Genomic DNA, 57,671 nt, shown 5'->3' on the forward strand with positions numbered 1-57,671 from the left:
CACTTGAGTCGGTACGCTACCGATTTGGCAACCAATAACGACACACGAATCTAACGTCAACCAGGACCCTTGTTATCGTTGTATCCTGCTATACGTATATTACAACCGCATTGCAGAGTCAAAACGTTACCGGAGGAAAACGTCTCTGCAGCTAGGCTACTCCGGGCGGACAGGCGATTCAACATCGGCTCCTGGTAGAGTGCACTAGTGCATTCGAGGGTAAGGCAGATTGGTAGCTGTCGATTAGTAAATCGACATCGCACCGAAGCCCTTCCACCCCGGTTCGCTCCTTGCTCCGGGCTTGATCGAGAATGCCTCAATCAACGTCCGAGGCCTATCAAACCAGAGCCTCAGAGGGTGGTCAACCCATTTTTTTGCGTTTTTTTGACGTTCGTCAGTCGAATTTTCATTGGTTGTCCAAAAACCAGAAAATGGCCTGGAAGCCGCATGGAATCTGGATTGCACTCAATCGACAAAAATCGCCATCGACAGTTGAGCAACGACTCCTGAGGTTTTGACGGCTGACAAACCATTAAAACGTGCCGCATACAATGGCATTTCGGACAAATTCAGGCCTGCATTTCAAGCGCCTGAACGCTTAATTTTTCAATGCAAGTACGTCTTCCATGTCGTATAAACCGGCCGGCTGATCGACGAGCCAGGCAGCCGCTCTTAATGCGCCGCGGGCAAAGGTTTGCCGGCTGCTGGCCTTGTGGCCAATCTCTAGGCGCTCGCCTTCACTGGCAAACAAGACAGTGTGCTCACCAACAATGTCACCGGCTCGGACAGTAGCGAAACCGATGGTGTCATCACGACGAGGACCTTCCTGCCCTTCCCGACCATAAACAGCACAGTGTTTCAAATCGCGCCCCAAAGTCTCGGCCACTGCCTCCCCCATCCGCAATGCTGTGCCGCTCGGCGCATCCACTTTATGACGATGATGGGCTTCAATAATTTCAATATCACTGTCGTCACCCATGACCCGGGCAGCGGTCCGCAGCAGCTGCAACGCCAGGGTGACACCAACACTGTAATTTGCGGCAAAGACAATACAACGCTGTTTAGCGTGCTGCGCCATTTGCTGCAGTTGCTCATCGGTAAAGCCGGTCGTACCGATAACTACGGCCACATCGGTGCCTGCTAATTGATCCAGATGATTCAACGTCGCCTGCGGTGTCGTAAAATCGATAACCACATCAGCGGAGCGAAGGGCCTTAATGGCTGTTTCAGTAGCAACGCCCAATCGACCAATACCCGCCAACTCACCAGCATCGACACCGGCAAGGCTCGACGTCGGCGATACGGTTGCTGCTACCAACTGGGTTGCATCGTTACTGGATACAGCTTGAATCAGCGCGCGGCCCATACGGCCAGCGGCGCCGGCAATGGCAATATTCAACATCGGAAGGTCCCCAAACTCTGTGCATGACTGACAAACGAAGGGGGATTATAAGGAAGGGTAAAGCTTCCGGATACGGCCCAGAATGAGCCGATCCGGACAGGTCAGCACAAGCCGACCTTAAAGGATTACATTTCTTCGAAGAACTTTTTCACACCATCGAACCAACCTTTGGTCCGAGGTGAATGCTTCTTACCGTCATTAAGACTGGCGCTGAGTTCTTCCAACAGCTCTTTCTGGTGCGCAGTCAGATTCACTGGTGTTTCCACAGCAACCCGGCATAACAGATCACCGGTAGCGCCACCACGCACCGACTTAACGCCTTTGCCGCGCAGACGGAACAACCGGCCGGTTTGTGTTTCAGCAGGAATCTTCAGTTTCACACGACCATCGAGTGTTGGCACTTCCAACTCACCACCGAGGGCGGCTTCTGCAAAACCAATCGGCACTTCGCATAAGAGGTTGGTGCCTTCACGGTCAAAAATCTCATGCTTCTTAACATGTGCTTCCACATAGAGGTCACCGGCAGGCCCCCCGTTACGTCCCGCTTCGCCTTCGCCAGACAGACGAATGCGGTCACCGGTGTCGACCCCGGCCGGAATTTTTACGTTCAGGGTTTTGGTTTCTTCTTTGACACCACGACCATAGCAGCTGGTGCAAGGATCCTGGATGATCTGACCGGTACCGGAACAGGAAGGACAGGTTTGTTGCACCGCAAAGAAACCTTGCTGCATACGCACCTGACCCATGCCGTTACAGGTTGAACAGGTAACTGGCTTAGTACCCTTTTTGGCACCGCTGCCTTCACAGACATCGCAGTTAACCAGGGTTGGGATATTGAGTGTCTTCTCGGTGCCACGGACGGCTTCTTCCAGGGTCAGCTCCAGGTTGTACTTAAGGTCTGAGCCGCGCTGCACACTAGAACGACGGCCGCCACCGCCGCCAAAGATGTCACCAAAGACATCGCCAAAAATATCGCTGAAGCTGCCGGCGCCAGCACCGCCGCCACCGCCAAAGCCACCCTGACCATCAACCCCAGCATGCCCAAACTGATCATAAGCCGCCTTTTTCTGCGGGTCGGCCAAAACCTCATAGGCTTCCGACAGTTCTTTAAACTTGGCCTCACTTTCGGCATCGCCCGGATTGCGGTCCGGGTGATACTTCATCGCCATACGGCGATACGCCTTCTTAATCTCTTTTTCGTCCGCACCGCGTTCGACACCGAGGACTTCGTAGTAATCTCGCTTGGACATTGCCGCTTGAGCCTTTGTTCAGCTGATATTCCAAAAACAGGACGGCTCCGGAGCGCAGAACACCCCGGAGCCGATGCGGCTGCAACCGCAGTTGCAGCCAGTCGCCAGAGGCCGACTTACTTGTTGTTTTTTACTTCTTCAAACTCAGCATCAACGGCATCGTCGGAAGAAGCCGAAGAAGCGTCCGCACCAGCAGCTGCGGCATCCGCACCCTGCTCGGCATACAGCTTCTGAGCCAGAGCAGCAGAGGCTTCACTGAGCGCTTCGGTCTTGGCATTGATGGCTTCAATGTCATCACCTTTGAGCGCTTCTTCCAGCTCTTCAGCCGCTTTTTCGATGGCCGCTTTTTCCTCGTCAGTTGCTTTGTCGCCAGCATCTTTCAAGGTTTTACGCGTAGCGTGGACCAAGCCATCACCGGTGTTACGGGCCTGCGCCAACTCTTCGAACTTACGGTCATCCTCAGCGTGTGCCTCAGCATCTTTCACCATACGATCGATTTCGTCGTCGTTCAGACCTGAGCTGGCTTTAATAACAATCGACTGCTCTTTGCCAGTTCCCTTGTCTTTGGCAGAGACGTTCAGGATACCGTTAGCGTCAATATCAAAGCTGACTTCGATCTGCGGTACACCGCGCGGTGCTGGCGGGATATCGGCCAGATCGAAACGGCCCAGCGATTTATTCTGGCTGGCCATCTTGCGCTCGCCCTGGACCACATGAATGGTCACAGCGCCCTGATTGTCATCGGCAGTCGAGAACACCTGGCTCTTCTTGGTCGGAATGGTGGTGTTCTTCTCGATCAGAGACGTCATCACGCCGCCCATGGTTTCGATACCCAAGGTCAGCGGAGTAACGTCGAGCAGCAGCACGTCTTTGACGTCACCTGACAGCACAGCACCCTGAATAGCAGCACCAATGGCAACGGCTTCATCCGGGTTCACATCACGACGCGGCTCTTTACCGAAGAAGTCAGCAACACGCTTCTGCACCAATGGCATACGGGTCTGACCACCGACCATAATGATTTCATTAATGTCGGAGATTTCGTGATCGGCATCCTGTAAGGCAGCTCGGACCGGTTCCAGTGAACGCTCAACAAGATCTTCAACCAGCGATTCCAGCTTGGCTCGAGTCACCTTCACATTCAGGTGTTTCGGGCCAGACTGGTCGGCCGTGATGTACGGCAGGTTAACGTCGGTCTGCTGGCTGGAAGACAGCTCAATTTTGGCTTTCTCAGCGGCTTCTTTCAGACGCTGCATCGCCAGCGGATCGCCTTTGAGGTCGATGCCGGAATCTTTCTTAAAGCTTTCTGCCAGATATTCGATCAGGCGCAGGTCGAAATCTTCACCACCGAGGAAGGTGTCACCATTAGTGGCCAGCACTTCAAACTGGTGCTCGCCATCGACTTCAGCGATTTCAATGATGGAGATATCGAAAGTACCACCACCGAGGTCATAGACCGCCACGACACTGTCGCCACGTTTTTTGTCCATGCCATAGGCCAGCGCAGCTGCGGTTGGCTCGTTGATGATACGTTTGACTTCCAGACCCGCAATGCGACCGGCGTCTTTCGTCGCCTGACGCTGAGAGTCGTTGAAGTACGCCGGTACGGTAATAACCGCTTCGGTCACTTCTTCGCCCAGATATTCTTCAGCCGTCTTTTTCATCTTTTTCAAGACTTCGGCGGAAATCTGCGGCGGTGCTTTCTTGTCGCCTTTTACCTTAACCCAGGCGTCACCGTTGTCGGCTTTGACGATCTCGTACGGGACCATCTTGATGTCCTTCTGGACAACATCGTCCTCAAAGCGACGACCGATCAAACGCTTAACAGCGTAGAGGGTGTTGGTTGGGTTAGTGACGGCCTGACGCTTAGCCGGTTGTCCGACCAGCGTTTCATCATCATCGGTGAAGGCCACAATGGACGGGGTGGTACGATCGCCCTCGGCGTTTTCGATCACCTTCGCCTTGTCGCCTTCCTGAATGGCCACACACGAGTTGGTGGTTCCCAAGTCGATGCCTATGATCTTGCCCATTTTAACTGACACTCCGTAGTTCGTTTAACTGCTTGCTTGGCTATATGTGAGCGGCTGTTTCGAATTCAAGACCCTGCACAGCGCAGGGTTATTAAGCGGTCTCATTAATACTCTGGCCACCACCGCCGGAACCTTTGCTGACCATCACCATGGCCGGGCGTACCAGACGCTCGTGCAAGGTGTAGCCTTTTTGCATCACGGCGATAACGGTATTCGGCTCAACATCCGGGTTTTCAACCATGGACATGGCCTGATGCAGCTGAGGATCAAAAGGATGACCCTGAGGATCAATCGCTTCGACATTCAGCTTATCGAAGGTATCGAGCAGCCCTTTCAGGGTCATCTCTACACCTTCTTTTAACGGTGCGATCTCATCGGTCTCGGTTTCGATAGCGGCCAGCGTACGTTCAAGATTGTCCGCTACCGTCAGCATTTCCTTGACCAGTTTTTCCTGCCCAAACTTGTGAGCATTTTCAACGTCTTTTTCTACCCGGCGACGCAGGTTGGCCATTTCAGCTTCAGCACGCAGGTATTGTTCATGATTTTCCTTAGCCTGCTGTTGAGCAGCAGCCAACTGCTCTGCCAGCTCGGACGTTGCGGCCTCCTCAGCGGCGGCTTCCGGGGCAGCCTCTGCAGGTGCAACGTCTTCCTGGGTCTCTACTGATTTATCTTCGCTTGCCATCATCGGATCCCAAATTTAAATATTCCGAACTTATCCGGCCGTGACCGGGCGATAAAACCACCCTCCACACTGCATCAGTGCGAAGTGATTGGTGAGTTAGCTGGCCGAATTAATTGGGACTGGACCTGCTATTTCAAGGGAATAGCACCGCTGTTAATAGCGCTGCTTGAAATCACGCCAAGAACACTGTACATATAGCCAGTATTCGACCTATCTGGGGAGCACCCATGCTGCAGAGTCTGGTTATCCGTAATATCGCCATCGCCGACAATATCGAAATCGAATGGCAACGAGGCATGACCTCCATTTCCGGCGAAACCGGTGCCGGCAAATCCATCTTGCTCAACGGCTTATCACTGGCGCTGGGTGAACGTGCCGATTCGGGCATCGTTCGCCACGGTGAAAAACGCGCTGAAGTCACCGCCAGCTTCCATGTCGCCCGTATTCCGACGGCCAAAACCTGGTTGTCGGAGCGCGACCTCGACCAGGGCGACGACTGTATCCTTCGCCGTACCGTTTCCGCCGAAGGCCGTTCACGCGCCTACATCAACGGCCAGCCTGTTCCGTTAAGCGAACTGAAGGCCCTGGGCGAATGCCTGATCGACATCCACAGCCAGCACGCCCATCAGTCCCTGTTACGCATCGATACCCATCTGCGCCTGCTGGACGAATACGCCGGCCAGGAAGAGTTGCGCCAGTCAGTCCGCGAAGCCTGGATCAGCTGGCAAGGACACGCCCGCAAATATCGCCAGCTTAAAGACAACTCCGATGAAAACGCCGCTCGCCGGCAATTGCTGGAATATCAGGTCGATGAGCTGCAACAGCTGGCCTTACAGAGCGGTGAAGTGGAGGATCTGGAACAGGAGTTCAAGCGTTACAACCAGACCGAGAATCTGGTTAACGAAAGCTATGCCGCTCGACAGTTGCTGGAAAATGAAGACGGCAATGATGCGCTCTCCGCGTTAAAAAACGCCCTGCAACGACTGACCAGCCTGGAAGATCCCCACCCGCGCTTAACTAACGCCATCGGCCTGCTGGAAAGCGCCTTAATTCAAGCGCAGGAAGCCAGCGGCGATCTGGACAGCTATCTGGAAAGTTTCGAAGTGGACGCAGCGCGAGTACAGGAAGTCGAAGACCGTCTGGACCGTATTCATAGCCTGGCCCGCAAACACCAGATTCGCTCAGAAGCATTACCTGAGCACAGCCAGGTATTGGCCGAGGAGTTGCACAGCCTGACCACCGATGCCGAAGATCTGGAAGGCATGGCCGAGGAAGTTAAACGACTGGAAGCTGAATACCGCGATCAGGCAACGGAACTGAGCACACAACGACGCCAGGCAGCCGAACGCTTTGCGGCCGAAGTCATGGACAAGCTGGATCAGCTCTCTATGCCCGGCGCCCGCTTTGCGGTGCTCTGCGAATCACTGGAAAAAGCCACGCCGGACGGTCTGGATAGAGTTGAGTTCCAGGTCAGTATGAACCAGGGGCAACCGCTACGGCCGCTGGCCAAGGTCGCGTCTGGTGGTGAACTGTCACGTATCTCCCTGGCCATTCAGGTGATCTGCGCGGAACACTCCACCATTCCAACACTGGTATTCGATGAAGTGGATGTCGGCATCAGTGGCGCCACCGCAGAAATCGTCGGCCTGATGTTGCGCGCTGTGGGTGAGCGCGGCCAGGTCATCTGTGTGACGCACCTGCCACAAGTCGCAGCCCTGGGTCACCATCATTGCGTCGTCACCAAACAGCAGGAAAGCGATCGCACCCGCACGGATATCCACCCCATTCAGGACAGTCGGCGCATAGATGAAATCGCCCGCATGTTGGGCGGCATCGACATCACCGCTCAGACTCGCGCGCACGCCGAAGAAATGCTGATGCGCCATCAGCGGCAACATTGATTGTTAGCAGCAATAGATAGGTTCAACAGACAAATAAGAAGAGAGTATTCACCCTGGCTTAACCAGGAAAAGCAGCCAGGGTGAATTTAAAGCAGCTTACTTCTTGGAACGAACGTACAGCACCAGGCTGTGATCGACCAATTCAAAACCATGTTCTTTGGCAATGGCATGCTGACGCTCTTCGATAACGGAATCGACAAACTCCACCACTTCACCATTCTCAATATTTACCATATGGTCGTGATGCTCTTCGCTGGCCAGTTCATAGACTGAATGGGTGCCATCAAAATTGTGCTTCATCACCAGACCAGCAGACTCAAACTGAGTCAGCACCCGATAAACGGTTGCCAGCCCAACATCCTCGCCACCGTCCTGCAGCGCTTTATAGACTTCTTCGGCGCTCAGATGACCATCCGGATTGCTTTCGAACATCTGAAGAATTTTCAGCCGGGGTAAAGTCACCTTCAGACCCGCCTTTTTGAGCTCCTGATTTTGTGTTGTCACTTATCGTCTCCTTGGGTCGGTGTTACACTGCGCTGCGCCCGAACAGGGCACTTTATATATTGAGGATGATAACGATTTGAACCTGAAAAGCACAAAGTTAATTGCAATGGCGATCATAGTCATCACGCTGAGCGCCTGCAGTTTCTTTCAGCCCTACCAGCCCGAGTTAAAGCAAGGTAACTATATCCGCCCGGAACAGCTGCAACAGCTGGAAACCGGCATGACTCCGGATCAGGTGCAATTTCTGCTGGGCACACCCATGCTGACCGGCGAACGCCCTCAGCAGCGTTGGGTTTATCCGCTGCAGCAAGACGATGGCCAGTTTGAACATCTTGAAGTTGAATTTGAAGGTGGCCAGGTCAGTCGGATTAACCGCAGCTAGTCATCCCTATTAATCTGATTTTTCCTGACGGGCCTTGGCTGCTCGATTGAGCCGGGCCTGTTTGGGGTCGATCAGCAGCGGCCGATAAATTTCCACACGATCCCCTGCACTAAGCTCTGTCCCCTCCGGATCCGACAGTTTACGGCCGAAAATGCCCAATGGGGCGACCGCGATATCCTCATCGGGAAACTCCCGGGCAATACCACTGAGGCGAACAGCCTCGGCAGCGTTGGTACCGGCCGGCACATCCAGGGAAACGATCAACTGCTTTTCGGGTGTCGCGAACGCCACTTCAACCGCAATACTGTCCATAACCTCAGCCATAGAGTTCATCGGCGCGCTGCACGAACGCATCCACCATGCGATCGCCCAACTGGCGCAATATTGGCCCAAACGCCATCGCCATCAAACGTCCATCGGTTTCGAACGACATATCCAATGCCACCCGGCAGCCTTCGTCGCCCAGCGGCGTTATGGTCCAAAGGCCGGTTAAACTTTTCAGTGGCCCTTCCACCAATTGCAACTCGATGCGATGCGGTCGCTCCAGTTGATTGCGCGTTACCAAGGTCCGTTCAATTCCGGCTTTGCGAACCACCAGGCGTCCGACCATGTGCGTCTCGGACGATTCAATTTCCTGCGCATCGACAATGCCATCCAGAAACTGAGGATAGGCCTCAACATCGTTGATCAGGTTATAGAGTGTTTCGGCGGAATGAGGCACCAGGGCGGTGCGATGAATCTCTGTCATGACAACCTGTCTGGCCAGAAGCCCGCAGCGGGGCCTTAAAAGCGAGGATAGATGGATTGATGGCGCAGCCAGTCAAACAATCGCCACAGCACCAACAGCAGGATGGCCACAGCGAGTATTTGAGTGGGGCTGGCACCGCCAAAGCCCAACGTAGCGCGCACGAATACTAACGCAACCGCTACCGGGATCAAAACCTTGACCGCCAATCGCCAGGCCAAATAGCGCCCGCCAGTACGGGGGTTTACCTGCTTAAGAACCTGATTGGGCGATAATCCCCAACCGACCCAAAGCGTCGTCAGCAACGCCATGGCCGGCGCCACCAGCGAAAACGCAAAGCGGCTGAACAGCTCGGTCAACGGCAGGCCATACCAGGTCAGACGCGGTTCAACCCGGGCTGACAACTGCAGCAGCAGCGCCAGTACCAAGGCCGCAGCCAGACCGGCAATCAGCCAACGCCGGCTGCTACGGCCGGTATGCACCAATGAAAAGTGCAGCAACAACGGCAAGCTGCCGAGCGCGCCGACAACCGATCCAACCGCCACGAAAGTCGCCCAGGTCGGCGACAGACCATCACTCTGCGCCAGTTGAGCGACCAAAGCCTGCAACACTACGCCGGCTTCTGAGCCGGTGATATCAGTCTGTGCCAAGCCCGTATGCAAGGTCGCAACAATCACCAGCCCCAAACACAGATCAAACAGCTGAGCTGCCAACACCCAGCGTCCAGTGGGCAGACTCAGCGGCAGACGGCTGCCGATCAGATACCAGACCATAAAGCCGGCCATCGAGGAGGTCAGAGCGTATTGCAGCGCCTGTATGGTTTCGCCGACCCCGATCGGATGCCAGTTCCACTGTTGCAGCAAAGCCACCACTTCGGGCAGTTGCACCAGCATCAAAATCAGACAGAGCGGCAATACCAGGGCATAGACCAGGGCCGCGCCCGTCCAGGCAAAGATCGCCACGGCGCCCAGCAGCATAACCTGCAGAAAAATCAGGGCGATCAGACGCTCGTTCTGCAACCCCAACTCGTACCAATACAGCACCCGATCCAGACGATCGAAACCAGCGACACGACCGGTCAAACCATCCCAACCCACCGCCAAGGTCCAACTGGCGTTGTAGAGGTTAATCGCCAGCACACACAACACCGCTGCCAGCAAACACACCAGCAAGGCTCGCGCCCAGGGGCGACCGCGGCGTTCAGTGGCCAACTCAACAGGCGACACACCCTGATAACGCCCGGCCACCAACTCGGCATGCAGCAGCGGTAAGACAATCACCAGCTTGAACACGGCGTACAGCAACAAAAAGCTAAGCTCGCCGGACCGGGCCGCGTGCACAGGCAACAACAGGAAATCGGATAGACCGATCTGACTGCCGAACAGGATCAGCAAAATAAGCATTTGATTCATGGTCGCCAGTATAAGCGTCCTGCCTTGCGCAATGACAGTCGGCCGTCCACAGTGAAAGCCATTCGTATCATCGCCGGAGACCCCTATGCTGACGCGCCTGCTGATACTGATCAGCCTGATCACCAGTCCACTATTAGTGAACGCCGCCGCCATTCTCGACGGTCGCAGTGCCGGTCAGGCATTTGTGGTTGAGCAGGTTGCCGACAACCTCGGCGTCCCCTGGGGCCTGGCCTTTGTCAACGACAACACCTTGATCGTCACCGAGCGCAGCGGTCGCGCCTGGCGCATCGACAGTGACAGCGGCGAACGCCAGGCACTGAGCGGATTACCCGAAGTCGCGGCCCAGGGTCAGGGCGGTTTACTGGATGTGGCGCTCAGCCCGGATTTCGCCCAAGAGCCCTGGCTCTACTTCACCTACAGCAAGCCACACAACGGCCAGGCAGCAACCACCCTCGCCCGGGCGCAACTTAACGGCACCGAACTGACCGACTGGCAGGACTTACTGATTACCCGCTCGACCACCTCAACCAGCCGCCACTTCGGCAGCCGCATCAGCTTTGACAGCGACGGCCATGTTTTCTTTGGCATTGGTGATCGAGGCGAACGCCCCAACGGCCAGGATCGACAAACCCATGCCGGCAGCATTCTGCGGCTGAATCTCGACGGCTCGGTTCCGAACGACAATCCGTTCGTTGGCAACAACGACGCACTTGATGAAATCTGGAGCTACGGTCACCGCAATCCGCAGGGACTAACGTTCGATGCACGCAGCGGCCGACTTTGGGAAATCGAACACGGGCCGCGCGGGGGCGATGAAATCAACCTGATCGAAAAAGGCGCCAATTACGGCTGGCCGGTGGTGTCTCAGGGCCAGGAATACTGGGGACCGGTCGACGTCGGTGACGACTCGCAACCGGGTATGCGCAACGCTGTGAAAGTCTATATTCCGTCCATCGCACCGAGTAGCCTGATCGTCTATCAGGGCGACGCCTTTCCCGCCTGGCAAGGCAATCTCTTTGCCGGAGCGCTGGTGTTACAGCACCTGAATCGAGTCAGCCTCAATGCCGCCGGCGAACCCGACAATGAAGAACGTCTGCTGGGCGACCTCAATGAACGAATCCGCGCGCTGGCGGTCAGCCCAGCCGAGGGCTGGCTCTATCTGAGTACCGACAGCGGCCGGTTGCTGCGTCTGCGTCCGGCCGACTGATTAGAAGCGCAGCAAACCATTGGCCACCATCGACAAGCCGGTGAGCAGCAACAGCACAAAGATAATACGTCGGAAAGTCGTCACCGACAGTCGGCTGCGCGCCCGGTGACCAAGCCGCAGCCCAATCAGAGCCGGCACCACCACCAGCAGGGACAACAGCGCATCGGTGTGACTGACCAAACCCTGGCCGCCCAAGCCGATGGCCAGAACCAGACCACCCAGTAAAAAACTCAGACTCACCGCAAACACAAAGTCGTCTTTTTCCAGCCCGCATGCCACCAGCGTCTGCAGCGCCGGAAAACCAAAGAACGACGTCACTCCACCAAGAGTGCCGCTGATCGCACCACTCAAACCCAACATCCAGGGTTGCCAGCGCAGCGGAATCTGCAGCGGTTTGGCCAATTGAGAAGCGACCGACACCAGCATCATGCTGCCAACCAAAATCGACAGCACCGACGAACTCAAGGACGCCAGCAGCTGTACCGACACCGCCAGCATCACCAACATACCCAGCACCAGCGGCCAAATACGCCGGAATACCCGGCGATGCGACCAATGCTGAACAATCTGCACCACATTGGTGACAAAGACCGGCACCAGCGCCCAGCCCATGGCCTGGGGAATCGACGCGCCCAACACCAGGGTTGATACCGGAATCGATACCATCGGCATGCCAAACCCAGACAGGCCTTTAATGCCGCCGGAAATAAAGTAAACGCCGATCAATACCCCGATCAGCCAAAGGTTCCATGTCATAGGATCTTGCATCATCACTGTTCACTGCAGACTCAAATACCAAGAGCGCCAGCCTAATCGACCGACTGGCGCATTACCCTGTTTGACGACCGAACGCACCGTTCAGCAGCCATGCAGCGGTAAACACCGATCGCTACCAGAACCGGCAACTTGCAACACAGCGTCCATACGGATTAACCCTCCCAAGCTGCACCGATGCTATAAATGACGGTATTCTGAAGCGGTCACAGACCCCCATAAAAACAAGATTCAGGAGCGACAGACTCATGCGTATTGCTGTAATTCGCTACACCCTAGTAATGATCACCACCCTGCTGGCCGGTACGGCTCTGGCCGAAGATCGCCTGTCCATTGGCACCGGCGGCACCGGAGGCCTGTTCTATGTCATCGGTGCCGGTATGGCCGACACCATCAACCAGCACGTTGATAACACCACGGCCCGGGCCGAAGTCACCGGCGCCTCGGTGGAAAACATTCGCCGCGTCTCCGCCGGCCAGATGAACTTCGGGTTGTCATCATCCTCGACACTCTACGAAGGCAAGAACGGCATCGGCGCCTTTGATGGTCAGCCCATGGATGTGGCCGCCGTGGCCTATCTATACCCGGCCGTGCTGCAGGTCGCCACCATCGACGGCACTGGTATCGACACCCTTGCCGATCTCGCGGGCCACCGTGTTTCCATGGGCCCTCCGGGCAGCAACGCCGCTGTGCTGGCGCAACGACTGTTCGAAGCCTATGGCGTCTTCGGCGACATTGAACCGCGCTTTCTGTCTTATAACGAAGGTGTCAGCGCACTGATGGATGGTCAGGTCGATGCCACCGTCGCTCTGGCCGGCGCGCCCACGGCTGCCCTGATCGACCTGGATTCCCAGGAAGACATGAAACTGCTGGCCGTTGATGCCACCGCCGTTGTCGACATGCTGTCCGAATACCCCTTCTATCAGCTGTATCAGGTTCCGGCTGGCACCTATCCCGATCAGACCAGCGCCGTGACCATGATCAACGATCCGGCCACCTTGTTTACCGCTGCTAGCGCTGCTGATGATCTGGTCTACCGCATCACCGCCGCCCTGTTCGACAATCTGGATCAGCTCGGCAGCGTACATCCTCAGGCGGCCGCCATTGCCAAGGAAACCGCGCCCAACACCCCCATTGCCCTGCATCCGGGTGCGGCTCGCTACTTTAGCGACAACTGAAGCGACCACTGACCATGACTGAAGCTTCTGTATCCCCGACCCTGGCGCTCGACAGCCGGGTCGGGCCGCTGGAAACCCGGATCGTCTCCGGGTTATTTGCGTTAATGGCCGTGGCGGTTTCCGCTCTGGTCATCTACGGCGCCTACTTCGGCGGCATCACTGCCTTATTGCTGCGTTCGATGTTTTTCTCCGGCGTTGCCGCTGCCGGTCTGACCGCCGCTGCCTTGCAGTTGCGTTGGCCCGGTTGGCGGCTGCTCTGTTACCTGCTGGCACTGATCGCGCTGATTCCCGGCCCTTATCTGTGGCACAGCTATATGGACATCATCATGCGTGGTGCCATGTCAGTGCCGCTGGATGAGTGGATCTTTATCGGTCTGGTCGCCGTGGTGTTTGTCTTTGTCCGCCTTACCCTGGGTTGGGCGCTGGTCGTATTGATGGCCCTGGCGTTCGCCTACGCCTGGTTTGGTTACCTGATTCCCGGCAAATACGGACACGGCGGTTACGATCTGGCGCGCCTCACCTCAACGCTGATGCTCTCGACCGAAGGCTACTTCGGCGTGCCCATGGGCGTGGCGGTGGAGTACATCTTCCTGTTCGCCCTCTTTGGTGCGCTGCTCAGCCGCATTGGCACCGGCGAAGTCTTTGTCGATATTGCCCGCGGTCTGACCGGTCGTGTCAAAGGCGGACCCGGGCTCTCAGCCGCCTTGTCCAGCGCACTGATCGGCTCACTCAACGGCAGTGCCGTGGCCAATGTGGTCACCACCGGCACGTTCACCATCCCGCTGATGAAGAAGGTCGGCTATACGCCACGCCTGGCCGGTGCCATCGAAGCTGCCGCATCCTCGGCCGGGCAAATCATGCCGCCGGTCATGGGGGCTGCAGCCTTTTTGATGGCCGAAATCATCGGCATGCCCTACCCGCAGGTAGCCCTGGCCGCCTTGATTCCCGCTTTGCTCTACGTCTTTGCGTTGATGCTCGCGGTGCGCCTGGAGGCCGGCCGGCTGCAACTGGAACGCGACACCGAGGGCGGGCTTACCTTTCTTGGCCAAACGCTGCGTGAACGCGGCTATATGTTGCTGCCGTTGATCGCGCTGATTGTGTTGATGGTCAGCGGTCAGTCCCCCACCCACGCGGCGGTCCTTGCCATCGTCGTTGGCTTGCTGATCAGTCCGTGGCGCCAGGACACCCGCCTTGACGTCAAAGGCCTGATCGCCGTCTGTCAGCAAACCCTGGTAGCGACTGCCCCTATTGTTGCGGCCGTTGCGGCCGCCGGCACCGTTATCGGCATTCTGAACCTGACCGGTATGGGCCTGATGGTATCCAGCCTGATCGTCGAAGCCGGCGGCAGCAGCCTCTGGGGTGTACTGGCGCTGACTGCACTGGCGTCCTTTGTGCTCGGCATGGGCTTGCCGACCTCGGCCGCCTACCTGCTGCTCGCTGTCCTGGTCGCACCCGCCTTAACGCGTCTGGGCATGGAGCCTATCGCCGCTCATATGTTTATCTTCTACTTTGGCCTGGTGTCCGCCATCACGCCGCCCGTGGCGCTGGCAGCCTATGCGGCGGCGTCCATTGCCGGCGCCTCGGCCAACGCCACCGCGCTGGAAGCCATCCGGCTCGGCTTCGTCAAATTGCTGGTGCCCTTCCTCTTTGTCACCATGCCTGGCTTGTTGATGATTGGCTCTGCCAGCGACATCACCGCCGCCATTGTCCTCGCCGTTCTCGCCACCGGCGGCCTGACCATTGGTCTGGCCGGCTGGCTGGGTCAACCACTGCAACCCTTGCAACGCCTGCTCTGGATAATTGCTGCGCTTGGCGTCGCCTGGCCGGCTCCAGTTGCTGACCTGTCACCGCTGGTGCTCGGCGCCCGGATCATCGGCATCGCCTTGCTGATCATGCTGCTGTGGCGCAGTCTGTTGGTCGGCAAGCGCCAGCCAGCGACCAACTGAAACGACTGGCGGCGCTGTCTGAGGCAGCGCCGCCAGCTTATCCTCCGCACTCCTGTTGCCAAGGTTCGAGAACCGCTACTGACTCAGCAAAAAAAGCTGGACATCGGTCAGGTACGGCACTAAGTTTCTTTCCAGAACAGCCGTTCTGAAAAGAGTGATTCATGCCAAGACAACGCCAATTCAACGAAACCGATGTTCTGGAACAGGCTCTGCCCGTGTTCTGGAAATCGGGCTACAGCGCGACATCCATCGGCGATATCGTTCAGGCCACCGGCGTCAATCGCTATGGCCTCTATTCGGCATTTGGCGAAAAACACCATCTCTTCGCGCAGGTGATGGATCACTACTCCAACAAAAACATCAGCTTTATGCTCGGCCCCATGGAGCGCGAAGGTGCGGGCATGGAAGCGATAGAGCGCTATTTCGATATCCTCACCGAAACCATCCCCAGCCACGACAAACGACTGGGCTGCCTGATCGGCAATGCCTCTATCGAACTGGTCAAACCTCATGAACAGATTGCCCGACGCATCGGTGCTCATTTTGAGCGCATGCGTGCTGCCTTCGAAAACGCTCTAACCGGCGCTTACGCGTCACGTACCGATGTTCTACCCCGGGTTCCTGAGCTTGCCGACTATCTGGTTGGTGTGGCTATGGGCTACCTGCTGTGTTCCAAAGCTGGCTTTTCGGAAGAGCATATCCGCCGTTTCGTGGATACCTCGATCGAATTGCTCCCCTAACCTGTTCGTTTTTTTTATTCGTTTCAGAACGATCATTCTGAAAAAGGAGCTACCATGAAAAAGATCGATCCGCATTACTTTGGCCCCTGGGCGGTCATCACCGGCGCTTCATCCGGCATTGGTCGGGAGTTCGCGCGTCAGTTGGCAGCAAACGGCATCCATGTTGTGCTTATCGCCCGGCGCACTGAACTGTTGAATCAAATCGGGGCTGAACTGCAACAAAGCTACGGCGTCGACTACCGCGTCGTCACCGCCGACCTGGCCCAAGCCGACAGTCTCGACATGGTACGCGACGCCACCGCCGATCTGGATGTCGGTCTGTTTGTCGGTTCGGCAGGCACCGGATCCCCGGCAGCCTTTCTCGATGAAACGCCCGCCAAGCAAAGCGATGTCATTCAGGTCAACATCAGCGCGCAGTTGGCACTGACCCGCCACTTTGCCGAACGTTTAGTAAAACGCGGGCGCGGTGGCATTGAGATGGTCTCGGCCATGGGTGCCGATCTGGGTTTGCCGTTTATGGCCAACGAATCCGGCACCAAGGCCTATCTACTGATGTTGGGTCGCGCCCTGAATTGGGAGCTGAAAAGCAAAGGCGTTCACGTCAGCGTGCTGCTGCCGAGCCCGACCGACACCCCCATCATCGAAGCCTTCGGTTTCTCCAAAGACAGCATGCCAATGGCGCCGATGAGCGTAGAACGCTGTGTCGACGAAGGACTGGTGGCACTGCGCAAAAACCAGTCGTCGGTGTTAACCGGACGGATGTTCCGGGTCTTATCAGCGCTACTGCCTGCGCCACTGATGCGCGCGGTCAACGCCCGCATGCTCGGCGATGCGGCCAGACGTCGGGTGGAACTGGGCTTGGTGTGATTGCAGCGATAACCCGCAGCGCCAAAGGCGTCTGCGGGTACTCCAAGATTCAACGGTTGAAGTTAGCGGCAATCCGCTGCTGCAGATAATCCGCCGCGGTAATCGGCGGATACTTGCCCTGAGGGCCTTCAATCATCACCTCACGATTGGCCTGGCAAAAAAACGCCATGCTGTAGCGCGCGCCACGGTGTTCATCCTCACGCGGCATCCGTACCCGGTGCAGCGTCGACTTCAAGCGGTCATCACTCCAGCGCATCAGCATGTCGCCAATGTTGCAGGTGATGATGCCATCGCGCGCTTCCACACTGGTCCAGGCCTGCTGACCCTGTGCGTCCTTGCCCGGGCACAGTTGCAAACCGCCCTGGCCGGTACGCTGAAACACCATGGTTAAACAATCGAAATCGGTATGAGCCCCGGCGCGCCAGATACCCGGTCCGGTGTCAGCCTTGGCTAACGGCAGGTAATGCAGCAACCGCAGCGTGCTTTGGTAATCCGGCTGACGCCAGTCGTGCGCCTGGGTGAAAAAGTCCGCCGCAAAACCCAGGCGCTGCGCTAAACAGCTCAATACCCGCATACCCAGCGTCCAACAGGCGTGTTCGAACGCCAGCAGGCGCGGCTGAAAATCTGGCATTGAGGACGGCCAGATATCCGCCATATGGGGCCGGGTGATTTGATACGACTCTTTTTGATCGAGCGTTCCGGTCGAGGGGCGCTTCTGAGTGCGGAATTCCCAGCCGGCATTCAAGCCAGGCTTTAACGCACAGTCGGCTTTTTCGGCCTCCGGCAATGCAAAAAACTGCTCCGATAACGCAAAGGCGTCATCGATATCCGACTGCGCCAGACCATGGCCGGTCAACTGAAAGAAACCCACTTCGCTGGCCGCCGCCCAGAGCGCATCGCCAATCGCCTCGCTGTCAGTGTCGAAATCGCTCAGGTCGATTAGCGGCACAACGCGATCGTCCGTCTCCACGCCATCGCCACCCAAGGTGGATTCAAAGCGCAATTCTTCCAGGCCGTATTCCGGTGTGTTCATGGTGATTCTCCATCCTGTTGAGGAGCAATGCCTGACGCAGAGGTCTGCCGCTTCTACCCCGAAGTGTTGAGTCAGCCATAAAGGAGGGAACGACAAGGAAAGGTTTGCTGGTGCTGGAATACATGAGTCAAGCAAGCCACCCGGTCCGACCCGTCCACCACTGCGGCTGACGATCCGATACAGAGCAATGCCCGGGTTCAACGAACCTGACCGCTTCTACTCAAATGCAACCGATATACAGCAACGCTCATGCCAGCCACGACCAGGACGTGATTTCCAGCGCACCGGAGCATCGCTTCCGATACACTGCCCCGCCTGACAGCAAATAGCCGTCAAAGACGCACTAAAAGAAGGCAAACCGATCGGGTTGCCGACATCAAAATACTGTATTAATATCCAGTATCGAATATCGAACCAAGGGCAGCGTTGTCATTCGCTGCCTCCATCCGGGAGTTGGAACGTGGATTATCAACTGATAGGAAAGACCTTGGAAAACGCCGGCAAAGACATCCAGAAACTGAACAACAAGCTCGACAAAATCCTGGAAAAGCTGCTTGAAGTCGAAGCCATCGAAGAGCGTAAAAGCGAAGCGGTGGAACACATCCAGGCCGACCGCATTGGCGATGCCATCGAGCTGCTCAAACTGGTTGAGAAAGATCAGCTCAAAGCCGAAAACCTGAAAGCTGAAGAAGCCGAGTTGCGCACTCAATTAGAAGCAGCTCGCGAACTGGCAGCCAAAGCCGCCACCGGCGACGTCGAAGCCAGCACCTTAAAAGCGGTACCGGACGCTGACAGCAACGCCGCCTGATCAAACCGTCTGCCATCCCCAGGCCGCATTAGCGGCCACCCTATCCCGGAGCGACCTTATCGCTCCGGGATTTTTTTATCCGCACTTGTTAATCACCCAACTAAGCGCGCCAAAATTACAAAGACGCCATCGCAACCGCCAAGGCCTCGGCAATGCGGGTGTTGAGTTTTAAATCCACCAACGGATCGGCCCGGGTGCGACCCAGGTTCAACACCGCCAGCGACTGCCCCGCCTTATGCGCCTGACGGCAAAAGCGGAAGCCCGAATAGACCATCACCGACGAACCAACCACCAACAAGGCATCCGACTGCTCCAGTTGATCGAACACCTGCGCCACTCGCTCGCGCGGCACATTGTCGCCAAAGAACACCACATCCGGCTTGAGCACGCCGTCGCAGTGCGGACAGGCCGCCACAGCAAACTGACTGAAATCGACTTCCAGATCGGCATCACCATCCGGTGCCGCCTCCGCGCGGTAATGATGAAACGCCGGGTTCAGTTCATGGCAGCGCTCGTGCACCTCAGTCCGCGTGCACTGATAACCGCAACTCATGCAGATCACCGCATCAGCACGGCCGTGTAAATCGATCACTTTGCGGCTGCCCGCCTGCTGATGCAGCCCATCAACATTCTGCGTCACCAGGCCGGTCAACAGACCGCGCTGTTCCAGTTCCGCCAGATGAAGATGCGCCGGGTTAGGGCGCGCCTGGCTCATCACCGGCCAACCGATCAGGCTGCGGCCCCAATAACGCTGGCGCATGGCCGCATCGCTCATAAAAATCTGATGCTGGACCGGCGGCTTGCGCTTCCAGCCGCCCTGGTCATCGCGGTAATCGGGTATGCCGGAGTCAGTGCTCACTCCGGCTCCGGTCAGTACCAGAGTGCGCGGATGGCGCTTTAGAAAGTCGGCCAGTTGTTCACCCGCGCTCTGGCTGTCGAGCAGCGGTTCCGGTTCAAGCTGAGGCGGCAGCTGCACGCTGCGTACAGGCGAATGCAGAGTCATAGAGTGTCCGTTGGCGAGGCTGATCGAAGTCTAGGGAGCCTCTGAATAATTCCCTCAGGGCTCTGGCTTATCCGAGGGATGTTGCCACAAGGCAAACTCATGCAGGAAGGTCGAGACCTTTCAAATGAGTTTAACGCAGTGGCAACGTTCCTCGGAAAGCCCCGGAGGGCGCGGCTAAAACGTCCTGCCCCGGCGTTGCACTTCTTGACAAGGGCTACGGCCATTGCGCTGCGAAGTGCGTCGGGGTGCCGCATCACTTGTGGCAGAACGTTTTAGCTCGCGCAGAGCCCTGGGGGAATTGTTCAGAGGCTCCCTCGTTAATAAGGTCAGTTACGCTCAGGTCAATTCTACGGATGACCATCCATCACCTCACACTCGCTTCCAATACGCTGCTAGCGATGATTTTTGTTAGGCTTGCCACTTCGCGCCTGAGGAGAGTCTGGATGAGCAGTTCTTATACCCAGTTGGGCCTGACCATTTTGGCCGTGGCCGGACTGTTGATTGTCGCCGCCGTCATCATCTTGTGTCTGGTTTTGATCTATCTGTATATCAGCGACCGTCGTCAACGCATCCACACCATCCGCCGCAACTACCCCATCCTCGGGCGCTTCCGTTATCTGTTCGAACATCTGGGCGAATTCTTCCGCCAGTACTTCTTTGCCATGGACCGCGAGGAACTGCCGTTCAATCGCGCCGAACGTTCCTGGGTGTATCGCGCCGCCAAAAATCTCGACAACACCATTGCCTTCGGTTCAACGCGCTCACTGGAACCCATCGGTTCCGTCTTCTTTATGAACGACGCCTTCCCGACACTGGAAGATACCGCCGACCACCCGCTGCCCATCACCATCGGTCCGGATGCCAAACAGCCTTACCAACCCAAATCCTTTTTCAATATTTCCGGCATGAGCTACGGCGCGCTGTCGGCACCGGCGGTGCGAGCCTTGTCGTTCGGCGCGGCCAAAGCCGGCTGCTGGATGAACACCGGCGAGGGCGCGCTGTCGCGCTTTCATCTGGAAGGCGGCTGCGATCTGGTGTTTCAGATCGGCACTGCCAAATACGGCGTGCGCGATAAAAACGGCAATCTCAGCGATGAAAAGCTGCGCGAAGTGGCCGCTCACGAACAGGTGCGGATGTTCGAAATCAAACTCAGCCAGGGCGCCAAGCCCGGCAAAGGTGGCATTCTGCCGGGTGAAAAAGTGACCGAAGAAATCGCCCGCGCCCGTGGCATTCCTGAAGGTGAAGATTCGATCAGCCCGAACCGTCATCTGGACATCGAAGACGGCGACGACCTGCTCGATATGATCCAGCGCGTGCGCAACGTCACCGGCAAGCCGGTCGGCTTTAAATGTGTGCTCGGCGAAACCGGTTGGTTGGTGGCGTTGCTGCGGCGGATAAAGCAGCGCGGCCTGGAATACGCGCCCGACTTTATCACCCTCGACAGCGCCGACGGCGGCACCGGTGCCGCGCCTCAGCCGCTGATGGATTACGTCGGTTTACCGATCAAGGAAAGCCTGCCCTGGCTGATCGACACGCTCAAAGCCGAAGGCCTGCGCGAGCGCATCAAAGTGGTTGCTTCGGGTAAGCTGATGGTGCCCTCGAAAGTGGGCTGGGCGCTGGCCACTGGTGCCGACTTTATCGTCTCGGCACGTGGCTTTATGTTCGCGCTCGGCTGTGTGCAATCACTGCAGTGCAACCGCAACACCTGCCCGACCGGCGTCACCACCCACAACCCGCGCCTGCAACGCGGCCTGGTGCCGGCCGACAAAGCCGAACGGGTGGCGCATTATCACGCCCAGATGGTGCATTTTTTAGGGATTCTGGCGCATTCCTGCGGTGTCGCCGGGCCGCGCGAACTGGCGCGCAAGCACGTGCGCATTGTCACTCAAAGCGGGATTTCCATGCCGCTGGATACCTTCTATCAACGCCATATTCCGTTGACGATGATCGAACCCAGCCAGAGCCCGGAACAAACTCAGGTGCCGAGCCAGCGCTAATTGCGCGCCAGGCTCAGCCAGACAATGCCGCTGAGTACGATGGCGCCACCGACAATCTGCAATGGCGATAAGGTCTGACCAAGTACCACAAAACCCAGAATCAGCGACGCCACCGGTTCAAAGTTAACCACCGGGGCGTTGCGCGCCATATCCAGACGCGGCACCAACACAAACAACAACGTCGAAGCGGTGCCATAGAACAGCGCCAGCAAACACAGACCGACCCAGCCGGTAGCGGTGGCCGGCAAATCCAGACCGCCGGGCACCAGATTCATCACCCCGGCAATCAACATCACCGCCAGCACCGTCATCATGGTAAACACCGAGCGCACTGCGCCGGGCATGCCGGACAGCTTGTTGTCGGTGGTCCAGATCGCCACGGTAAAGAAGCAGGCCGCGGCCAGCGCGAAGGCGACACCAGGCTGCCAATCCGGTCCCATGGCAGCCGGGTCGGCCAGCCAGGCGGGCACGTCCAACACCAGCACCACACCGACCAGAATCATCAACATGATCACCACCAAGCGCAGCGACGGCGGCCGACCGGTCAACGCCCAGTTCAGCAAAGCCAGTAAAATCGGCCAGGTGTTAACCATCAACAAGGCCACCGCCACCGGCACTCGCGCCACCGCCGAATACAGACAGATGCTCTGTCCCGCAATCATCAGCCCCAACAGCAACTGCCAGCCGCGCTTGCCTTGAGGAATGGCAAAGCGATGCCGCTGCCACACGGCCAGCAGCGTCATGATGGTGAGCGCCACCGCACCGCGCGTCAGAATCGCCAGCATCAGGCCGGTGCCATTATCGAAGGCCAGGCGCGCCGAGACATGGTTGGAGGCAAACAGCGTCGAAGTGGTCAGCAGAATCAGAATGGCGAGCGGGCGGGCAATGGGCGTGGACATCTCAGTTCCTTCAAACGAATGGCGAGCAGCCTAGCATGAAGCGTTCATAGAGAGGCCGAACCCAGCGTTCATAACGCCAGCCTAAGCACCCGCCACCAGCCAGAGGCTATAACCGACATAGACCACCAGCAGCAGCACCGCTTCCCAGCGGTTGATGCGTCCGGCGCGACCACGTCGGCCCATGCCCAACAGAAACAGCGCCAGCGTCAGCGCCACCAGCACCAGCAGATCGCGCGACAACAACTCAGGTTGCGCCGTCAGTGGCCGGATCAGCCCGGCCAGGCCGGTCACCGCCAGCGTATTAAAGAGGTTGGAACCGAGCACATTACCCAGCGCCAGATCATGCTCACCCCGGCGTGCCGCAACGATCGACGACGCCAGTTCCGGCAACGAAGTACCGACCGCGACGATGGTCAAACCTATCACCAGTTCGCTGACGCCCAGGCGAGTCGCCAGCGTCACAGCGCCCCACACCAACAGGCGTGAACTGAGCACCAATAACAGCAAGCCTAATACCAGCCAGAACAGCGCCCGACCGCGCGATAAGTGCTGCGCCGCCAGGTTCTGATCAGCCTCCGCCGCCAACGCATCTTGCGGCGAACGACCGGCCTGCCACAGCATCCAGCCGATCAGAGCAGCAAACACGACCAGCAGAATCAGCGCATCGAAGCGGCTCAAACTCAGGTCGCGCAACAACACCACGGCCAACAAGGTCACCGCAGTCAGCATTGGCAGCTCAAGGCGCAACACGCCCGAACGCACAGCAATCGGACTGATCAGCGCCGTTACGCCCAGAATCAACGCAATATTGGTGATGTTAGAGCCGATGGCATTGCCCAGCGCCAAGCCGCTCTGACCTTGCCAGGCCGCCAGCGCCGACACCGTCAGCTCCGGCGCCGAGGTACCAAAACCGATCACCACCATACCGATGATCAGCGGCGACCAACCCAGGTAACGCGCCGTCACCGAGGCACCCAGCACAAACCGATCGGCGCTCCACACCAACAGCGCCAGGCCCAGCGCGATCGCCAGAAACGACAGCAGCATCATTCACCTCAATGGTTAAAATTCAGACCAAACCCATCGCACGTTAAACCGAGCAACGTCAAGCCGGCGTCTGTTCAGCAAGCCCTGGCGCCATTGCCTCGGAACGGCGTATCGCCCGACCGGTCACCAACACCAGTAACGCATTGATCAGGATCACCGCAGCGCCGACAACCGGCACCCAGCTCATGTTCAACCCCAGACTGATCACCACGCCACCCAAAGCCGCGCCGATGGCATTGCCCAGATTAAACGCACTCTGGTTCAGCGTGGACGCCAGATTCGGCGCCTCACCGGCCTGATCGACCACCAGCAATTGCAGCAACGGCACAATCGAAAACGACAAGGCCGCCCAAGCAAAAATCGCCAACACCGCCAAAGGCAACCAACCAATCACCAGGGCCAACGCCAGCAAAGTCGCCGCGATGCCGAGCATCAACTTAACCAACACCGGGATCAACGCACCATGCCCCAAACGGCCGCCAAGAATCGAGCCGGCAGTCAGACCGAGACCGAACACCCCCATCACCAGGCTGATCCACAAACCACCGATGCCGGTCACATCGCGCAGCATCGGTTCAATAAAGGTCACCACGGTAAACATCGACACCGACGCCAGCACACTCAGGCCCAAAGCCAGCAACACCGGCGCCTGTCGCAGCACTCGAAACTCACCGGCAATGCCACCGGTACTGGGCTGCAAGCCACGCGGCAACCAGCGCATCATGGCCAGAATCGCGACCAGGCCGATCACCACCACGCAAGCAAAGGTCGCGCGCCAACCGAACGCCTGACCGATAGCCGCACCCGCCGGCACCCCCAACACATTGGCCAGCGTGAGGCCGGCAAACACCAACGAAATCGCCTGAGCGCGCTTACCCGGCGCCGCCAGACTGGCCGCCGTGACCGCCGCTATGCCGAAAAAGGCACCGTGCGACAAAGCCGTCACCACCCGCGCCACCATCAAACTCCAATAGTTTGGCGCCAGCGCACACAGCACATTGCCGACCACAAAAATGCAGATCAGCACCATCAACGTCGGCCGCCGCGACCAACGCGCCGTCGCTACCGCCAGAATCGGCCCGCCGACCACCACGCCAATGGCATAGCTCGACACCAGATGACCCGCCGCCGGAATGCTGACGTTCAAGTCAGTCGCAACGGCAGTCAGCAAACCTAAAATGACAAACTCGGTGGTGCCAATGCCAAAAGCGGCAATGGCCAGGGCGATAATAGGGAGGGACATGCAAGCCTCATAACTGCAGATAAGCCAGGACGGCAAAGACACCCTGTGTCGGTCACAAGGGCGCGTCATTCTACCACGATGGCGGATTCCACCAATGCAACGCAGCGTTAATAACAACGCCAATAACAACGCCAATAACAACAGCGCTGAACTGCCGATGAGGACAGCATCGACACCCCGGCGTGGACAGCATCATCCTAGCCGGAGATCATGGCGCTTCTGCGACACCACCCCAACGGCAATTCTCACCCGACCATGAGCCCATCCAGCCACAGCAAAATCCTGGTATCAAAACACCCAATCCGACTGTTTCTCAGCGGCAAAACCACGCGTTTCCACCGCGACGGCCGACGCATCAGCATCGATCACCTCGGCAAGCAATCGCGTGACGTCATCGCCGCCTCCCTGACCGACGATCAGGTTCTGGAACAAGGCATCTGGTTCGCCACCCTGACACTGCAAACCACCCAGGGGCGATACACCCTCAAATGGCTCAACAAAAGCCAAACGCAAGCAGTGTTGCATTGGCTGAGGTCCGGCTGGCTGAATGCCATTGAACAAGAGGTGATTGACTCGGCTCATAGCGTAAGAGAACTGCTGGGGCAGAACTACCCAAGACAGAGCATTCTCGACCAGGCACAAAAACTGGCCACCGAAGCGAGTGCATTATTCGGCCAGGTACCCAAAGCAAGTTGGTGCAAAAACCTCAACCTTTCAGCCTTTCGCTATGTTAGCCGTATCAGTCAGATGAACGACGACGAAAGGCCCCAAGTACAACAACGTTATCTGCAACAGCAACTCGAACAATACGCCGACTATTTCGACAACGTCGAAAGCATGCCGCTCACCCGTCGGCAGCGCGAAGCCTGTGTTATTAATGAAGAAAACAACCTGGTGCTGGCCGGAGCCGGCACTGGAAAAACCAGCGTTATGATCGGCCGCGCCGGCTACCTGATAGCCAGCAACCAAGCAAAATCCGCCGACATTCTGATGCTCGCATTCGGCAGCGATGCCGCCAAAGAAATGCAGCAACGTGCCGATAAGCGACTGGGAAAGGACGAAATAACCGCCAAAACCTTTCATGGTTTGGGGTTGGAAATCATCAAAGCCGTTGAGGGTAACAACGCACCCGGTTTATCCGAACTTGCTGAAGATGAAATCAAATTGAACAAGCGCGTGGACGACTGGTTTGAAGCACACCTGCAAACCCGTCAATACCGCAAACTGGTCAACCGCTATTTTTGCTATTACCTCCGCCCCGACATCAACCCCTTCGATTTCAAAACCAAAGGCGAATACCTCGAATACGTCAGAGCGAACGACTTACGTACCCTGCAAGGTGAATTGGTCAAAAGCCTGGGTGAATTACAAATTGCTAACAGCCTCTACAGCCAGGGCATCAACTACATCTACGAAAAACGGTACAAAGTCGACACCGCCACCCCAGGCTATCGGCAATATTACCCGGACTTTTATTTACCGGATCAGGATATCTACATCGAGTTCTACGGCATCAACCGCCAGGGCAAAACACCGCCCTTTATCGACCAACAACGCTACACCGAATCAATGCAGTGGAAAAAACAAACCCACGAAGAAAATGGCACCCAACTGATTGAACTGTTCCACTACCAACGCACCGAAGGCACGCTGGAGGCCGACCTTGCCAAAGCACTGGAACTCTACAATATCGAAGCCACACCCAGACCGGATGAAGACCTGCTGGAAACGCTGCGGGATTTGGGCGACATCAAGAAAATCGCCGACCTGCTCAAAGCACTGTTACAGCGTTACCGTGGCAACTGTTACGACCTGGAAAAGCCCGCACCCACTTTCAACGACCCGAAAGACGCCGCGTTGCAGGCCGTAATGGAACTGTTGATGCCCATTCTTGCCGACTACGAAGCCGAGTTGGAAAACACCTGCAGCATCGATTTTAACGACATGATCGGCAAAGCCATCCAATACATTCGCGACGGTAAATACCAACCCAAATGGCGCCATATTCTGGTTGATGAATTCCAGGATATTTCCGAGCCCAGGGCGCGCCTGCTGCAATGCTTAAAAGACCACGGGCCGGACAGTTCACTGTTCTGTGTTGGCGATGACTGGCAAGCCATCTACCGCTTTACCGGCAGCGACTTAAATTACACCACCCATTTCGAACAACACTTTGGCACCACCCAGACCACCAGCCTCGACCAAACGTTTCGCTTTAACAGTTCCATCGGCGACATAGCGGCGCGCTTTATTACCCAAAACGCCAAACAGATACAAAAAACGCTGAGTTCGTTAACCACCGTTGAGCACCCCGCTGTTTCGATATTGAAAGCCACCCGGCCAACCGGCAAAGATAACGACCCTCGCCTCGACACCGTTTTGGCACGGCTGGAACAGATTGCCGAACCGGGCAGCAGCGTTTATCTGCTGGCCCGTAATAAGTTTACTTACCCGAAAAAAAGTGACATTAAATCACTGAACCGTCGTTACCCCAGCCTGACTCTATCGCGCGATACCATTCACAAATCGAAAGGCCGGGAAGCCGACTATGTGGTGCTGATCGGGCTGGAAAGTGGCGACTACGGCCTGCCCTCCCAGATACAGGAAAACGCTCTGATCGCCGCCTTACTACCGCAGATGGAAAGCTACACCTATGCCGAAGAAAGACGGCTTTTTTATGTGGCGCTGACGCGTGCCAAACATCGGGTATATCTGATTACCGACATGACCGTCACCTCGGAATTTATTATCGAATTACTGGATGACAACTACCCAGTGGAAACTGAAGAATTCGACACCTCAGTCAGCCAAAAACTGTTCCGGATGATGAAGTGCGTTCGCTGCAAAACCGGCAGCATGGTGTACCGTAAAAACAGCTATCACTGCACCAACGGACCGCTGTGCAACCATACCGAAACCGCCTGCCGAACCTGCAAAAGCCAGATGTATCGCCAGGGACGTTTTCGTCTATGCACCAATGCCGATTGCAAAAGCTGGGTACCCACCTGCCCCAAATGCGCTGCTGACTTAAAGCAAAGAACCGGGCCATACGGTGAATTTTGGGGTTGCAGTCAATACGGCGACAAAGAAACGCCCTGTAACCATACCGAGCAACATATTGAGTACAACTTGAACTGGGGTGAGGCGAGGGAACCGACTTTCTAATGAGTGGTCGGCAAACTCGTTATTGGTTCAGTGTCATCGCCACAGTCTCGGGCTTATTCGTTGCCTGCACGACTATTGGCCGACAACGATCAGTAATAAAAACTAAAGCTCATCGCTCTCATCATGACGTGCTTTGGGCACAACGGTGATGGTGGTTGAGGGGTTGTTGCGCGGTCGGGTGGTGTCGTCGTCGCGGGCACCTTCCAGTAAATCCATTCGGGCACGGCGGTACTCTTCCTTGCTCAGAGTCCCGTTGGCGTATTGGCGCGATAAAGTCTTAAGGTTCGCTGGCATTGTTATTATTTCCAAATCAACAGTTATTATTCCCGACGCTTAAAGTTTTCATTTCCGACGCTAAAAAACAGTTACTGACTCACCGTCTGCAAGATAGGCGGCTGTACATTTTCCAATAGTAACCGGAACCCGGTCAGGTTATCGGCCGCGCCTGAATATTGTCGACTGAAATCCAGCCCGCAATCGGCATGCGGATCCTGGAAGGAACCTCCCACGGCCAGTTGACGATTCCCATCAAACACCACTTCCTGAGCGTTGCCAATAACGTTCTGCAAACCCCAACCGTTCTGGTGACCGGTCGAGACGCGGTTCATCTGGTCGCCCTTCAGAATCTGCCCTCCCAGGCGTACCCGGCAATTATAGTCGCGCGGTGGCGGCTGGCCGGCGGCATCGGCGGCGTAATGCCATTCGTCCAGAGTCGGCAGGCGATACGGCTGGCCGGTGCGTTCGGCAATCCACTGCACGTATTCATTGATTTGGGCGTAGCTCAAACCGGTGCGTGGCAGGTCTTTATCGGCTTCTTCGGCGACTGGACACTGGCCGCTCAGGAAACAGTATTTATTGTAATCCTCGTTGGAAATTTCGTATTTGCTCATCGCAAAACCGGACGTTCCCGCGCTGCCAGGCACCACCACCATCAAAGGACCGCGCACCTGATCGTGTAACATATCAAAACAGATCGCCCGGGCGCGGCGACCATAACCGCCCAGCTCTTCAGTGCAGGGACGCGAGCTGTTGACCGGCGCCCAGGCCTGGGCGGAAATATCCGCACCGGTCAGCTGCGACTGATCGCGCAGCGTGCGAATGTCCACATCGCGCTGCAAAATCCGCCCTTGCCAACGTTGCTGCGCCATCTGTTCACTGAGCGTGGCGATGGCGCTGCGATAATCCAGATTGTCAGTCCACATCTGCCGCGCTGCGGATAATTCACTCCGTGCCTGATCGTATTCCTGCGCTTCCAGACTGGCTTCGAACAAAGCGAACTGTTGTTCGGCCTGTTCGATGCGCGCGGTTAAATCTTTTTCGAAATCGAGCACTTCCGGATGGTCGGGTAACTGCGCCTTGGACGCTTCCAGAATATTGCGCGCTTCCGACAAACGCCCGGTCTGCAACGCTACCCGTGCAGTACGACCGTCGGTCCACGGTGCCGGCGCCAGTTCAGCGCGCAGCTGCGCTAATTGCGTACTGCCGGGAAACAGAATACTGGCGCGCGTTGCCAGACTTTCACCCTGCTTGCGATCGGTATCGGCCAAATCCATCACCCGTTCGACCAGCATCACGATGTACTGACGTTCCAGATCCGGGTAACGCGCCGGCGCAAAGGTGCGGATTTCATCGATCATCACCTGGGCCGCGGGCGTGTCAAAATGATCCGACTCCGCAAACAAACCATTGAGCTGTTCAATATTGCCTTCCACCAGATATTGCTCGCGCGTGTTCTGCAACAGCAGATCATTCGGTGAAATATCCAGACCGCGATCGGCCATGCGCACCGCCTCCCGGTAGTCGCCGTTCGCGCCCAACTCTTCGGTTAATTCCAGGTAGGCTTCGGCCATGGCGTCGGCCGCGGTGATGGTAAGAAAAGGATCGTCACTGTCGAGATAGAGCCGTAATTCGCTGAGTGTTTGCTCGGCTTCATCCACCGCCCGCGCTTCGGCCTGCACCAGCAAATCGCTCTGCATACCTTGAATACGCGCCTGTTCAGCGGCGGCTTCACGTTCGATCAAAAATTCGTTGTAGGCGGTTTGGATGCGCGTACGGGCCGAGCTTAGTTGTGGCTCGTTTAAGGCAAAGCGATCGATGCGATCGAGCACCGCTTCGGCCAGGCTATAGCGACGTTCGTCTTCCAATTGTGCGATGTAATCGAGATACAAAGCAGCAACGTCTTCACGCGCCTGCACCAGCGTTGGATCGTTCGCGCCCAGCAACGCCTGCAAACGATTCAAGACGCCATAAAGCTGAGCTTCCCAAAGGGTATCCATTTCCGCTGTCTGCAGCTGTTGTTGCAGCCGCTGCTGCCATTGTTCGATGGCCTCAGTGCGCGGTAAATCCGGATGCGACAGATTCAACGCCAACAGCAAATCCTGATTGTCCGGTTGCAGCACACTCTGGGCATCGAGACTGTTATTGGCCTGCGGCTGCGCCAAACGTGACAACGCCTGCAAGGCGCGATCGCCCGGCGCCAGTTGCGACAGTTCAACAATGGCATCGTGCTGTTCGACAAAATCCTGCCAGCTCACCGGCAAGGCGGTCTGCTCACCAAACTGCTGTTGCAGCTGGGCAATGCGCGTTTGCCGTTGTTGTTCCTGGCGCGCCAACGTCAGCCGGTCGCGGGTATTGATCAGGTCGATGTCGTCGGGCATGTGCGTCATGCCGACATCCAGATATTGCGCCGCGGCATCAAGCTCGTTCAGGTTGATCGCTTCCTGGGCGACCGTGGCGTACAAATCCGGCACCCGAGGGTCACTCAGCAAGGCGTGTTGCGGGGCGACGGCGGCAACTTTATCGAGCACATCACCGATGCTGTCGCCGTCATCCGTTGGCAGCAAACGTTCATCGGCCAGCGCCTGGTTCAACTGCTGGCTAAGTTGATGCAGATAGCGATTGCGCTCCAATTCCAAAGCGCTGCGTTGGGTTTCCAGTGCGACGGAATCCGGATACAGCCGTTCCATGCGCGCCAGTTCGCGCTCGGCCTGATCGAAGCCGTAACGCTGTTGATCCAGGTTCACCACCTGTTCGATGCGGGTGCGAAAATACTCCTGGAAAATATCGCGGCCGCTGTCGGTGATGCGGTTCTGGGCGTTGATGTCGAGTCCCGACAACAAGCCAATAGTACTTTCCAGAACCTGAGGTTCGCCGGTCAGCACGTCGTCGATGATGCCTTCGATGCGTCGGTTATCGAGATAATTCATCACCGGGTTGTAGGCGGCGATGGCAAAAATCAGACTAAAAGCCGGACCTAAAACCCAGGGGTTGCGATACCAGGTCGCCTTGCCTTCCAGCTCTTCGAGAAAATCATCGACGGTTTCGGTGCGGTTTTCTTTTTCGAACGCCAAGCCATGTAACAGGCCACGCCACTGACGCTTTTTCAGGCCTTTAATCGGCGCCGGAATCAGGTTGGCATCCATCGCCTTGGCGGCGGATTTTTTGTTGAAAGGGTGATAGCCGGTCAGCAGTTCGTAGGCGACACAGGCCAGCGCATAAAGATCGTCCTGAGTGGACGGATCTTTGCCCTGCAACATTTCCAGCGAGGCGTAAGCTGGCGTCAGTGCGCCCAACGAACCGGCATCGAAATCGTCTTCCAGCTGAGTGGTGCTCTGGGTGGTGGTGGCGGTTGTAGTGGCGGTTGTAGTGGACGTTGTTGTTGCGTCGTCGTTGTCGCCGTCAAAGGTTTTGGTTGCCGTGGCTGACGCATCGCTGGTCGTGCTTTCGTCATCGTCCGAGACGCGCACGTTGATCGCCCGGGCGATACCAAAGTCGAGCGTTTTAACAATGCCGTCGTCGCATAAAAAGGCGTTACCGGGTTTGAAATCCGAGTGCACAATATTGCGCTGGTGCGCGTACGACAACGATGCACCCAGCTGTTTAATGATCGGAAAGGCTTCTTCGAACGGCAGCCCGCCGCGCGGCCGCACCACCTTGCGAATAAACGAATCGAGCGGTTTACCGATCAGCAATTCCATGGTGATAAACACCTGGGTGCCGGTCATGCCGATGCGGTCGAAATCGTAAACGGTAACGATGTTCGGATGCGCCAGTTTCTGCTGACGGCTGGCTTCGCGCTGCAACGCAACGAAGGCTTTGGGGTGGGCGCGGAAGTCTTCGGTTAACACCTTCATCGCCACGAATGGGTTGTTGTCGCTGGCTTCAACCTTCAGCAAATCGCGCGCCTGGAACACCTTACCCATGCCGCCGGCGCCGAGCACTTTATCGAGAATAAAGCGGTCTTTAATGATCGAACCCGGGCCGAGGTTTTGTAATTGCGGATTGGTTGAACCCGGCACATCCCAGGAACGTTGCGAGGTGCTGGACGTGGTCGGTGCCGAGGACTGACTGGTGGCGCTGGTGTTGATAACGGTGCGGTCCTCATCGCCGTCATCTTCCTGCGGTGTGGCGATGACCGTCATCTGGGTGTCATCCGATCCATCGCCCTGTGCGCCCGGATCGGCCAAAACCGTCAGTTGGGTGTCGTCGGGCACCTCTTTATCGACCGGGTTGGGATTGGCCAGAACCGTCAGCTGTTCTTCATCGGGTAAATCATCTGCTGATTGCGGTGGCCGGGCGAGTACGGTTTTGTCTTCGCTCTCGTCGTCATCGTCGTTACCATTTTGTGGCGCCCGATGAGCCGCCGGATGCGCAACAACAGTGGCGTCTTCAGAATCTACTTCGTCATCGTTGGAGGCCTGTCGTGCCTGTTCTTCGGCGCAGGCAACCCGCACTCGTTCGGCGAGCGTCGGCGATAACCAACCTTGTGCCACAGCTTCATCCAGCGCAGCCGACCACTGGGCATCACTGAACGCACCCTGCTTCATCAGGCTGGGCAACATGGACTGCAATTCCGGCAGCGCCAACTCGTTGGCGGACAGTTCTTGCAGCAGTCGGTGAGGGGTAACCATGGTGGCTCTCGCTCTAATTAATCTCGACGACAACGACCGTCACGTTGTCTTTGGCGCCGCGTTCCAGGGTCAGATCGACCAGCGATCGACACACCGCTTTCGGCGCTTCATTAGCCAGCAGGCGACCAATTTCGTCGTCTTCGACATGGCGGTTCAGGCCGTCGCTGCACAGCAGATAGCGATCGCCCGGTTTGAATTCACAGACATCGGCTTCCAGAAAGAGTTCATCCTGGCTGCCGACGGCGCGCGTAATCACATTGCGTTCCGGATGCGAACGCGCCTGCTCGCGGGTGATGATGCCCTGGCGCACATAGGACTCAACCTGCGAATGATCGGTCGATAATTGCGTCAGGCTGTTGTCACGCCAGCGATAAATGCGGCTGTCGCCCGCCCACAAAATAGCGCCCATGTGCGGGTTTTCTGCAATCAGGATAGCAATGGTGCTGCCGATGATATGACGCCGGCCGTCGTCCTGACTGGCCCGGCTGAGCAAATGCTGATTGACCTGTTCAACAGCGTCTTCGATGCGATCCATACGCTTGGCCAGCGAGCCTTCCAAGGGTGTGCTGCGCAGCGTTTCGACGATCATCCGGCTGGCAACATCGCCAGCGTCATGACCGCCCATACCATCGGCAACGACCCACAGGCCCTGCTGCGGCAAATCCAGAAAGGCGTCTTCGTTAACCTCGCGCACGAGCCCGCGATCGGTCAGACCGCAGGAGCGGGAAAACTCGGTTTGAGTGGCGGTTTTGATGTCGGTCATGGTGTAACCCTCCGTGGCATCAGCCGTCCAGTTGGAACCGAATCAGTTCCTGCGGATCGTTATCCAACGCCCGCCCCAGACTGATCACACCGGTGCCGGTGAGCACCATCTCATCACGCCGCACGTAAACCGGCTCGGCGCCGTCAAGCTGAACATAGGTGCCATTGGTGCTTTGGTCGATCAGCACAAAACGATCGCGCCGCAATTCAATGCGCACGTGCTGACGCGAGGCCAGCGCTTCGGCGACCGGAATATCGCAGGTGGTGCTGCGTCCAAGAATGGCCGATTCGCGATCGTGATTGAGTTTAATCAGGCTGTCCTGGTAGACCAATTGCAATTGCGCACTCTGACCCATGCTGGCCGACACCGAGGCCACATCCACCTGCATGCGGGTGACGTCTTCCTCCTGCCAGATGATCTCGGCAATTTCCATTTCGCCCTTGCCTTTGATGGACGCGTAATCGACCACCCGGGCGTTTTCACGCAGCATGGCGGGCAGCAGTTTGACGCTCTCCGCTGTGGTGATGATCTGCCGCGATTTGGCCTGCGACGCCATGCGGGCCGCGACGTTAACGGCATCGCCATGCACATCGCCGTCTTCAAGCACGCAAGAACCGAAGTGATAACCCACTCGAATCGTCACCGGGACTTCGTTGACGTTATCGGCAATCGCCTCTTCCATGGTTTCCTGCATATCACAGGCCGCTTTGGTGCCGGTTTCGACATCGTCAAAGGTGCACATGATTTCATCACCAATCATCTTGATGACGGTGCCTTTATAACGCTCGACCACTTCGGCCAGCAGATCCAGAGTGACGCTGACAATCTGTCGCGCACGTTCATCTCCCAGAGTGTCGTATAGCCGGGTGCTGCCGACGATGTCGGCAAACAAAATGGCTAACTTTTTGGTTTGGGCAGACATGGCTTGTGTTTCCTTCGTGTTCTGGCCCTACTCTATTGGCAGGGGCTGGTTAAGATCTTCGAATCGGCTCAGGGTGATGTCCGCATTGGGGAATGGCACCTGAGGTCCGACAACGATTTCGTCAATTTCAAATTGATCCGACCAGGCGCCATCCAGGGCATCACGATCGATATTCGCCGTCACCTGAGCGACGGTTTGCTGCAACTGCGTCTGTTCATCGAGCAAGGCCTGATAGCGCTCGCGCAGCGGGTCATCCACTGCTAATTCACGATCCGCCATCAACTCGCTCAAATCATCACGCATGTGCTGCATTTCCTGTTCGTTGAGCGCGGTCACGCAATGCGCTTCCTCTTCGCATGCCGCCAATGCCAATGCCAAACCGGCCTGGACGTCTTCCAGCAATTGGATTTCCTCGGCCAAGGTTTTCCCCGGTGTTACATCTACTTCGGCCTCGTCTGTGGCGGTCACTTCTGGCTGGGCATCGCCCGCTTCCTGTTCATCCAGCACAGGCAGTTCTTCCGCCCGCACCAGCGACAAACACATCCAGATCAGAGCACAGACCAATCGCTTCATATCAATCCAACAACACTTCCAGTTCGGCTTCGGCTCGGCTTGCCACCGCCAGCGTGCTTTCAATGATTTCGTTCAGCCGGTCCTCGGTTAAATCCAGCCCGGTGGTTTCTGCAAAGTGCGCCCGTCGTTCGGCGTTAAATTGCAGATTTTCCAGGAATCTAACCCGAGTGTAGATGGTCTCGATCACCGCCAACTGACGCTCCACCGCTTCCATATCGATTTCGTCGTCAGTGCCGAGCTCTTCATCCATCAACTCTTCAAAACCGGTGAAGGATTGCAGGTCAGCCTTATAGGTTGCGAACTCCGATTGCTGGGCACGGAAACCGGCCAGCAGAGTCTGAATCTGTTCGCGCCTTGCGGCATCGCTGGTGGTGGTTAATTCACTTTCCAGTTGATCAATCCGCGCCTGCAATTCATCGATCGACGCCGTCAATTCTTCCGAACTGACATCCGGCGTACAGCCTTCAATTTCCTCACACTGGGCGAAGGCCAACGCCACGCCTTCACCCAGACGACCGAACAGTGTCAGATCTTCTTCAAACAACGCCAGGTCGATCACTTCGATGGCACGCACGCCCAACACCGCAGCGGCCGGGTTGCTGAAGTTCACGGCCACGCTGACCAGGTCCAAACCCAACCGATTAATAAAAGCGTTGGTGTTTGGCGTCAGCACAATGCCTTCGGCATCGGACAGACTGCTCGGCTGGGAAGTCAGCTGTTGTTCCTCACTGACCGCCAATTCAAAACCACCGCCGCCGAAATCCAGAATCAGATTATCGGACTTGCTGACACCACCCGCGGCGATCACCTGACCACCCTGGGCTTCAACCAGTGTTTCAGCGTTGACGATGAGGTTGCCCGAGCCGGAAAGCCCGCCACAGACCGCGCAGTCGTCACCGACCGCAACAAAGCTGACGCCGTCGCCAGCGCTAATGGATGCACCCGTCAAAACTATTTCTGAGGCCAGCAAAATCAGGTTGCCACCGGTTTGAATAGCATCGCTGATGGTCAATCGGTTGGCGTTAATTTCAAGGTCGGTATAAGCCGCATTCAACGGCAATGATCCGGGCGTAATCAGCGCGCCAATAAACAAATTGCCGGTGTAATTAAGCAGATCCGGCAACGACAGATCGCTACTGCTAACGTTCATATTGCTGACCACATCATTGTTGATGCGATGCGGAATAATCAGCGCGCCCTTGCCGAGTACCTGACCCAGAGTCAGCTTTTGTCCGGCGGTGTAGTGCCAGCGATTATCATTGCCACGCAGTTCGATATCGCCGGCATATTGGCCATTGGAGGTGAAGGTGTTGGTGCCGCCAGTGCCGCTGATGAGGTATTCAAAACCGTCGAAGGTAGCAGTGCTACTCGCTTCTATTGTACCGCCCGAGGCGCTATTGAGCGTCCAGTCCGTAGTGCCGCTGGCACTGCCTTGCAGTTTATCGCCCGCACCACCGATCAGATGTTGAATGTTGCTGAAGCCCTGGCCAAAAACCAAGGTCACATCGTTAGTGGTGCCGGATACATTGTAGGTGTTGTCGCCGCCAGCGCCGTTAATCTGACCGGTTATCTGACCGGTACCGGTGCGAGTAAAGGTATCGTCGCCAGTGCCACCGAGCAGGCTGGAGAAGCCGGAGAAATTGGCAGGGTTGCTGACAAAATTGTTATCCAACGCACCCGTATTATTACCGGTAATTTGCCAGTCATTATTTTCGCCATCATGGCCCTGCAAGCGATCCGAGCCACTGCCGACTAATTGAATGTTGCTGCTGTTAAGCGTCAGGCCGTTCAGATCCAACGTCTTCGCCGCACCACCGGCCTGATTGATCGCCAACGTTAACGGATCACCCGCAGTCAAGGTCGTGCCCGGGTCAAAAATCAGATCGTTCTGTGCCAGCAATGACAAAGCGCCATTGGTGCTGATGTCGGTGAAGGTGATGTCGCCGGCGTTGACGTTGAGGGAGGCCAGTTGGACAGAGCCGCCGATGATGTCATCAAAGATAACGTTGCCATTGCCGGTGTTGATGGTCAGATCTTCATCGCCATTCTTGCCATCAATGGTGCCAGTGAACTGGATGTCGGCGTTGTTGGTTTGCAGGTTGGTGGTATCTGCCAGCGTTACATTGCCATCGTAAGTCTGGGTACCAGCGCCAGTATCTACAGCAGCCCCCAGAGTAATGCCGCCATTACCAGAGTTGAGCGTCAGGTTATGGTTACTGGTGTAGTCACCCTTAATGGTAATGCCACCTGCGCCTGTATTGGCAAGCGCCAGGTCGTAATTCGCGGTAAATCCATACAACGTAATGTCACCGCTGTGATTATCTTGCCCAACCTGGAAGCTAGCCTCACTGTTAAAACTAAAGCCGTCGCCAATATCGAACAAAGCGCCACCAGCAACAGCATTGGAACAGGATGACCCGCTGCACAATTGAAGGTGCGAGGCACTGTTCTGCGGTGCCAGGGTGATTTTTCCGGTACCGGCTTCCATTTCCAGATCACCGCTCAGGCTCAGATCGTCGGTGATCAGATCAATATTGCCATTCGCTGTGGTGGTCAAGGTAATGGTCGCACCGCCGCCGGAATTAATGGTGGTGGCGTTCAGTACGATGTTGGCGGCAGTCAGTGACAAACCGTCAACCAACAACAGTGTGCCGTCGGCGTCTTGCAGGTCGAAATCGCCACCAAGGTTGACAGTGCCGCCGAGGTTTACGTCATTTGCATGGGTAATAGTCAGGCTGTTCGAACCGGTCACCGAACCCGTGAAATTAATGTCACCGGAATCACTGGTGAGCTGGAAAGCGTCAGTGAGTTCAACGTTGGAAGAATAGGTCTGATCAAATTCCGTGTGGACCTCACCGCCATCAAAGATGGCATCGCCCGAGCCCGGATTTATTATCAGTGCACCGCCATTGGAGCCATCGAGGTTACCCGTGATATTGATATCGCCGTTATTGATCACCAGCAATTCGTAGTTAAAAACAATGCCTTCCAGGGTAATGTCTGCGGTGTGATCACTGTTGCCATACTGAATGGCACCGGCGGTGATCGACAAATCATTCAAGTTATAAACTGTTTGGTAAGCACCTGTATCACAGGCACTACCGCGACAGATTTGTACCGTATTGGAATTGGTTGATGGCGCCAAAGAGACCTGGCCGCCACCGGCAACGATACTGGTGCTGCCGCCAACCGTTAAAAGGTCATCCACATTGAGGGTTATATCGCCATCGGTAAGACTGGTATCCAGACTGATACCACTCAGCAAGGTCAGCCCACTCACGGTCATATCGATGGCGCTTGCATCGATAGCGCCACCCAGGGTCGTGGTACCGTTGCCATGGTTTTGGATGAAATTACCCTGCACATAAGTCGCGTCGCTGGTCAGGGAAATAGTGCTATTAAAAGTACTATCGTTGGCACTCTCGATGGTCAGGTTTGTCAGCGCATGAGTGCCACCCACCGCGCCGGTAATTAGAATGTCGCTCTTGTCTTCGACCAGCGTATTGCCAGCATTCGTATCCAGTATTAACGCTTGCGCATCGTCTGCCGCACCATCGACTGTGCCGTCGATGGTGATGTTGCCGCCATCTGTCGTTGCCAAGGTCAAACTGTCATTCAGCGTGACGGCACCGGTATAACTCTGGTCACCACTGGTAGTGACATCACCACCCAAACCAATATCAGTGCCGCTGACATCCAGTCCCGTTAAACCGGCAATCGCTTGCGCGAAATCGACTGCGCCATTGTTCGCGTCGATGATTAAATTGTGTGCGCCATTGACGGTACTGCTGAAGCCAACATCCCCATGGGCATTCAGAGTGACATCGTCGGTCAGTGTGACGGCACCGTTATAGTCTTGTCCGCTGGAAGTGGTGACATCGTGATTCAGGTCGATGTTATCGGCGTTGATTTCCAGACTGGTTAACGCTGCATCGCCACCAATGTCATCGCCAAAATCAATATCGCCAGAACCGGCAGTCAGCACTAACGCACTGGCGCCGTCGATGGTGGAGCCGAAGGTGATATGGCTGGTGTTGGAGGTGCTTAAGGTTGCGTCACCTGTGAGCGTTACAGCTTGCTCATATTCCTGTTGATTAAGCGTCGTAACATCGCCGCCTAATTCGGTTTTGCCATTAACGTCCAGGAACTCAAGTTGGTTGGTGCTACCCACGTTATCGGTGAAGGCCGCCGTAGCGTTTTCAATATCCAGCGTCAGTGATTCGGTGCCGTCACCATTGCCGTTAACGGTGCCATCAAAGGTAATATTGCTATTGCTGGTATCCAACGTCAGATCGTTCATCAACGTCACATTACCGGTGTATGTCTGGCTGCCGGTGGTGCTGATGTCCTGACTCAGTTGAATATCGTCTTCGGTGATGGCGAGGTTGTTCAGGCCACCTAACGCTTGGTAACTGAAATTGCCGGAGCCAACATTAACGTCGAGACTATTACCAGCACCGATCAGGTCATTAACGAAGGTAATGTTGTTGTTATTACTCAGCAGATTGACGTCGGTGCCCAAGGTAATGCCACCGGTATAGGTCTGGTTGCCCGAGGTCGTGGTGATGTCGTCATTCAGTACGATTGAACCGGCGGTCACATCCAGGCTGCCGATTGAGACTGCATCGCCATCGATCAGGTCACCGAAGGTTGCGGTGCCTGCCGCGCCTGCTGCTAATGTCAGGGCGTGCGAACCGGAGTCGCCGACACTGCCATTGAAGTTAATGGCACTGTCCGTCGTGGCCAGCGTCAGGTCTGCACCTAAAGTAACGTTACCGTTGTAGGTCTGATCCCCTGTAGTAGTGATGCTTTGATCAAGCGTTAAATCGTTTTCGTTAATGGTCAGGTTATTCAGACCATTAAGGCCGGCATAGCTAAAATCGCCGTCGCCGACGCTGACCGTTAAGTCGTTACCGGCACCGGTCAATGCGGAATTAAAAGTGACGTCGCTGTTGGTCGTGGTTAAAACGACGTTGGTACCAAGAGTGACGTTACCGTTATAGGTTTGGCTGCCTGCCGTTGTAATACTTTGACCCAGCGTGAAATCATTTTCGGTAATGGTCAGGTTATTTAAACCATTAAGCGCGACGTAATTGAAATTACCATCACCAACGCTGACGCTCAGATCTTGTCCGGCTCCGGTCAACGCTGAATCAAAGGTCACGTTGCTGTCTGTCGTCGTTAAGGTAACACCAGCACCCAATGTAACGTTGCCGTTGTAGGACTGACTACCAGTTGTGGTAATGCTTTGATCGAGCGTGAAATCATTTTCGGTAATGGTCAGGTTATTTAAACCATTAAGCGCGACGTAATTAAAATTACCATCACCAACGCTGACGCTCAGATCTTGTCCGGCTCCGGTCAACGCTGAATCAAAGGTCACGTTGCTGTCTGTCGTTGTTAAGGTAACACCAACACCCAATGTAACGTTGCCGTTGTAGGACTGACTGCCGGTTGTAGTAATGCTTTGGTCGAGCGTGAAATCATTTTCGGTAATGGTCAGGTTGTTTAAACCGTTGAGGGCGACATAACTGAAATTACCATCGCCAACATTGACGCTCAGGTTTTGTCCCGCTCCGGTCAGTGCCGAATCAAAGGTTACATTACTGTCAGTCGTCGTTAGCGTAATGCCAGCACCGAGAGTGACGTTGCCGTTATAGGTTTGGCTGCCTGCCGTTGTAATACTTTGACCCAGCGTGAAATCATTTTCGGTGATCGTCAGGTCGTTTAAACCATTAAGGGCGACGTAACTGAAATTACCGTCGCCGACATTGACGTTCAGGTTCTGCCCTGCTCCGATCAGCGCCGAATCAAAGGTCACGTTGCTATTAGTGGTCGTCAACGTAACGCCTGCGCCCAGAGTGACATTGCCGTTGTAGGACTGGTTGCCGGTTGTGGTTATGCTCTGACCGAGCGTTAAATCATTTTCGTTAATGGTCAGGTTATTCAGACCATTAAGACCGGCATAGATGAAATCGCCATCGCCAACGCTGACCGTTAAGTCGTTGCCTGCACCGGTCAAGGCAGAACCAAAAGTGACGTTGCTGTTGGTCGTCGTCAAAACGACGTTGGTGCCGAGAGTGACGTTGCCGTTATAGGTTTGGCTGCCTGCCGTAGTAATACTTTGACCCAGCGTGAAATCATTTTCGGTGATCGTCAGGTCGTTTAAACCATTAAGGGCGACATAACTGAAATTACCGTCGCCGACATTGACGTTCAGGTTCTGCCCTGCTCCGATCAGCGCCGAATCAAAGGTCACGTTGCTATTAGTCGTTGTCAGAGTGACACCAGCACCGAGAGTGACATTGCCGTTGTAGGACTGGTTGCCGGTTGTGGTAATACTTTGATCAAGCGTTAAATCATTTTCGTTAATGGTCAGGTTATTCAGACCATTAAGACCGGCATAGATGAAATCGCCATCGCCAACGCTGACTGTTAAGTCGTTGCCTGCACCGGTCAAGGCAGAACCAAAAGTGACGTTGCTGTTGGTCGTCGTCAAAACGACGTTGGTGCCGAGAGTGACGTTGCCGTTATAGGTTTGGCTGCCTGCCGTAGTAATACTTTGACCCAGCGTGAAATCATTTTCGGTGATCGTCAGGTCGTTTAAACCATTAAGGGCGACGTAACTGAAATTACCGTCGCCGACATTGACGTTCAGGTTCTGCCCTGCTCCGATCAGCGCCGAATCAAAGGTCACGTTGCTGTTAGTCGTTGTCAGAGTGACACCAGCACCGAGAGTGACATTGCCGTTGTAGGACTGGCTACCAGTTGTGGTAATGCTTTGATCGAGCGTGAAATCATTTTCGGTAATGGTCAGGTTATTTAAACCATTAAGCGCGACGTAATTGAAATTACCATCACCAACGCTGACGCTCAGATCTTGTCCGACTCCGGTCAACGCTGAATCAAAGGTCACGTTGCTGTCTGTCGTCGTTAAGGTAACACCAGCACCCAATGTAACGTTGCCGTTGTAGGACTGACTGCCGGTTGTGGTAATGCTTTGATCAAGCGTTAAATCACTTTCGGTAATGGTCAGGTTGTTCAATCCATTGAGGGCAACGTAGTTAAAGTCACCATCACCGACACTGACACTTAAACTATTGCCAGAACCCGTCAACGCTGAATCAAAGGTCACGTTGCTGTCAGTCGTCGCCAGCGTAATGCCAGCACCGAGAGTGACATTGCCGTTATAGGTCTGACTGCCTGCCGTGGTGATGCTTTGACCCAGTGTGAAATCGTTTTCGGTAATGGTCAGATTATTCAGGTTATTCAATGCCTGATAACTGAAATCTCCGCCATCGACATTCACCGTCAGGCTGTTGCCGTCGGCATCCAGATCGCCGTTAAAAGTGACGTTGTTACCGCCGCTGTCGAGCGTGCTATCGGCACCCAACTCAACAGCACCGTTATAAATCTGATTGCCGGTGGTTGTGGTGACGTTGTCATTGAACAGAATGGTGCCGGCGGTCACATCCAGACTGCCGACATTCACTGCATCGGAGTCGGTACCATCACCGAATCTGACCGTGCCGGTGCCTGCGGTCAGCGTCAGATCGACTGCGCCACCGAGTGTGCCGTTAAAGAAGATATTACTGTTGGTTGTTGCCAGCGCACTGTTATTCAGAGTAACGCCGCCGTTGTAGATCTGGCTGCCGGTGCCGTCTGTGGTGGTGGTAATGTCGTCGTTCAGAATGATCGAATCTGCAGTAACTTCCAGGCTGCCGACGTTCACGTCATCGTCATCACCGCCATTGCCGAAGGTAACGGTATCAGCCCCGGCGTTTACCTCCAGATGATGCCCACCACTGACCGTTGAGTTGAAGGTGATAGCGCTGTCGATGGCGGTCAGTGTGACTGCATCGCTCAGCGTTACCGCGCCGCCATAAGTTTGAGTGCCTGCGGTTGAAACATCCGCGCCCAGGTTGGCACTGCCACTGACGTCCAGGCGCGTCAGATTACTCAATACGGCCAAGCTGCTCTGGTCCAGGTCACCATTAACGTCTAGTTCGCCGATATTGCTGGTCGCATTATTCAGCTCGAGATCGCCATTAATATCCAGATCGCTGCCATCGCCAGTCAACTCACCCATAAAATTCACGGTACCGGTACCGCTACCGAGCGTGCGCTCACCACTGAGCGTGACATTGTGGTTATAGGTTTGCGTGCCGGTGGTAGTGACATTCGCACCCAGTTGAATGCCATTGGTAGCGCCACTCATGGCAACCGCACCGCTGCCTGCATCAATGGCCGAATCTACGTCCACCAGCGCCCCGGTCAGCGTTATGGCGCCATTCTGGCTGTTCAGACCAGAGCCACCAATCATCAGCGTGCCATTGCCGTCACTGCCATTGGCATCGGCATTCAAACTGATATCGCCGCCGTTAGTGGTGATGCCGCCGTTCAGAGTAATGTTGCCACCAGCATCCAAGGTAATACTGGTGCCGCCGTGAGTGATGTTGATGGAAGCGTTGGCATCCTGAGTAATTTCATCCGCTGCCTGCAGTAATACGTTGGCGGTTTGCGCACTGATGGTGCCGGCACCAATCACAAAGTCGGCGGTACCACCATCGGCAAACAAAACCTCACCGTTATCAGTCAGTTCGGAATCGTCCGTACCGCTACCGGCCACGATGGTGATGTCATCCGGGTCTAACAACAGCACCCCAAACTCACCCACCATGGCACTTAAATCGGCATGGCCGCTGTATGCCAGATTCTTTTTACCCGACACCTCGGCAAAACCACCGTCGCCACCTTCAGCACCACCGCGCGCAGAAAGTGAGCCGGCAAAGCGCGTCCAGTTATCAGCCCAAACAATAATGCGGCCGCCATCGCCCGAACGGTTGGCATCGGCATTCAGCAAAACGCCCGAACCAACGATCACTTTCTCGGCGTTGGGAATATCCGGATTCTTACCTTGATAATCGCCACCGATAAGAATTTCGCCGCCGCCCAGTTCGCCGCTGACGTTCACTTCGGCATCGCCAGTCAGGGCAATTTGATCGCCCAGTAAATGAACCTGGCCGCCTTGCTGATTGTTAGAGTCGGCGGTAATTCGGCTGCCATCTTGAACCAGCAAGGTTGAATCTTCGGCGTGCAGGGTGATCTGGCCGCCGTCGCTGTCAGCGTCCAAAGCCGAGGCATCGATCTGGCCGCTGTTAACCACTGAGCTGTCGCTGCCACCGCGGCCCACCAGGCTGATCACACCGCCGCTGTTGTCGATACGACCGGCTTTGATAATGCCTTCGTTGTTAACGACCTGAGCAAAAATATCCTGGGCAACCTGGCCTTCCAGGACGATGGTGCCGCCGTTGGCGAGCAAGTCGCCGCTGTTGGTGATGGCGCTGTCGGCGCCGCTGAAATTTTCCAGCAAGGCTGCGTCAACGGAAAAACGCATCAGTCCATCGCCATCGAAATCCAGCGCAATGCGATCGCCAACGGCCAGGTTAATCCGCCCGGCATGGGCAACTATATAACCGTGGTTTTCTACCCGGCTGCCGAGCAAGGTGACGCTGCCGCCGGTCGCGGCTTCGATGGTGCCGTGGTTAATAACACTGCCTGCGGTACCGTCCTGGCGCTCGAAATTCAGTTCGCCGTTAAGAAAGTCGGCGGTCGAAATAGCATGGCCGGATGCCACCAGCGAACCGACGCTCAACTGGGCCGTCGAGCCAAAATACACACCGTTAGGGTTAACCAGAATCACCTGGCCGTTGGCGTTGATCTGGCCGCGAATAACACTGACATCGCCGTTCAGAATCTGGTTGAGCACCAGGGCATCGGAGGACGGCTGGAAGAAGTTGACCGCTTCGCCGGTGTCGACATCAAAGCTTTGCCATTCCACCACCAGCTTGTCGGAGTTCTGCTGCACATTGGTGGTGCTGGCGTCGGGCTGGGAAATACTGCCGCTGCCGGCGACCACTTCACCGCCGGTCGGGCCCGCGCGGCCAAGCGAAGCCGTTGCTGCCAGAATGGCCGTAGCCAGGGCAGCACGGGGAAAACGGGTGCGGTCAAAAATTCCAGGCAAGGTCAAACCACAGCCGTGGCTGTGCCTCCTCATCATCGTTTTCGCTGCCATCGATCACCGGCACCGCCAATTGCAGACGCGATGTCAGTTGATCGGGAATGCCAAAACGAACGCCCACACCCAGGGTCGATAGCTGGAACCAACCATCGACTTCGCTCAATAACGGATCATTTTTCTTACCGGTGCTGTGATCGTAGAACACCGATAGCTGCAGCAGGTCGCGCCAGCGCCAACCGCCGAAGGCATCCAGATCGCCAATCTTTGGCGCCTGAACAATGTACTCCAGCGACAACAAACCGCCGGTGTCGTACAACGCATAAGACGACGGATAACCGCGCACATGGTCGGCGCCACCCACGGCATATTGTTCCATCGGCACCAGCAAGTTGGACGAGTACTGGAATTCGCTGCGCGCTAAAATCGATGAATTGTCGGTGATATTCTGCAAACGCGAATAGAACAGCAGCGTTTTAAAGAAACCGCCTTCGGCGTAATCGCCACTGGCACCACGCCGGCTGGGGCGCTCATCGCTGGGCAGTTCCTCGGCACTGGCGGAGTCGCCCATGGCACCCAGCAGGTCATTAAAACCGGTGGTGATTTCCACGCCGGCGTAATTCAAACCACCGTAACGGGTATCGACCGAATCGTAATCGGCCGCCAGGGTCATCACCGTCAGCTGGTCCTTGTTGGCTTGTTGGCCGAAGCGTTCAGTTGTCGCCTGTTTTGAAGCCAGCTCAATCCGGGTGGAAAGATTACGCTCCCGGCTGCGCTGCCATATGCGTTCGGCACCCAGGCCGATTTGGCTGGAATCGCCGCCGATTTCCAGATTTTCAAAGTCGCCGCCCACCGAAAAGGTGTTGCGGTTAACGTAGGCACTGGCGCGCCAATCGCGGTCAATCACAATCTGATAATTCAGTTCAGCAAAAAGGCTATTCGCCGGCAGCACCGAATGCTGCAGCGTCAGCCCCAGCTGGTCGGCGTTACCGGTCGGGTTATTCCATTGCGCGCTGGCGCGGCCACGCCAAACGCCGGTAGTGTCGGAACCGTGGTTATCAGTACGCACAGTGCCGGTAAAACGCTGTTCATTGGGCACCCGAATCAACATATTGGTTTCACCCACTCGCTGTCCGGGCTGGAACATGCCAAAGGCCGTCAGGCCGGGAAAATCGGTTAATACCAACAGGGCCGATTCGGCTTCCTGCTGGCTAACCGGCTCGCCGATTAAACGCCGAAACGGACGCTGCAGAGTGGCCTCGGAATATAACTGATTCCCTTCCGCCAGAACGCGGCCCAGGCGACCTTCTAACACCTCAAGCTTCACGACTCCCTCCGTCACCGTCTGCACTGGCAAAATCGCCTGCGCCAATATCAATCCACGGCTGCGGTAGTAGTTGACGATGCGGTCGGTGACCGCCTCCAACTGACCAATGGTGAAGCCTTCGGGCCGCTCCATGCGGGCCGCCTCCACCAGTGCCTCAAGTTCTGACAGGGCGATGTCGTATTCGGGCAGGTCTCTGGCGTTAACCAGCTCAAAGCGCGAGACAACAATACGTTCGCCTTCATCGACCGCCAGTGGTCGTTCAACGACGGGCGGGATTTCCAAAACCGGATTAACCGGTTCCGGTGGTATACGGGGAGAGGATTCCGGGCGCACACCGCCGGGCTGAACCTGGTCGGGTATCGGCTCCTGCGCAGAAGGCACTTCGGCGAGCGCAGAACACCAGAGCCCACTGCCAACCAAAAGGTATAACCACACCCCGGCCAACAGTTTCAAACGGCTGTTACAACGCCAACCCATCTGCAAACAACTCCCCTTTGAATGCACAGAATCCTTTAATTCCGCTAATAAGTTGGCAATTTGAGCAAACGAAATATGAATTATGTCACAAAATAGATTGACAGTTTTGAGCGGAAACGGCAACGGAAATTACCAACTAAACGGTCAGCATTTAAACTTTTTCCCGATCGATCATCGGTCGAAAACAACATAATTGAGGGATGAGCTGGATTTTTTGGAAAAATGGTCTATCGAGGACTGACTTCGATCGCGACGGTGAGATTTGCGAGCAAGCAAAGAGCCTGCAGAGCAGTGTCAGAAAAGCAGGCTCAAGCGAGCAAATGGCTATGCATTAGCAACGATCACCAGCTTTCCCTTAGGCAGGCCGGTTGTTTCAAGTTCGACGATCGCCGGGATCGCCTCAGCAAGCGGAACGACCTGACCAATCGCCGCGACGAGCTTGCCCTGCTCCATGGCCTTGGCGATACCGCCCATGCTGTGCGGGTTCGGTTGGCCGAACACCAGATGATGTCTCGATGGCAGCAAGCAGCCCATCAGCTTGGCGGGCGTGGGGACAATGTGCAGCGACTTGCCGCCAGCTTTGAGCATCGCACCACACTGGCGCAGCGACAAAGCGCCCGCCGCGTCGAAGACGACATCGAAACGATGGCGATAGTGCCCAGCATCGAAGGCGCGATAATCGACCACTTCGTCCACACCCAGAGCAACCGCCTCCTCACGCACGGACGCGCTGCAACTGCCGACGATCCTGGCGCCAACCAACTGTGCAAGCTGCACCGCCGAACGACCAACCCCGCCCAGACAGCCGCTGATAAAGACCGACTGACCGGCGCTGAGCTTTGCCTTCTCCATCAGTCCGCTCCAGGCCGTTATGCCCACAATGGTCAGAGCAGCGGCTTGCTCGAAGGTGACCGAAGGCGGCTTAAGCCAAAGGCTTTTCTCTTCTACAACCAGGTACTCGGCAAAGGCGCCCGCTTGGCGGATGGCGCTGACACCGAACACTTCGTCGCCGACTTTGAACCGATCCACATCAGCACCGAGCGCTTCAACCACACCGGCGAAATCATGTCCCAGGCCGCGAGGAAAGCGGGATCCGGACATAAACTTCATCTCACCGCGACGGATCTTCCAATCCATCGGATTGACCGAGGCCGCTTTGACCTTCACCAGAACCTGTCCTTGCCCCACTTCAGGGATTGGTTGTTCGCCTAACCGAAGAACATCCGGAGCACCGTAACGGTCATACTGAATAGCCTTCATCATCAATCGACTCCCTTGGCCGTCATTCGCCCAACCACACCCAAATGAAACCGACCGTCACCACCGCCTCTGCAACAACCGAGGCGAAAATACCGGCGCGAGCCCGCCCGGACAGGAATTCGAAAAGCCCAAGCCCTGAAAGCACCGCAGTCACTGCAGCGGCAATCAAACAGACCGCACTGCGGAAATCGGAAGGGGCCGCATGACGACCAAAGAAGAACAAGAGGGCGACGCCAAGATAAAGAGCGCCTATCCGGCGGCATAAAATAAGCGAGCCAGTGGTCGCTTCCTGGCCCCACTCCTTGAGCACAGAACCACCGGCGAACAGGAAGCGCATGCCAAGAATAATAGCGGCGCCGGTCATGATGAATGCCATAAGTTGAAAGGTCATGTTGATCTCCATTGAGCAAGCGACCGAGGTCACCCTGCTTCAACCAGGTTATGTCAGTTGCTGACATGGACTAAAATGCGATACAAAATGAGTCATGTCAATGACTGTCATCAAGGCTATAAAAGAATGAGTCGGTGGGAACCCAATGCCCGGGGCAGGCTTGAGCAGGCTGCGCTGGATCTGTACCAGGAGCGTGGTTATGACCAAACCACGGTAACGGAGATAGCAGCACGGACAGGGCTCACAGAGCGAACCTTCTTCCGGCACTTCGCTGATAAGCGAGAGGTGCTATTTGGCATGCAAGATGGCCTGCTTGAAACCTGCGTGCATGCCATCGAAGCGGCGCCGAATAGCGCCACCCCTATCGAAACAGTCATGTCCGCCATGGAAGCCCTGGCGCCCATGTTTCAAGAACGACATGACATCACCCGCCAACGCCAAGCGGTGATTGAAGCCAATCCACCACTCCAAGAACGGGAATTGCTAAAATTTGCGACCTTCACCCAAGCCATGGCGGATGCGTTGAAGGAACGAGGAATAACCGACGCGGAAGCAAACCTCGCCGCCAATACCGGCGCTCTGGTTTTTAGAATGGCTTACGCTCGTTGGTTGGCTGAGCCAGATGAACCCGATCTTTTGAAATTGACGCAGGATGCGTTTAATCAACTTAAACAAATTTTGGTCGATTAATTTCTGAGCCAGGGTGGTTAAAAGCTCGGGTTTAAATTGATGGGTGTCCTACTGGCTGTTACCGCCTTGCAGAAGCCTTTCTATGCTAATAGATGGCAAAACGGCCGCGAGCGCAGAACACTCACAGCCCACAAACCTTATCGAACAATAGTGGCGGTTTTCGGCGGCACCAGACGGCGCAGCGCTTCCGAGCCGAACAAGATAGAAAGACCGTAGACGACCAGGAAATACGGCAGGTAGCTAATGGACGTCATACCCGCCACCAGACCAAACAAAGGCGGCAAGGCGGTCGCGCCGATGTAGGCGAAGGCCATCTGGTAACCCATGATCGACTGGGAACTGGCCTGCCCAAAACGCGCCGGGGTTTCATGCAACATGCACGGGAAGATCGGCGCGCAGCCCAGGCCGATCAACACATAACCACAGAGCGAGAATGGCAGTGAGAGCGGCAGCCACATCAACAGCACGCCCACCGCTATTACCAGCGACCCGGCCCGAATCATCGCCAGGTTGGAAAGCCGATAACTGCCAAAACCGGTCGCAAAACGACCCAGGGTGATGCTGGCGTAAAAGATCGATACCCAATAGGCAGCATCCGCCGCGGCCAGACCCCGCGTCTGATAGAGGTAGGATGCACCCCACAAACCCATGGTCAGCTCCAGCCCGCAATAAAACAGAAACACCACCATGGCGAGCCCAACCCCTTTGATCCGCAGGGCCTTGCTTAACGACAGCGGCCGTTCGGACTCATTGGATGAGTGATCAACGTCCCGCCGAACCTTGACCCGACTCCACAGCGGTATGGACAGCAACAAGACGACCACCAACGCCACCTGGAACACCGCAATGCTGCTGTAACCGAGCCGCCAGCCCCGTTGCTCGGCGAACAGAATGGACAACAACAAAGGCCCACCGAGCGCACCCACGCCCCAAAAACTGTGCAACCAGCTCATATGGCGCGACGCGTAATGGTTGGCAACATAGGCATTCAACGCAGCATCCACAGCACCGGCGCCCAAGCCCAGCGGCACCGCCATCAGGATCAACCAGGCAAAGGCCGGAGCAGCAGCAAAACCAAATAAAGCGACGGCGGTTAAAGCAACGCTGAAGGCGGTCAACTTGCCGGTACCAAAACGGGCCAGCAGTTGGCCGGCAAACATTGAAGACACAATAGTGCCGCCAGAAATAATCAGTTGCAGCAAACCCGCGGCACTGAAAGGCACGCCCAGTTCTGGCTGCATAACCGGCCAGCCGGCACCGAGCAAAGCATCGGGCAAACCCAGGCTGATAAAGGCGACATAGATCAACAGCAATAACAGCGTAGCCATAAATAAATCTCTTAATTGAGGACCAGATTGAGGGTCAAAGTCGCCAGCCCGGTTTGGTAATCGGCGCTGAAATCCTTCGACAAACTCAGTTGCGGAGTGATGTTTTGCGGTAAGCGGGCGCGACATCTTTGTTCGATGTGCGCCAGGCCCTCGGCGGAAAAACCTTCGCGATACAGCACAATGGAATCGGGATTCAGGATGGCGGTTAAGCACAGCACCACCTTGGTGGCCGCCTCGACAAAGGCGTCGTCCGCAGCGTCGGCCAGTGCCTCCCAGGAAAGATCCAGCGGCAACAGATTCAGCTCGCCCGCAAAATGATTGCGCCCTTTAACCAGTTCACCCTCAATGCGAAGACCGGCACCAGGGCCATATTTGCGCGGGAAATACAGATAAACCTCGCTCCGCGGCGTATCCGCCAACTGCCCTCGCCCCAGCACTGCCGCGTTAACATCATTCTCGAACAAAACAGGCAGACCAAACCGCTGCTCGAAACGCGCCACCAAAGGCACGCCGATAAAGGCCGCGTAATCCAGAGTGACAATAGCGCCCTCATACTCAACGCCCGGCAGACCAAAACCGATCGCCGCCACAGCCGGATACTCGGCCAAATGCTCAGCGATGATCTGCTCCAGCGCCTCCGGCGTTGGTGACGCCAAAGGGTGCTCGGCAGAGGCAATGCTTTGCCCATACAGATCGACAATGCGCACACAGAGCGCATCCAAGCCATCGACTTCGCGGCTAAAGGCAATCAACACCAACTGATGCCGCTCGTTAAAACGATAACGGCGCGACGGCCGACCGCCACTCGAAGCCAGCGGCTCATCTTCGAAGACCTGGCCCTGCTCCAGCTGTGCTTTCAAAACGCTGCCAACGGTAACCGTGCTCAAACCAGTCTGGCTGGCCAGTTCGCGCACCGTGGCACGGCGCTGCTGGCGCAGCGCATGGCGCACCAAACGAGCGTTGGACAGTTTGACGTCCTGCGTGCTGGCAGGCTGGGGGGTGTTGGTATCAGGCTTATACATAAATACTTTATAAAAGTATTTAATTAACTACGCAAGCCCCTGTTTGATGAGCTTTCGGCCGAACGCGAGCGGATTAACTCTGCGCCGTCGGCCGGATGGTGATATCGCCGATCTCTACCGCAGCCGGTTGAGCAATCGCAAAAGCGATGGCATTGGCCACCGACTCCGGCGGCAAACCAATCTCACCCATGCGTTGTTCAATGGCCTGGCGCACACCCGGATCGGACATCGAGCTGGCGAAGTTGGTCTGCACGAACCCAGGCGAAATATTAGTCACCCGCAAATTCGGACCGGATTCCGTCCGCAACCCCTCACCCAGGGTGCGCACCGCATTCTTGGTAGCCGCATAGACCGACATCTGCGGCGACACTCCGTGCAACCCCGCCACCGATACAACATTGATCAGGTGACCACTGCCCTGCTGCCGAAACACCGGCAGCGCCGCTGCAACCGCATTGAGCGCACCTTTCAGATTGATATCGACCATGGCATCCCAGTCGTCCAGGCGCAGATCATGCAACGGCGAAATCGGCCCAATACCGGCGTTATTGATCAGCACGTCCATCCGGCCGAACCGTTGGCAGGCCTTATCCACCAGCGTCTGAACCGACGCTCGGTCACGGACATCGGTCTCGAGAGCGAGCACCTCACCACCACCAACCTCAATCTCATCAGCCACCGCCTTCAATCGCTCTATGCCACGCGCACCCAGCACCAGCTTTGCGCCCTGAGCAGCTAACGTCAGAGCGGTCGCCCGACCAATGCCACTGCTCGCCCCAGTAATAACAACCACCTTATCGGCTAGGTCTTTCATGATTCCTCTCCTGGCATTACACGTCGAATGTTGGTGTGGGCGCGGCCCGCCCACCCTGGAAATCGACTGTAATTGCCAGAGTGCCGTTCTCTCAATATCATAACGTCCGTATTTCTGTCGCCATCGTACGGTTTATGCCCGACACCCTGAGCTCGGTCTTTCATCTACTTAACCTGCACACCGCCCGTTGCACCCGACTGGAAGCTGGCGGTGACTGGTCGCTGCGCTTCCCTGATCGGCACGTCCTGAAGTTCGCCGCCGTTATTCAGGGAAGCTGCTGGATGATCCACCCCGATCACCCGCCGGTACAGTTGCACACAGGCGACGCCTTCCTGCTGTGCCGAACACCGGCCTATGTACTGGCCAGCGATCCGGCACTACCGGCCCAGGACGGCTCAGTCGTGATCGACTGGTCGGCATCAGACACCGGCCACTATGGCGGCGCCGATACCGTCTTACTCGGCGGCGCCTTCGAAATGAATGCCCTGCACGAAAACCTGTTGCATGAAGCCCTGCCGCGACTGATGTTACTGCGCCGCGACACCGCTTCGGCCAACGCCATTCTGCGCACCCTCGCACTCATGGAAACCGAATTCCACAACACCACCATGGGCTCGGAACTGATCCGACATCACCTGGCCGACATGCTGCTGGTACAGATGCTGCGCACCTACGCCACCGGCAAACACACCGATCCAGCAAACAACAAACCCAGCGCCCTGATCGGCGCGCTAACTGACCCACGCCTCGGCAAAGCCCTAAACCGCATCCACGCCGAACCCAACCACCACTGGACACTCAACGACCTCGCCGCCATCGCCGGCATGTCACGCACCGCCTTCGCCGAAGCCTTCCGCCGCGCCATCGGCCGCGCGCCCATCGACTACGTCACCCACTGGCGCATGCAACTGGCGGACGACTTACTGCATCAAGGCATCAGCGTCACAGCCGTTGCGGATCGGTTGGGGTATTCAACGCAGAGCGCGTTTGGGGCGGCTTATAAAAGGGTTAGGGGAAAGTCGCCGGGAGGGGTGGCGAAAGAGCGGGGGTGATAGAAATTTGCGCAAAAAAGGGCTCGTCAGAGATAACGAACCCCATAGATACTGCTAGCCATTTGAAGCAGAAGCGTGAGCTTTCTCAAACTGCGACGCTGATGCTCCGAAGCTCCTTCTAAAACCTTTGCATATACTCGCTTCTTCTTGCCGGAAGAAGCATGCCGGATAAAGTCAGAAAAGGGAGTAGAGGCTACTTTGCTTGGACTGCGGAACATCGGGTTCGAACCCCTGCTGATAAAGCTGCCTTGATTTTCTGGGTCCATGGAAACCCATACTGCTCGTAAGACACTATACAACAGAGGCAACGGTGGTGTTGATCTCTTAAAAAATAGGAATAATATTTGATAAAAGTCACTTTAGTAACTTCAAAATTTTTCCAGTATGTTTTTAAGTTGAGATATCGCCTCTGACGAAAAGCGCATAGACTGGCTTTTCTTACCTTTTAATTTTCGACCTATAGAACCATAGGTATCAATCTGCAAGAATTTTTCACCGTTGTCCCCAACAACCACTGAAAAAGTAGCATCGACCTCTGTATGTTTCGCGTTTTTATAAACTTCCATCTCTTCTAGTTTTCGTATAACCGCCATAGACCCTCCCCTTAATATAAATGATGCACCCAAGTTGAGTGGTATCTAAATGATGCTTATGAATTAAACTAACGTCACCTAAAGATGAACTACGTTTAAGTATCCTCAATGATGTATACATTTTGACATGGCCAAAAAGTAGATTTGGACATTTCATGCTAGCTTCCTATAGATGGACAATCACCGGAACGCCACCCCTGCTGAGTAAGATCCGACCTTCGAAATCGATGGCGTTGTTTTTTAAACCTCTATATTGCAAAGAGCGACTTTAAAAAAACAACATCTAAAACATAGATATCTAATTAAACTAGAGTCAGCTTACATATCAACTTGTCTATGCTTCTGCCACTGGCTACTCATCAACAAAAGAAAATGCCAGGAGCATATCAATTTCTTCAGGCGGCAATGAGGTTAGCTCGGTAAGATCAACATCAAAGCGAACATTCTCGATGGGGGATTCAGAAGATACTTCCGGGACTGGTATGGCCAAAGCATCAAAAAAAATCAAGGAAGTTCTACCTGGAAGCACGCCTAATTTGAGAGTACTGCGATAGAGGTCGCGCCCTCCCTTTAACACGCATTGCGCTAGAAAACGTGCTCGCAGATCATCGTTACGAATTTTACCGTATAAATCATCCATGAGGTCGCTTGCTGTATAGCCGGAATTAAGTTCGACTACTGCCAATGAAGCAATATAGACACGGAATGAACTAGCAGGCCGTAACTGTTCGAGGGAGAAGCGGTGCTTTCGCCGGGATAAGACCGTTGTCTTGGCCTCAAGGGCAAAGCCCTCTGTCACATAGTCATATTTAGCGTTTTGGTTGAGGCACCAACATTGGACAGCGGTTTCCAAATTGCTTGCACGTGTGAGGATATAGAGTTCCCCCCACAACCCTACAATGTCCCGAGAAGAATCCCCAAGCTGCTTGAAAAGATCGGCTAACTCCTGGATTCGGATGGCAATTTCTTTATTAGTATGGATTGTTGTAGACGTGCAAAATGCCTCTTCCAGCAAGCGGAGCATAATGCGAGTGATATCTGGGTTATTCTCGTTTAAGCGCACTATCGTATATACGCCAGAAGCCTCTTGACCATCGGTAGCCTCGATCACGCATTCACGCGAGAAAAGGACTGAGACAGACCGCAGTTCAATATCACTTCGTATTTCCGAACGATGTGCAGCAAATAACAGTGATGGATAGGAATCGCCATCTACCGAAAGCCATATCGATTTTTCTGGTGTTAACGCCTGCCCATATAACTGATCGAAATCACTAGGCATATCGCCTACTAAATTTGTATATGCCTCAAAAAGCATAGAAAAAACTACCTTTCTATCCAGACACGTTCCATCAGATGGTCAGGAACATAAACGGCTAGGACCGGAACGTCCTTGATCGTCCGCTTCTTGTCCGCAGTCTGGATATCGTAGCGATGTAGTTGGAACGTGATTTTCTCAGCGGATATAAGAGCTCTAGCACCTGGGTAGTTGGTACTAGCATTCTTACCCTGAAACAGGTTCTTAATCTTCGAGGAAGGAGGATCACTTAGTGTACGTACTGCGCTAACCCCTGACCAAGGCCCTGATAGTGCATAGAAACTACATCGAATATCCGGCTCCTTAATCGTCAAACGTTCAAGTCCTAGCATTAGAGCAGAATGCTGCAAATTATCATCTGGCAATTTGTAACGAAGTTGTCCAATCTTTGCGAGCACATCGACCAGCCTGATATCATCACTAAACGCTGGAACGATCTGTTTTTTATTCCAGCCCGCTTCGCTATAGGATATAAAATCAAAGTCAGTCAGAATTGCTTCTACCACCTCCCGATTATCAGAAACAACTTCCGAGTCCTCAAAAGGGTGGTCAGGTACAATCCAGCCACTACGCCCTTTTGATTGGTACATTTCGAGCAAGATAACAGAGCTACGTGTGGGTTTAAGAGTCTGATCTAAGAAGTATGTTCGTCGCCAATCCTTCAGAGTCTTGCCGTCCTCAAGATGACTACGGATCGATCCGCGAATGGATTCCTCATGTTTCACATATTCAGTGAACGCGTCGATATTGCTCGGTGTCAGGTAAATCCTGCAAAGACCGAGATAGCTTTTTTTGTATCCAAAAAACCGCGCGCGTTGCTGAATGTTGTCTGCATTGCCAACCCCGGTTGAACGAGGCATGTAGCTCACAGTCAACCCCTCAACCGTAAACCCTCTATCAAGACCAATCCCACCGACCAGAATCCAACTGTACTCGCCCTTCCAATCTATCGTAGGGATACGGTTTTTCTCGCGGGTGTTGAGTTCAACCACCGCAGTTTCTTCTATCGCATCGAATAGCTCTGGCAGCACTTCATCGAAGGTAAGGCTGGTATCATAGGTCTTGAATAGGTCCAGTGCCGATGCTTCAAATGCAGAAACTAAACCCTGGTAGTCGTCATGAAACTTATCTTGAAGAATGACAGACCAGTTTTCTTTAGTCTGCTTAACCCACCGTGCAAACATCAGGTGCTCATCCTTCGATACGGCAGGGTGAATCATCATGGAGCGATTACGTCCCTGCTGATCATCCCCCTCTAGCAACCCAATAGCTACTCCGATGAAATATTCCCTCAAGGCAGACAATAGGCTTCTCGGTGGGTCAGGCGGAGGATCATTTTTATCGGGCACATCGCTAAGTGGAATCGGCTCAATATACCGGGCGGCACCATCGACAAAGAATTCTTGCCCACCAACATACTTACTACCGGGCGTGAGTACTCGTCCGAAATCAGGTGACAGCATATCAATTCGACTGATCAGCAGTGGCGCCTGAGGTGTGGCGGTATATAGTAAGTAACTGTGATGCGGAAACAACCGGCGAAGTTCGACTATCCGTGAGTAGGTCGTGCTCTCCTCATCCTGCTTGGCGCGAGTATTAATTCCTGCCTGATCGCCTTCATCGTCGATAATTAGCGTTGATACATCGGAAAGGTCAGAATCGGATAGCAACTTCGCTAGGTTGTCGAGATGCTGGTGCTGCTTCATGGAAACGATAAGGATGGTTCGAGCACGTGTACTGCCCCGTCGCCACCTTGCGAGTTCCATATTCACACGATCTAGTTCGCTTTGCTGAAAGCCTTTCTGCTGCGTCGAGAAAAGCTTCCATTCACGCGTACCTTCTATGTCTAGATCGTCTTTGAGCCGGGAATGGGACTGGTCGACCAAGTTATTTGTGGTCCCTGCCAACAGAATCACCATGCGATACTTATTATCGCGTGCTAGCGCTGCCAGCCCCGTAAACGATAGGGTCTTACCACTCTGGACATAACCGATGACA

41 protein-coding genes (1 of these 41 cut by a window edge) are annotated in these 57,671 nt (G+C 55.6%); 12 read left to right on the forward strand and 29 right to left on the reverse strand.

What is annotated here, in order from left to right:
• Window positions 1-598: 598 nt before the first annotated feature.
• The 4 genes from dapB to grpE form a co-directional block, all read right to left on the reverse strand.
• Window positions 599-1,399 (reverse strand): 4-hydroxy-tetrahydrodipicolinate reductase, encoded by an 801-nt coding sequence (gene dapB / locus ACXAE6_RS02320; RefSeq protein WP_475151697.1) that lies wholly within the window; start codon window positions 1,397-1,399, stop codon window positions 599-601.
• Between the two features lie 128 nt (window positions 1,400-1,527).
• The gene (gene dnaJ, locus ACXAE6_RS02325) at window positions 1,528-2,652 is read right to left on the reverse strand and encodes a molecular chaperone DnaJ (protein ID WP_475143940.1); all 1,125 of its coding nucleotides are present in this window, start codon (window positions 2,650-2,652) and stop codon (window positions 1,528-1,530) included.
• A 116-nt stretch (window positions 2,653-2,768) separates the two neighbouring features.
• A complete protein-coding gene (dnaK, locus tag ACXAE6_RS02330; protein ID WP_475143943.1) occupies window positions 2,769-4,682 on the reverse strand; it encodes a molecular chaperone DnaK in 1,914 nt (637 codons plus the stop codon).
• A 91-nt stretch (window positions 4,683-4,773) separates the two neighbouring features.
• Window positions 4,774-5,364 (reverse strand): nucleotide exchange factor GrpE, encoded by a 591-nt coding sequence (gene grpE, locus ACXAE6_RS02335; RefSeq protein WP_475143946.1) that lies wholly within the window; start codon window positions 5,362-5,364, stop codon window positions 4,774-4,776.
• A gap of 227 nt (window positions 5,365-5,591) precedes the next feature.
• Here grpE and recN point away from each other — a divergent pair, with 227 nt between their 5' ends.
• The gene (gene recN / locus ACXAE6_RS02340; protein WP_475143949.1) at window positions 5,592-7,265 is read left to right on the forward strand and encodes a DNA repair protein RecN; all 1,674 of its coding nucleotides are present in this window, start codon (window positions 5,592-5,594) and stop codon (window positions 7,263-7,265) included.
• 96 nt (window positions 7,266-7,361) lie between these two features.
• On the opposite strand, the gene fur is transcribed toward recN, so the two are convergent.
• On the reverse strand, window positions 7,362-7,769 hold the full coding sequence (gene fur, locus ACXAE6_RS02345; RefSeq protein WP_392799345.1) for a ferric iron uptake transcriptional regulator: 408 nt from the start codon (window positions 7,767-7,769) through the stop codon (window positions 7,362-7,364).
• Window positions 7,770-7,875: 106 nt separating this feature from the next.
• Here fur and ACXAE6_RS02350 point away from each other — a divergent pair, with 106 nt between their 5' ends.
• Window positions 7,876-8,151 carry an outer membrane protein assembly factor BamE gene (locus ACXAE6_RS02350; protein WP_475143951.1) on the forward strand — a complete coding sequence of 92 codons (276 nt, stop codon included), beginning with the start codon at window positions 7,876-7,878 and terminating at the stop codon, window positions 8,149-8,151.
• A 9-nt stretch (window positions 8,152-8,160) separates the two neighbouring features.
• On the opposite strand, the gene ACXAE6_RS02355 is transcribed toward ACXAE6_RS02350, so the two are convergent.
• Genes ACXAE6_RS02355 through ACXAE6_RS02365 form a run of 3 tightly spaced genes read right to left on the reverse strand, consistent with a single transcriptional unit; the run spans window position 8,161 to window position 10,308 of the window.
• Window positions 8,161-8,463, reverse strand: coding sequence for an RnfH family protein (locus tag ACXAE6_RS02355; protein WP_475143953.1), 303 nt, complete (start codon window positions 8,461-8,463; stop codon window positions 8,161-8,163).
• 4 nt (window positions 8,464-8,467) lie between these two features.
• Window positions 8,468-8,899 carry a type II toxin-antitoxin system RatA family toxin gene (locus ACXAE6_RS02360; RefSeq protein ID WP_392799336.1) on the reverse strand — a complete coding sequence of 144 codons (432 nt, stop codon included), beginning with the start codon at window positions 8,897-8,899 and terminating at the stop codon, window positions 8,468-8,470.
• Between the two features lie 35 nt (window positions 8,900-8,934).
• Window positions 8,935-10,308: a hypothetical protein gene (locus ACXAE6_RS02365; RefSeq protein WP_475143958.1), complete on the reverse strand. Its 1,374-nt coding sequence runs from the start codon at window positions 10,306-10,308 to the stop codon at window positions 8,935-8,937.
• Between the two features lie 85 nt (window positions 10,309-10,393).
• On the opposite strand from ACXAE6_RS02365, the gene ACXAE6_RS02370 reads away from it, so the two are divergent.
• Entirely contained in the window at window positions 10,394-11,515 is a 1,122-nt protein-coding gene (locus ACXAE6_RS02370; protein WP_475143960.1) for a PQQ-dependent sugar dehydrogenase, read from the forward strand.
• Here ACXAE6_RS02370 and ACXAE6_RS02375 read toward each other — a convergent pair whose 3' ends face one another.
• Window positions 11,516-12,271, reverse strand: a complete 756-nt coding sequence (locus tag ACXAE6_RS02375; RefSeq protein WP_475143962.1) for a sulfite exporter TauE/SafE family protein — start codon at window positions 12,269-12,271, stop codon at window positions 11,516-11,518.
• Window positions 12,272-12,537: 266 nt separating this feature from the next.
• Here ACXAE6_RS02375 and ACXAE6_RS02380 point away from each other — a divergent pair, with 266 nt between their 5' ends.
• From ACXAE6_RS02380 to ACXAE6_RS02395, 4 genes are all read left to right on the forward strand, one after another.
• Complete coding sequence (locus ACXAE6_RS02380) at window positions 12,538-13,467, forward strand: TAXI family TRAP transporter solute-binding subunit (RefSeq protein ID WP_475143963.1); 930 nt, start codon at window positions 12,538-12,540, stop codon at window positions 13,465-13,467.
• A gap of 14 nt (window positions 13,468-13,481) precedes the next feature.
• Window positions 13,482-15,413, forward strand: coding sequence for a TRAP transporter permease (locus ACXAE6_RS02385; RefSeq protein WP_475143966.1), 1,932 nt, complete (start codon window positions 13,482-13,484; stop codon window positions 15,411-15,413).
• A gap of 161 nt (window positions 15,414-15,574) precedes the next feature.
• Window positions 15,575-16,153 carry a TetR/AcrR family transcriptional regulator gene (locus tag ACXAE6_RS02390; protein WP_475143968.1) on the forward strand — a complete coding sequence of 193 codons (579 nt, stop codon included), beginning with the start codon at window positions 15,575-15,577 and terminating at the stop codon, window positions 16,151-16,153.
• Between the two features lie 54 nt (window positions 16,154-16,207).
• A complete protein-coding gene (locus ACXAE6_RS02395; protein WP_475143970.1) occupies window positions 16,208-17,020 on the forward strand; it encodes an SDR family NAD(P)-dependent oxidoreductase in 813 nt (270 codons plus the stop codon).
• A 49-nt stretch (window positions 17,021-17,069) separates the two neighbouring features.
• Here the strand turns inward: ACXAE6_RS02395 and ACXAE6_RS02400 are convergent, their stop codons facing one another.
• The gene (locus tag ACXAE6_RS02400) at window positions 17,070-18,053 is read right to left on the reverse strand and encodes an isopenicillin N synthase family dioxygenase (protein WP_475143973.1); all 984 of its coding nucleotides are present in this window, start codon (window positions 18,051-18,053) and stop codon (window positions 17,070-17,072) included.
• A 460-nt stretch (window positions 18,054-18,513) separates the two neighbouring features.
• Here ACXAE6_RS02400 and ACXAE6_RS02405 point away from each other — a divergent pair, with 460 nt between their 5' ends.
• Entirely contained in the window at window positions 18,514-18,861 is a 348-nt protein-coding gene (locus tag ACXAE6_RS02405) for a hypothetical protein (RefSeq protein ID WP_475143975.1), read from the forward strand.
• Window positions 18,862-18,976: 115 nt separating this feature from the next.
• Here ACXAE6_RS02405 and ACXAE6_RS02410 read toward each other — a convergent pair whose 3' ends face one another.
• Window positions 18,977-19,864, reverse strand: coding sequence for an NAD-dependent protein deacetylase (locus ACXAE6_RS02410; RefSeq protein WP_475143978.1), 888 nt, complete (start codon window positions 19,862-19,864; stop codon window positions 18,977-18,979).
• 443 nt (window positions 19,865-20,307) lie between these two features.
• On the opposite strand from ACXAE6_RS02410, the gene ACXAE6_RS02415 reads away from it, so the two are divergent.
• Complete coding sequence (locus ACXAE6_RS02415; protein WP_475143980.1) at window positions 20,308-21,861, forward strand: FMN-binding glutamate synthase family protein; 1,554 nt, start codon at window positions 20,308-20,310, stop codon at window positions 21,859-21,861.
• Here ACXAE6_RS02415 and ACXAE6_RS02420 read toward each other — a convergent pair.
• From ACXAE6_RS02420 to ACXAE6_RS02430, 3 genes are all read right to left on the reverse strand, one after another.
• The gene (locus ACXAE6_RS02420) at window positions 21,858-22,760 is read right to left on the reverse strand and encodes a DMT family transporter (protein ID WP_475143982.1); all 903 of its coding nucleotides are present in this window, start codon (window positions 22,758-22,760) and stop codon (window positions 21,858-21,860) included. The genes ACXAE6_RS02415 and ACXAE6_RS02420 overlap by 4 nt on opposite strands.
• Before the next feature lie 81 nt (window positions 22,761-22,841).
• Window positions 22,842-23,810, reverse strand: a complete 969-nt coding sequence (locus tag ACXAE6_RS02425; protein WP_475143985.1) for a calcium/sodium antiporter — start codon at window positions 23,808-23,810, stop codon at window positions 22,842-22,844.
• 55 nt (window positions 23,811-23,865) lie between these two features.
• Entirely contained in the window at window positions 23,866-25,050 is a 1,185-nt protein-coding gene (locus ACXAE6_RS02430; protein WP_475143987.1) for an MFS transporter, read from the reverse strand.
• A gap of 210 nt (window positions 25,051-25,260) precedes the next feature.
• Between ACXAE6_RS02430 and ACXAE6_RS02435 the strand changes: the two genes are divergently transcribed.
• Entirely contained in the window at window positions 25,261-28,215 is a 2,955-nt protein-coding gene (locus tag ACXAE6_RS02435; RefSeq protein WP_475143990.1) for a UvrD-helicase domain-containing protein, read from the forward strand.
• A 102-nt stretch (window positions 28,216-28,317) separates the two neighbouring features.
• On the opposite strand, the gene ACXAE6_RS02440 is transcribed toward ACXAE6_RS02435, so the two are convergent.
• From ACXAE6_RS02440 to ACXAE6_RS02480, 9 genes are all read right to left on the reverse strand, one after another.
• Window positions 28,318-28,509 carry an SHOCT domain-containing protein gene (locus ACXAE6_RS02440; protein ID WP_392799290.1) on the reverse strand — a complete coding sequence of 64 codons (192 nt, stop codon included), beginning with the start codon at window positions 28,507-28,509 and terminating at the stop codon, window positions 28,318-28,320.
• A gap of 71 nt (window positions 28,510-28,580) precedes the next feature.
• Complete coding sequence (locus ACXAE6_RS02445; RefSeq protein ID WP_475143994.1) at window positions 28,581-33,125, reverse strand: protein kinase domain-containing protein; 4,545 nt, start codon at window positions 33,123-33,125, stop codon at window positions 28,581-28,583.
• A 13-nt stretch (window positions 33,126-33,138) separates the two neighbouring features.
• Entirely contained in the window at window positions 33,139-33,888 is a 750-nt protein-coding gene (locus ACXAE6_RS02450; RefSeq protein WP_475143996.1) for a PP2C family protein-serine/threonine phosphatase, read from the reverse strand.
• A gap of 19 nt (window positions 33,889-33,907) precedes the next feature.
• Window positions 33,908-34,810 (reverse strand): adenylate/guanylate cyclase domain-containing protein, encoded by a 903-nt coding sequence (locus tag ACXAE6_RS02455; protein ID WP_392799281.1) that lies wholly within the window; start codon window positions 34,808-34,810, stop codon window positions 33,908-33,910.
• 27 nt (window positions 34,811-34,837) lie between these two features.
• Entirely contained in the window at window positions 34,838-35,383 is a 546-nt protein-coding gene (locus ACXAE6_RS02460; protein ID WP_475143998.1) for a hypothetical protein, read from the reverse strand.
• Between the two features lies 1 nt (window position 35,384).
• Complete coding sequence (locus tag ACXAE6_RS02465; protein ID WP_475144000.1) at window positions 35,385-45,458, reverse strand: two-partner secretion domain-containing protein; 10,074 nt, start codon at window positions 45,456-45,458, stop codon at window positions 35,385-35,387.
• Complete coding sequence (locus ACXAE6_RS02470) at window positions 45,391-47,205, reverse strand: ShlB/FhaC/HecB family hemolysin secretion/activation protein (protein WP_475144004.1); 1,815 nt, start codon at window positions 47,203-47,205, stop codon at window positions 45,391-45,393. The genes ACXAE6_RS02465 and ACXAE6_RS02470 overlap by 68 nt, the downstream gene beginning before the upstream one ends.
• A gap of 324 nt (window positions 47,206-47,529) precedes the next feature.
• Window positions 47,530-48,468: an NADP-dependent oxidoreductase gene (locus ACXAE6_RS02475; RefSeq protein ID WP_475144005.1), complete on the reverse strand. Its 939-nt coding sequence runs from the start codon at window positions 48,466-48,468 to the stop codon at window positions 47,530-47,532.
• Between the two features lie 19 nt (window positions 48,469-48,487).
• Window positions 48,488-48,856: a hypothetical protein gene (locus ACXAE6_RS02480; protein WP_475144009.1), complete on the reverse strand. Its 369-nt coding sequence runs from the start codon at window positions 48,854-48,856 to the stop codon at window positions 48,488-48,490.
• A gap of 87 nt (window positions 48,857-48,943) precedes the next feature.
• Here ACXAE6_RS02480 and ACXAE6_RS02485 point away from each other — a divergent pair, with 87 nt between their 5' ends.
• Window positions 48,944-49,546 carry a TetR/AcrR family transcriptional regulator gene (locus ACXAE6_RS02485; RefSeq protein ID WP_475144012.1) on the forward strand — a complete coding sequence of 201 codons (603 nt, stop codon included), beginning with the start codon at window positions 48,944-48,946 and terminating at the stop codon, window positions 49,544-49,546.
• A gap of 137 nt (window positions 49,547-49,683) precedes the next feature.
• On the opposite strand, the gene ACXAE6_RS02490 is transcribed toward ACXAE6_RS02485, so the two are convergent.
• The 3 genes from ACXAE6_RS02490 to ACXAE6_RS02500 all read right to left on the reverse strand — a co-directional run bounded on the left by ACXAE6_RS02490 (window position 49,684) and on the right by ACXAE6_RS02500 (window position 52,710).
• Window positions 49,684-50,874, reverse strand: a complete 1,191-nt coding sequence (locus ACXAE6_RS02490; protein ID WP_475144016.1) for an MFS transporter — start codon at window positions 50,872-50,874, stop codon at window positions 49,684-49,686.
• Between the two features lie 11 nt (window positions 50,875-50,885).
• Window positions 50,886-51,896: an ROK family transcriptional regulator gene (locus ACXAE6_RS02495; protein ID WP_475144020.1), complete on the reverse strand. Its 1,011-nt coding sequence runs from the start codon at window positions 51,894-51,896 to the stop codon at window positions 50,886-50,888.
• Window positions 51,897-51,969: 73 nt separating this feature from the next.
• Window positions 51,970-52,710 (reverse strand): SDR family oxidoreductase, encoded by a 741-nt coding sequence (locus tag ACXAE6_RS02500; RefSeq protein WP_475144025.1) that lies wholly within the window; start codon window positions 52,708-52,710, stop codon window positions 51,970-51,972.
• A gap of 134 nt (window positions 52,711-52,844) precedes the next feature.
• On the opposite strand from ACXAE6_RS02500, the gene ACXAE6_RS02505 reads away from it, so the two are divergent.
• Window positions 52,845-53,762: an AraC family transcriptional regulator gene (locus ACXAE6_RS02505; RefSeq protein ID WP_475144028.1), complete on the forward strand. Its 918-nt coding sequence runs from the start codon at window positions 52,845-52,847 to the stop codon at window positions 53,760-53,762.
• Window positions 53,763-54,130: 368 nt separating this feature from the next.
• On the opposite strand, the gene ACXAE6_RS02510 is transcribed toward ACXAE6_RS02505, so the two are convergent.
• The 3 genes from ACXAE6_RS02510 to ACXAE6_RS02520 form a co-directional block, all read right to left on the reverse strand.
• Entirely contained in the window at window positions 54,131-54,355 is a 225-nt protein-coding gene (locus ACXAE6_RS02510; RefSeq protein WP_475144031.1) for a hypothetical protein, read from the reverse strand.
• Between the two features lie 352 nt (window positions 54,356-54,707).
• Window positions 54,708-55,673 carry a PD-(D/E)XK motif protein gene (locus ACXAE6_RS02515; protein WP_475144035.1) on the reverse strand — a complete coding sequence of 322 codons (966 nt, stop codon included), beginning with the start codon at window positions 55,671-55,673 and terminating at the stop codon, window positions 54,708-54,710.
• 8 nt (window positions 55,674-55,681) lie between these two features.
• A protein-coding gene (locus ACXAE6_RS02520; RefSeq protein ID WP_475144038.1) for a Z1 domain-containing protein crosses the window boundary here: on the reverse strand, window positions 55,682-57,671 show its 3' portion. The gene runs 212 nt beyond the window's last position; the window shows 1,990 of its 2,202 coding nt (coding positions 213-2,202); its start codon lies beyond the right edge, outside the window; the stop codon is at window positions 55,682-55,684.

It is taken from the genome of Saccharospirillum sp. ABV4_185, assembly GCF_056159245.1.

Excerpts from the sequence above, each read along its gene's own strand:
- ACXAE6_RS02410 (WP_475143978.1), bottom strand. The coding sequence starts at position 19,864 with ATGACTCTGCATTCGCCTGTACGCAGCGTGCAGCTGCCGCCTCAGCTT.
- ACXAE6_RS02385 (WP_475143966.1), top strand. The coding sequence starts at position 13,482 with ATGACTGAAGCTTCTGTATCCCCGACCCTGGCGCTCGACAGCCGGGTC.
- ACXAE6_RS02365 (WP_475143958.1), bottom strand. The coding sequence starts at position 10,308 with ATGAATCAAATGCTTATTTTGCTGATCCTGTTCGGCAGTCAGATCGGT.
- ACXAE6_RS02390 (WP_475143968.1), top strand. The coding sequence starts at position 15,575 with ATGCCAAGACAACGCCAATTCAACGAAACCGATGTTCTGGAACAGGCT.
- ACXAE6_RS02370 (WP_475143960.1), top strand. The coding sequence starts at position 10,394 with ATGCTGACGCGCCTGCTGATACTGATCAGCCTGATCACCAGTCCACTA.
- ACXAE6_RS02400 (WP_475143973.1), bottom strand. The coding sequence starts at position 18,053 with ATGAACACACCGGAATACGGCCTGGAAGAATTGCGCTTTGAATCCACC.
- recN (WP_475143949.1), top strand. The coding sequence starts at position 5,592 with ATGCTGCAGAGTCTGGTTATCCGTAATATCGCCATCGCCGACAATATC.
- ACXAE6_RS02445 (WP_475143994.1), bottom strand. The coding sequence starts at position 33,125 with ATGGTTACCCCTCACCGACTGCTGCAAGAACTGTCCGCCAACGAGTTG.
- ACXAE6_RS02495 (WP_475144020.1), bottom strand. The coding sequence starts at position 51,896 with ATGTATAAGCCTGATACCAACACCCCCCAGCCTGCCAGCACGCAGGAC.
- ACXAE6_RS02360 (WP_392799336.1), bottom strand. The coding sequence starts at position 8,899 with ATGACAGAGATTCATCGCACCGCCCTGGTGCCTCATTCCGCCGAAACA.
- ACXAE6_RS02465 (WP_475144000.1), bottom strand. The coding sequence starts at position 45,458 with ATGGCAGCGAAAACGATGATGAGGAGGCACAGCCACGGCTGTGGTTTG.
- ACXAE6_RS02455 (WP_392799281.1), bottom strand. The coding sequence starts at position 34,810 with ATGTCTGCCCAAACCAAAAAGTTAGCCATTTTGTTTGCCGACATCGTC.
- ACXAE6_RS02395 (WP_475143970.1), top strand. The coding sequence starts at position 16,208 with ATGAAAAAGATCGATCCGCATTACTTTGGCCCCTGGGCGGTCATCACC.
- ACXAE6_RS02430 (WP_475143987.1), bottom strand. The coding sequence starts at position 25,050 with ATGTCCCTCCCTATTATCGCCCTGGCCATTGCCGCTTTTGGCATTGGC.
- ACXAE6_RS02460 (WP_475143998.1), bottom strand. The coding sequence starts at position 35,383 with ATGAAGCGATTGGTCTGTGCTCTGATCTGGATGTGTTTGTCGCTGGTG.
- ACXAE6_RS02470 (WP_475144004.1), bottom strand. The coding sequence starts at position 47,205 with ATGGGTTGGCGTTGTAACAGCCGTTTGAAACTGTTGGCCGGGGTGTGG.
- ACXAE6_RS02380 (WP_475143963.1), top strand. The coding sequence starts at position 12,538 with ATGCGTATTGCTGTAATTCGCTACACCCTAGTAATGATCACCACCCTG.
- ACXAE6_RS02425 (WP_475143985.1), bottom strand. The coding sequence starts at position 23,810 with ATGATGCTGCTGTCGTTTCTGGCGATCGCGCTGGGCCTGGCGCTGTTG.
- ACXAE6_RS02375 (WP_475143962.1), bottom strand. The coding sequence starts at position 12,271 with ATGACATGGAACCTTTGGCTGATCGGGGTATTGATCGGCGTTTACTTT.
- ACXAE6_RS02480 (WP_475144009.1), bottom strand. The coding sequence starts at position 48,856 with ATGACCTTTCAACTTATGGCATTCATCATGACCGGCGCCGCTATTATT.
- ACXAE6_RS02515 (WP_475144035.1), bottom strand. The coding sequence starts at position 55,673 with ATGCTTTTTGAGGCATATACAAATTTAGTAGGCGATATGCCTAGTGAT.
- ACXAE6_RS02485 (WP_475144012.1), top strand. The coding sequence starts at position 48,944 with ATGAGTCATGTCAATGACTGTCATCAAGGCTATAAAAGAATGAGTCGG.
- ACXAE6_RS02475 (WP_475144005.1), bottom strand. The coding sequence starts at position 48,468 with ATGATGAAGGCTATTCAGTATGACCGTTACGGTGCTCCGGATGTTCTT.
- dnaK (WP_475143943.1), bottom strand. The coding sequence starts at position 4,682 with ATGGGCAAGATCATAGGCATCGACTTGGGAACCACCAACTCGTGTGTG.
- ACXAE6_RS02350 (WP_475143951.1), top strand. The coding sequence starts at position 7,876 with ATGGCGATCATAGTCATCACGCTGAGCGCCTGCAGTTTCTTTCAGCCC.
- ACXAE6_RS02415 (WP_475143980.1), top strand. The coding sequence starts at position 20,308 with ATGAGCAGTTCTTATACCCAGTTGGGCCTGACCATTTTGGCCGTGGCC.
- ACXAE6_RS02355 (WP_475143953.1), bottom strand. The coding sequence starts at position 8,463 with ATGGACAGTATTGCGGTTGAAGTGGCGTTCGCGACACCCGAAAAGCAG.
- grpE (WP_475143946.1), bottom strand. The coding sequence starts at position 5,364 with ATGGCAAGCGAAGATAAATCAGTAGAGACCCAGGAAGACGTTGCACCT.
- ACXAE6_RS02490 (WP_475144016.1), bottom strand. The coding sequence starts at position 50,874 with ATGGCTACGCTGTTATTGCTGTTGATCTATGTCGCCTTTATCAGCCTG.
- ACXAE6_RS02500 (WP_475144025.1), bottom strand. The coding sequence starts at position 52,710 with ATGAAAGACCTAGCCGATAAGGTGGTTGTTATTACTGGGGCGAGCAGT.
- ACXAE6_RS02505 (WP_475144028.1), top strand. The coding sequence starts at position 52,845 with ATGCCCGACACCCTGAGCTCGGTCTTTCATCTACTTAACCTGCACACC.
- ACXAE6_RS02435 (WP_475143990.1), top strand. The coding sequence starts at position 25,261 with ATGGCGCTTCTGCGACACCACCCCAACGGCAATTCTCACCCGACCATG.
- ACXAE6_RS02440 (WP_392799290.1), bottom strand. The coding sequence starts at position 28,509 with ATGCCAGCGAACCTTAAGACTTTATCGCGCCAATACGCCAACGGGACT.
- ACXAE6_RS02510 (WP_475144031.1), bottom strand. The coding sequence starts at position 54,355 with ATGGCGGTTATACGAAAACTAGAAGAGATGGAAGTTTATAAAAACGCG.
- ACXAE6_RS02450 (WP_475143996.1), bottom strand. The coding sequence starts at position 33,888 with ATGACCGACATCAAAACCGCCACTCAAACCGAGTTTTCCCGCTCCTGC.
- dnaJ (WP_475143940.1), bottom strand. The coding sequence starts at position 2,652 with ATGTCCAAGCGAGATTACTACGAAGTCCTCGGTGTCGAACGCGGTGCG.
- ACXAE6_RS02420 (WP_475143982.1), bottom strand. The coding sequence starts at position 22,760 with ATGTCCACGCCCATTGCCCGCCCGCTCGCCATTCTGATTCTGCTGACC.